Raw genomic sequence first — 43,249 nt, forward strand, 5'->3', positions numbered from 1 at the left:
GCTCCGGCTCCCCCGCGCCCCCCTCCCCGCGGGGGGCGGCGGCGGGCGCGGCGGTCTGCGTGTGCTGTTCTGCGGCATCAACCCGGGCCTGCTGTCGGCGGCGACCGGCCATCACTTCGCCCGCCCCGGCAACCGCTTCTGGCCGGTGCTGCTTCTCTGCACTTCACCCGTTCGAGTGAAGGCACGTATGTCCGTGAGGCATTGCGAGAGACGCTCCTGACCACTTTCGGCTACCGAGTGGTGGGCGGCGTGGGTAGGTGAAAGGGGAGGAAAGCGAGCTTGATCTCCCTGTCAGGGTCGCTGGTAGCGGAGAATACGAAGTCGTGCCGTTCCTCGGTCGCGTGTTGGCCCTACCGCTTGTAGTTCGGGTGCTCGCGGAACTTGACGAGAGCCTTGGCGAGGACGTCTGTGGGGCTTCCGGAACGGATGAACAGCAGCAGCGCCGCCTTGGTGTCGCGCCAGGTCAGGTAGCCAAGGAGCTGATCAAGCGTATCGGCGATGGTCTTGGGGCCGCGCCAAATCTTGCACTCACCGATGAAGATGTGTTTGTCCTCGACACGGATGAGGATGTCGGTCTTGCCGTTGTTGTTGAAGACTTCACCGGCAGCTTCGCCTCTGAAGTGGCCGTTCAACTGCAGCAGGAGTAGATCGCGAATCTGCTCCTCACCCATCTTGGCGCTGGTGCTCGGGGACCTTTCGAGCTGGTTCCTCTGGTGCAGCAGCACTTCGAGCGCGGCCTCGTATTGCCCCTCGGCGAGCGCCGGTTCGGGTCGGAACGGCTGAGAAGCGGGGGCAAGCCGTCGCGGGACGATCGTCTTGCGGGTAATCGGGGCTGCGTAGGTGTTGGCGTCGGGCCGCTTGCGCATGGGAAAGCCCAGGGATGCTTGCAGGTTACGGTTGGCAAGCAGTCGGTCTTTGCGGGCTTGGACTTCTGCGACGATGCGCTGGGAGGCCGCCGCGTTGAAGGCGTTGACCTGGTGGGTGCTCCAGTCCAACCACTGCTGGATGTCGTTGATCTGTTTGTCGATGTTCTGCTGGATCACGCTGGGGGCGGGATTCATCGATCCGATCCAGAAAAGGTGCAGCTCGCTGTCCCTGACACTGGCAGTCGGGGGGTTAAGGGAGAAGTGGTCGGGGCGAAGTGTGAGGAGGGTTCGTTCTCCGGTGCAGGGGACGACCAGGGTCACAGTCGTCGCCCTAATGTTGACAGTCTCGCCGAACTGCTGGGTGGGCATGAAGCCGTCCTCGATGGGTTCTGCGGTGACACCTTCCCGATCGAGGACGACCGGTTCAACGAGGAACTTTCCCTTGATCGCTTCAACGACATCGCCCAGGGGGCGAGTCAGAAGGGCATCTTCGTTCCATCCGGCGACCGCGTTCGCGAGCCGGTCGAGCTGGTGGTTCAGGGTCTCGGCGAGATCACCGTTGCTGAAGAGCATGCTGCCCGGGTTCATTGCCCCAGTGTGCAAGGTGCCTCTGACAACGGACCTGGACCGGTGACTCGCGGACACAACTCCCGCAGTCACCCACCGAAGGTAGCCGTGGCGTAGGCCTCTTCGAGCACTCGCCGCCAGCCGCAGTGGACAGCTACCCACCTCCGACAGCGATCTAGGTAGAAAACGCACTGTCGCGACCAAGAGGTTCCAGCTCCATGGGTAACCCTCAACCCTCTTGCGGTGTGCGGAGCAGACTCGTCAACATGTTGCTCGTGACGAACCAGACACTGATCGGGCTGCTCGCGGTGGCCGTCCTTGCATACTTGGGCTATCGGTTGGGCGAAGCCAGTGCAATCCGGCGGCGCGATCGCGACCTGGATGTAATGCATCATCAAGTTAAAGCCAATATGCAGTTTGCCGAACAACAGCTGCACGTACAGCAAGAAGCCGAACGTGAGCGCTATATCCAAGAGCGCGTGGAACGATCATACGAAGAGCTCGGGCGCTGGCTGTACGCTCTAGATCGGACCATCGACGAAGTATGGGCGGGGGTCCATGCGACTGACGTAGAAATCCAAATCAAGGCTTCGCTGATCGTACGAAAATGGCCCTGGGAAACCCTACGCGTTCCTGAACACGCCAGCGGCGCACAACTCTATTGGAGCAGCGAAGTGCGGGCATTGAATCGAAAGTTTGCTGGCGCATCAGCAGGATTCGTCAACCACGCAAGCATTGCCCTCAAGCAAAACAGCGAAGAAGACAAGCCTCAGGATACCCTTGGTACACTTTGGGAGTCGTTCAATGAAATGCATGATGTTCTAAGCGAAATTCGCGACCAGGCACGTTATGACCTCGGCGTCCGCTAAATCACTCAGGTCAAACGTGTCCGACGTCGACTGGCTCGTCTGCGCCACAAACCCTGCCGGGCAGGGCGCTGAGGCGAGTTCTCAACGAACAACGGGGTGGCTACCACCAGCCGCTGAATGAAGTGTGGGGGGCCTACGTCCATGAGGATCTTTGCGTAGCCACGCATCGGGCTCCGACGATTCGGTGGGTGCTCTGCACTCATCCACGAATGCACCCCGTAAGCGGCATCCTCGATCTTGCCGACTGGCCTCCGGTGGGGTGTCATCTCGGTCAGAAACTCAGGAATCACACCAATCCCTTGCGCGTCACGTCGCGCGATCTCACGAATGATGCCGTGCAACCAAGATGTGCCCGAACCCATTCGTCCTGCGGACTCGACCTGGACACGTAGGTGCTGAATTGAGCCACATAACAGCAGGGCGCTTTCGACGACTGCAGGACCTTCCGATTTAAAGGAGCCAGCAAGCAGCACCACATCGTCCGGGATAGCCCCGCTGTCTTCGTGTGCCGTTTTGAGTGCCAGGTCCAGATCGAAATGGACCCACTGGTTTGGCCGGAGGTTTTCTGAGCCCAGACCGCGTGGGGCGTGATGCTTGACGAGGCGCTTAATCGCGCGCTCCAGGCCTGCCTCGGTTATTTGCGCACCGGTCGCTCGACCTCCGAGGCCGACTTGGGCTGTCACCGGCCCTAGCGGAACCTCAAGCGATCCGTTGAGGGACGGGAAGCGGGGATCAGTAGCTCCCAGCAAGCAGGCGTTGAGCTTCTGCTCTGACAGGTAAACCAGATCACGCACCATTTCCCCCACTGAATCCTAGTCGCTGCCAGCGTCTCGGCCGAGTCAGTATCCGTCAACCCTGTCTCCTCCAGGGACTGAGCGTAGTTCGGGCTGAGAGGCGCAGAAGAGGCTGATCCGCCACGTCCCAGGCCCAATCAGGCAACCGAATAGCACTTTACGAAAGGATGCCCGCCGGACCCTCCCAGGGCCAGCCAGACTGTCTCCCAGTAACTCCGCCCTGGCTCAAGGTCGGTGACCCTGGACGGCACGGACAGCTGGAGTGGAGATAGCCAGCTCACCAACCCAATGCCAGGTGAGGGGTTCTCGCCGATGCTCCCGGGCGCCCCGCCTGCCTGGTCAAAGCCCTCGATACTCTACTCGCCCTGTGGCCTCTCAGGGAGCCTCGGGGGTTGAACGGGTGATGCGGGGTTTCGGGATGCCGAGGTCGACTTCTGGACGCCGGACTCGTCGTTGAGATTCTTCGCGCTTGGCTCGGAGAAAGGTGAGCGTGAGGTTGATGCCTTCGACCTCGCCTAGCCAGTTCTCGGCTTCGGCCCGCTGAAGACGAGCAACGAGATCGGCTTCGAGCTCTTCGAGGCGGGCGAGCATCTTCGGGTTGATGTGGAGCATCGGGCAGCGGATGCATGCGTGTTCATGCTGGCAGGGGGTGCCGTAGGGGCGTGCGCAGGAACCGAGCTCGACCTTGCGGCGGTCGAAGTGTTCCTCGAACTCTGTCCATTCCTGGTCGGTCGTGTCGCGGTACTCGCCATCGGGTCGGACCTGGCGCCGGTGGTGGAGATGTTCCTGGTAGTGACGGACGACGTCCTCGTCGAAGACAGCGACGTAACCGCGGGTGGTCTGGACATCGAGGTGGCCGAGGAGGGCGGCACCAATGTGGATGGGCAGTCCGCTGTTGACCAGCTCGGTGGCGAAGATCCTTCGGAAGTCGTGCGGCGTGAACTTCAGGCCGCGGAACTCCTTGTGGGTCTCGGCGAGTTCGTCGCAGATCCTGCCGAGCATGACTTGGACGGTCGCGGTGCTGAACACCATCGGTGTAGTGCCGTTCTGCCTCTGGAAGAGGAACGGCATCGGGGCGCTCCACACCTTGTCGTGGGCGTCGTACCGGCTGACGAGCGGGATCGGGCGGCCGGCGCGCGCGTGGCGGCGGATGACCGAGGCGATGACGTGGAAGAGCTCGGCGGACATGGGGATGACACGCTCGCGATCCGTCTTGGAGGGCGCGATCACCAGAAGCGCGATGACCTCTCCGTTTGCCCGTTGATACTGGCGGATGCTCAGTTGGGTCAGTTCGCAGAGCTCCTCGATGCGCACGCCGGAGTGACGCAGTGCCTCAACGGCTGCCCACTCCCAGAAGGCGCCCTCCTCCTCGGTCCCGATGTGGACGATCCGCCCGCTGTCCACCTCCTCGACCCGGGTGGGGACGTCGTCGCCGTGGCGGAGCATTTTGCGGTCCGCCTCGGTGCGAATGCGCCGATACTCGGTGCCCTCGTGAGTGAACACCTCACTTTCGGCGGCTCTGTCGGCACGCTCCAGGAGCAGGCGGGCACGGTCGTAGCGGGTCTCGACATGGTTGACCAGCAGCGGAAGAAGTGGCTGGCGCTGGCGGGTGCGGTCGGCAGAGCGTTCGTTGATGCGCCTTCTGCGGACGCCGAGGCCGCGTAGTTCGCTCGGCGGGACGGGGCAGGGAGCGACCCATGCAGCCCATCGTTCGGGCTCGTCGGCGGCCCAGGTATGCAGGTCGTAGTAGAAGGAGCGCAACGCGATGACGATGCTGTCCTGGCCGACACGGGGCTTGCCATCGTCTTTGACTGTGATCAGCTGTCGCCAGGCCGCGTAGTCCTCAGGCGAGATGCGTAGGTCCTTCTGGTCCGGGTTGATCTTCTCGATGTTCTTCCAGAAGTGGCGGGTGAGTTTGCAGGTGAGGTCCTTCAGGGTCGAGTAGTCGGTGTCGGCCTTGCGGCGGGTGAGGTAGTCGATGAGCAGGCCACGGATAGCCTGGTTGGAGATCTCGTACTGGTCGACAAGGTCCTCGATGGTCCGCTGGCCACGCAGCATGGCGGCACGCATGGACTCCGGTGTCGAGGGCGGGAAGTGCCCCATGGCGTGCAGGACGTTCCAAACTCCGCGGCCGGCGATGCGGTTGGACGCCTGACTCCCGGGCCGCAGGGTGCACCGTGCCTGTCGGTTCTCGTGGGCGAAGTGCAGTAGTGCGGCCGGAGTGACGTCGCTCAGGGCGACGCCCTGGACGGCCAGCAGCATGCACAGCTCGATGATCGCGTCGCGGCGGTGGACGTGACGGAGCTGATGAGTGCGTACCTGCTCAGCGAACTTTTCCAGGAGTGCATCCTCCTGGGCGGCGATGAACATCGGCCCGAAGCTAGGCAGCGGAGTCTGGCGGAAGGCGAGCAGGGTCGGCTGAATGGCGCGCAGGCAGTACAGAGCTCGGATTCCGGGAACGATGCTGGTCCCCGTGGTGTGACGCGATCCCACCGCGTCGGCGGTGACCTGCCCTTGGCCTAGCGGGCTGGCCTCCCACCGCTCCTGCCAGGTCTCGCCTGGGAATGTGAGGAGGTATTCCAGCAGCGCACGGGTGGAACGGACCCAGCCCTGCCGGGTCGCCCGATGCACGTCCGGCCAGATCGACGCGGTGCCGGCCATGCTCGACAGGTGGGAGATCGAAGCGGTGGCGAACTCGCCGTGCGGCCTGGGAAGGCTGGCGGCGACGGCAGGCTCTGGTTTGATCGGACCGCCGACGAAGCGGCTGGCGAACTGAAGTCCCTCGGCGACGGGACCGTGGCGGCGGCTGAGGCCGGTGGTGCGAAGCTGCGTGTCAGGCACCGAACACCGCCGCAACGTCGTCGGCGCTGTAGCCGGTGGGGTAACTCCGCTCTACACGCGGCGCGTTGTAGTGCTCCGTGAGCTTGTCGAAGATCTCCTCGATGCGGGCCGTCAGGTAGCGGTTGGTGGTCTGGATGTTGGCGTGACGCAAGACGGCCTGTACTTCCGGCAGAGTGAGCTTGCCGCCGTTGGCCATCCGGCTCGCGGCTGTGTGGCGTAGGTCGTGAAGCGTCCAGTTCGTGCCCAGTGCCCCGTTGGCGCGCTGGATGACGCGGCGCATAGCCCAGTAGGACATGGGCCGGTCCGCGCCGTGACGCGTCCGCCACATCGGCTCGTCCGCCGGAAGAGTGCCGATCTCGTCGAGGTAACGGGCCAGGCGCACGAATGCCTGAGGCGAGGCCGGGACCGCTTCGCGTTGCCTCGTGCCCTTCGAGATCACGTAGACCTTCTGGCCCGCCCAATCGACATCACCGATACCGACGCCGAGAAGTTCCTCAGCGCGGGCGCCGCTGGAGACGTAGAACTCCAGCAGAGCGCGATCACGCTCGCAGCCCATCCGCTCGAAGAGTTCGTCCCACAGGTGATCAGGGATCGACCGCGGTGGCCGATCGGCAACCTTCTGCCGCAGCCGGGCCCGTCCGAGCATGGGCTTCGGCTCCAACGGGCTCCGGTGAGCGAGCGCCCGACGACGCTGCGGTGACACCGGAACGGGGTTGGCGACCGGGCCGTTCCCCTGGTGGGCATGGAACTCGTAGAAGCCGCTCACCACCGACAGCGCGTGATTGATCGTCCGGGGTTGCATACCCAGCCCGCAGCACCGGCTTCCCGGTGCGCAGATTCACCGAGCCGGGCGCAGGACTGGCGGCAGACTGCCGATGACGCTGTGGATTCGACGCTGTACGTAGCCATCCCGTCAGCACCGCGGTCTCGGCCTCAGTCGCCTTCTCCCACGCGACGTCGAGCAACCACAGCAGCCGGAACCAGCGCAGCAACCCGTACCCGTAGCTGCGGATCGTCAGCGGGCTACTGTCGTTCAGCGCCAGGTCACGCAGATACGCCGTGGCAGATTCGATCTCGTCGTCGTATCCGTTGACAACGACGTACGGAGGATGGACTCCCCTTGCCGGAAGCACAGCTCCGACGCGGGGAAGATCCGCCCGCCCCTCCATCAGTTCACTTCGCAGGTCCACTTCGTTCTCCTCGTTGATCTCGGGGACCATCACCGGGATCAACGAGAGAAGCGGGTGCAGATAACTGTGCACCTCTCCGGCTTCACCCCGCGCCGGCTGTCGCCCGCCGAGCAGGACACGTTGCCTGCGTACGGACTCGGCATCACCAATGTCGTGGCGCGGGCGACGGCGCGGGCCGACGAGCTGAGCGCCGAGGAGTTCCGCGCGGGCGGGCGGATCCTGACGGCGAAGGTGGAGCGGCTGCGGCCCGCGTGGCTGGCGGTGGTCGGGATCACGGCGTACCGGACGGCCTTCGACGAGAAGCGGGCCCGGATCGGACCGCAGGAGCGGACGATCGGCGGGACGCGGATCTGGGCGCTGCCCAATCCGAGCGGGCTGAACGCGCACTGGACGGCGGCGACGATGGCCGAGGAGTTCGGCCGGCTGCGGGAGGCGGCGGACACGCCCGAGGGGTGAGCGCCCGGGGACCGGGCCGGGTGGGGACGCCGGGCGGGGACCTCGGGTGGAGCACCGAGCCGGGCGTGCTCCAGGCAGAGACGCCGGGCGGGCCTCAGGCAGGGACGCTGGGCGGAGGCCCCGGGCCGGGACGTCGGGCGGGCCCCGGGCCGGGACGCCGGGCGGGCCGGTGAGGGCCCGGCGCCGGGGTGGGTCGGCAATACCGCGCACCGCCCTTGCCAATTTCGTGGCAAGCGTTGACAACATTGCGCAACGGTGACGAACATGCAGCATGTCGTTCACCCACCCTTCTCCGTCGAACCGATAAACGGAGCTCCCATGGCCCCCACCCTCACCGACGTCGCCAAACGCGCCAACGTCGCCCTCTCCACCGCGTCCCGCGCGTTCAGCGACCCGGACCGGCTCGGACCACAGACCTTGCGCAAGGTTCTCTCCGTTGCGCAAGAACTGGGATACGAACCGAACGTGTCACGCGTCGCCGAGCCCGCCGCCGACGGGGAGAGCGCCACGGTGGCCGTGGTCGTCCCGGACATCGCCAACCCTGTGTTCGGCGCCTTCGTGAAGGCCGCCCAGGGTGAGGGATGGCACCGCAGACAGACCGTCGTCCTCGCCGACACCGATCTCAACCCGGACCGCGAACGCGAGGTCATCACCCATCTGCGGGACCAGGCCGACGGGCTCGTCGTGGTGTCGTCACGGCTGGACGCCGACGAGATCCTCGGCCTCTGCGGCCGTACACCGGCCGTCCTGGTCAACCGGGAGACGACCGGCGCGGACTGTGTGCTCACCGACGCGGCGCACGGGCTGCGCCAGGCCGTCGACTACCTGGCCGCGCTCGGCCACCGCAGGATCGCCTACGTCCAGGGCATGCAACGCTCCTGGTCGAACGGACAGCGTGTCGAGCTGATCCGCGCCGAGACCGAACGGGCCGGTCTCGAACTGGAGTTGCTGGGGTGGCAGTCCGAGACGGTGGCGGGCGGAACCGCCGCCGCCGCCAGTGTGATGGCCTCCGGCGCCTCGGCGGTGATCACCCACAACGACCTGGTCGCGCTCGGTGTGATCGCGGGCGCCCGGGCGCTGGGGATCGGTGTGCCGGACGACCTCAGTGTGATCGGGGTCGACGACATCCCGTTCGCCGAGGTGTCCCAGCCCTCGCTGACCAGCATCGCCGTCCCCATGGCGAAGGCGGGCTCCCTCGCCGTGGACCTGCTCGGACAGGTCCTCGCCGGGGACCGCCACACACCACGCACCCTCCGGCTGCCGACCCAGCTCATCGTCCGCGGGTCGAGCGGCCCGGCCCTCACCCACGAGCCCCCGCCCCGCGCCGCCGCGGGACGGGCCGCGAAGGACGCCTCATGACACTCATCGTGGTCGTCGCCGACTCCAACCTCCTTCCGCTGCGCGCCGAGTTCGAGGCGGCGCTCCCGGCGGGTACGGCCGTGCGCTGGCCCGACGCGCGGGACACCGCGGCCGTCGAAGCCGCCCTCGCCGACGCCGACGTCCTCGTCTCCGGCCAGTGCACCGCCGCCATGGCCGCCGCGGCCCCCGGGCTGCGCCTGGTGCACGCGGCGGGCGCCGGTACGGAGAAGATCGAGACCGGCGCGCTGGCGGCGGGCACCCTGGTCGCCCACACCTTCCACCACGAGAACTCGATGGCGGAGTACGCCGTCTCGGCCGCCGTCCTGCTGCGCCGGGGCTTCCTGCGCCAGCACGAGGCACTGCGCCGCGGGGAGTGGGACTCCCCCGTGTACGACGCCGGCGCGCCCTGGGTGGACAGCCTGGGCTCCGCGACGGTCGGGTTCGTGGGCTTCGGTCATATCGGCGCCCGGAGCTGGGAGTTGTTCCGGGCGTTCGGCGCGCGGGGCGTCGCGGTGACCCGGCGCGGCGATGTCGACGCGGCGGCGCACCGGCTGGAGTGGTCGGGGACGGTGGACGATCTCGGCACCCTGCTGGAGGCGTCGGACGTCGTGGTGGTCTCCGTGCCGCTGAGCGCGGCGACGACGGGGCTGATCGACGCGGCGGCGTTCGCCCGTATGCGCTCCTCGGCCGTCCTGGTCAATGTGGGGCGCGGCCCCGTGGTGGACGAGGACGCGCTCTTCCGCGCGCTCAGCGCGCGGACGATCGGCGGCGCCGCGCTCGACGTCTGGTACCGCTACCCGTCCGAGGGGCACCGCGGCGCGCCCGGGAACCACCCCTTCGAGAAGCTGGACAACGTACTGATGACCCCCCACTCCTCGGGCCTCACCCGCGAGACCTTCGCGCGCAGGGCCGCCGACATCGCCGCCAACATCGGCCGGCTCGCCGCGGGCGAAGAGCCGCACCACGTCGTGGCGGTGGCCCGATGACCGGGACCGACACCATCGCCGCGGTGGACGTGCTCGTCACCAGCCCCGGCCGTAACTTCGTCACCCTCAAGATCACCACCGCGCAGGGGCTCGTGGGTTGGGGCGACGCCACCCTCAACGGCCGTGAGCTGGCCGTCGCCTCGTATCTGCGCGACCATGTCGCCCCGCTCCTCGTCGGCCGCGATCCGGCGCGGATCGAGGACACCTGGCAGTACCTGTACCGGGGCGTCTACTGGCGGCGCGGCCCGGTGACGATGACCTCCATCGGCGCGGTGGACATCGCGCTGTGGGACATCAAGGGCAAGACCACCGGGCAGCCGGTCTACCAGCTTCTCGGCGGCGCGGTCCGCGACCGGGTCCTCACCTACACGCACGCCTCCGGCTGGGACGTGCCGGAGCTGCTGGACGCGATCGACGCGCAGCGCGAGCGCGGCTTCCTCGCCGTGCGGGCGCAGAGCGGTGTGCCCGGCCACGACATGGTGTACGGGGCGACCCGCGACGGCGCCGGATACGAGCCGGCCGGCCGGGGCGCGGCCCCGGCAGAGGAGGTCTGGGACACCGAGTCCTATCTGCGCCACGCGCCCGGCGTCCTCGCGGCGGCCCGCGCCCATGTGGGCCCGGAGCTGAAGCTGCTGCACGACGTGCACCACCGGCTGACGCCCGGTCAGGCGGCGCGGCTGGGGCGGTCGTTGGAGGATGTGGACCTGTTCTGGCTGGAGGACGTCACCCCGGCGGAGAACCAGGAGGTGCTGCGGCACGTCCGGCACCACACCACCGTGCCGCTCGCCCTCGGCGAGGTGTTCAACACCGTCTGGGAGTGCCAGTCGCTGATCACCGAGCAGCTCATCGACTACGTACGGACGTGTGTGACACACGCCGGCGGTGTCAGCCATCTCCGGCGGATCGCCGCGCTCGCCGAGATCTGGCAGGTCCGGCTGGGGCCGCACGGTCCCTCCGACGTGTCACCGGTGGCGCTCGGCGCCTCGCTCCATGTCGGGCTCTCCACACCGAACTTCGCCATCCAGGAGTACATGGGGTACGAACCGCTCGTCCACGAGGTGTTCCGGCACGCGTGGAGCTACGAGGACGGGCATCTGCACCCCGGGGAGCAACCCGGCATCGGGATCGAGGTCGACGAGGAGCTGGCCGCCCGATTCCCCTACGAGCCCGCCTACTTGCCGGTGGCGCGCCGCCGCGACGGCTCGATGACGGACTGGTGACCGTGATGACGAGCGCTCTTCCCCGGCTCGGCGCCGGGACCGTCGCGGCGCGGCCGCCGGCCGAGACCGGCCTCGTCCATCTCGGTCTCGGCAACTTCCACCGCGCCCACCAGGCCGTGCACACGGCCGCCGCGCTGGCGCACACCGACGGGCCGTGGGGCATCCTCGGGGTGGCGAGCCGGTCGGCCGGGGTGGCCAGGGCCCTGCGGGAGCAGGACATGCGGTACGCGGTCGTGGAGATCTCCCCGGAACACACCGAGGTGACCGTCCCCTCGGTGCACACCGGGGCGCTGGTGGCCGCCGCGCAGCCGGAGGAGGTGCTCGACGCGCTGGCCGCGCCCGGCACCGCCGTCATCACGATGACGGTCACGGAACACGGCTACACGTTCTCGCCCCGTACGCACGGACTCGACGTCGACGACCCGGCCGTACGGGCGGATCTGCGCGGCGACGCTCCGCCGCGCACCACCATCGGACAGATCGTCCGCGGGCTCCAGCGCAGGCAGCGGACGCACGCCGCGCCGGTGACGGTGCTGAGCTGCGACAACCTGGTGGCCAACGGCGCGCAGACCGAGCGCCTGGTGCACGAGTTCGCCCAGGCGCTGCCGGCCGCCGAGCGGGACGCGCTGACCCCGTGGCTGGAGAGCGCGGTGACGTTCCCCGGCTCCATGGTCGACCGGATCGTGCCCGCGACGACCGATGTCTACCGGGAGGCGGTCGCCGCCAGGATCGGGGTGCGCGACGCGGTGCCGGTCCCGGCGGAACCGTTCTCGATGTGGGTGATGGAGGACCGGTTCGCCGCCGGGCGGCCCCGCTGGGAGCACGGCGGGGCGCTGTTCACGGCGGACGTGGAACCGTACGAACTGCTCAAGCTCCGGCTGCTCAACGGCACCCACTCGCTCATCGCCTATCTGGGCGCGCTGGACGGGCGGGCGACCATCCCGGAGTCGATCGCGCGGCCGTTCGTCGCGCGCGCGGCGCACGGTGTGCTGCGTGGCGAGTACCTGCCGAGCCTCACCGTGCCCGACGACATCGACCTGGACGCGTACGTGGGGCAGCTCTTCGAGCGCTGGGCCAATACGGCGCTGGGCCACCGCACGCGGCAGGTCGGGTCCGACGGCTCGGTGAAGCTGCGCCAGCGGGTGCCGGAACCGGCGCTGCTCCATCTTCGGGCCGGGCGCATGCCGCACCGGCTGGCGCTGACGGTGGCCGCGTATCTGTGCTGCGTGGCCCCGCCCGCGGGGTTCTCGCCCGGTCCGCACGCCGCCGCGATGGCGGATCCGGCGCGTGGTGCGCTGGCCGCGATCGCGGAGCGCGCGGCCACGGCGCCCGCCGGTTCCGGGGCGTCGCGCGCCGCCTTCGTCGAAGCCGTCCTGGACAGCGGGCTGCTCGGCGACGGGCTGACGGAGTACCCGGCCTTCGGCGGGCGGGTCGCCGAACTCATCGATGTGATCGTCCGGTTCGGGCCGGGCGCGGCGGCGGCCGAGGCCGCGCGCGCCGCGGAGTGCGAGCCGCGGCCCACGGGGTGAGCGCCACGGGCCGGCCCGTCGCCCGCCGCCGGCCCCGTCCTCTCCCCTCTCTCCCCGTCGGCGGACCACCGCTCCCTTCCCCCCCCCTCCCCCTCTCCTCCTCCCTTCCCCGGTTCCCGCTCACAAGGACGTGAGAGAAGTGTTCGCTCCTGATTCGACCCGTGCCGCCGTCCTGTACGGCCCGGGTGACCTGCGTGTCGAGGACCGCCCGCTGCGGGCGCTCGGCCCCGGCGACGTCCTCGTCACGGTCGACGCCGTCGGTGTCTGCGGCTCGGACATGCACTACTTCGCCCAGGGCCGCAACGGCCGGAACGAGCTGCGGCAGCCGACCGTGCTCGGCCACGAGGCGTCGGGCGTCATCAGCGCCAAGGGCTCCGCCGTCGCCCTCGACGTGGGCACCCGCGTGGCGGTGGAGCCGGCCGTGGGGTGCGGGTCGTGCGCGACCTGTCGCTCCGGGCGGTACAACCTCTGCCCCGTGGGCACCTGTCTCGGCTCGCCGCCCACCGACGGCACCTTCGCCGAGTACGTCGTCGCCACCGCGCGCGCCGTCCATCCGCTGCCCGACGTCGTCCCGCTGGAGGCCGGCTCGCTGATCGAGCCGCTGGCCGTCGCGGTGTGGGCGGTACGGCGCGCCGAGGTCGCCTTCGGCGACCGGGTCCTGGTCACCGGCGCGGGGCCGATCGGCATCCTCGTCGCCCAGGTGGCGCGCGCCGCCGGGGCGAGCGAGGTGGTCGTCACCGATGTGAACGACGCGCGGCTCGCGCGCGCCCTCGACCTGGGCGCCACCTCCGTCGTCAACACGGCACGACAGGAACTGGAACTGACCGGTGCCGACCGGCTGCTGGAGTGCTCGGCCCATCCGGCCGCGCTCCGGCAGGGGCTCGCGGCGCTGCGCCCGGCGGGCCGGGCGATCGTCGTCGGGCAGGCCCCGCCCAGCATGGACGGGCTGCCGCTGGCGCATCTCCAGCGCTGGGAGATCGAACTGTCCACCGCGTTCCGTTACGCCCACGCCTTCCCCACCGCGATCGACCTGGTGGCCGGCGGGCGGGTCGACCTCGCGGGCGTCCTGACCGGACGGTTCCCGCTCGACCGAGTGGCCGACGCCCTGCGGGCCCCGGGCGAGGACCCGTCCCATCTCAAGGTCGTCGTACGCCCCGGCACCACCACCCCCTGACGGACGATCCCGACGGCGCCCCGCGGGGCGCACGCGTCACCCCGTAGGCCCGGACATCCCACAAACCCCACACGCACGACCCGCCACACCCCATCACACCCCTTTTGACCAGCTTTGCTCCGCCGGTCCGCTGCACCGCGGAGTTCGATCCGTTCAAGGAGGCATGGATCATGGACAACCCGACACCCGCCGCCGCGCCACCGCCCCCGTCCCCGTCCCCGGAAGCCGCCACCCCGTCCGGGGAGCCGGCGCCGGACCCCGCCGCGATACGCCGCGCGGCCTGGGCCGGACTGATCGGCACCGCGCTCGAACAGTACGACTTCGTCATCTACGGGACCGCCTCGGCGCTGATCTTCAGCGAACTGTTCTTCCCCAACGTCTCGGCGTCCGTGGGCATTCTCGCCAGCTTCAGCACGTACGCGGTCGGCTTCGCCGCCCGGCCGCTCGGCGGACTCTTCTTCTCCCGCTACGGGGACCGGCTCGGCCGCAAGTGGGTCCTGGTCGCGACGCTCCTGCTGATGGGCGGCTCCACCCTCGCCATCGGTCTGCTGCCGACGTACGGACAGGTCGGTCTGCTCGCCCCGGTCCTGCTGCTGATCTGCCGCATGGGCCAGGGGTTCGGCGCCGGCGCCGAGCAGTCGGGAGCCGCCGCTCTGCTCACCGAGACAGCCGCCAAGGGGCGCAGGGGCAGGCTCTCCTCACTGGTCATGACGGGCGCCGCACTGGGCACGGCGCTCGGCGCCGTGGCCTGGATCCTCGCCCAGCGCCTCTCGGACGAGGCGCTGATGTCCTGGGGCTGGCGGCTGGTCTTCGGCTCCAGCCTCGTGGTGACCGTGGCCGCCATGGTCATCCGGCGGAAACTCAACGAGAGCCCCGTCTTCAAGGACCTCAAGGAACAGCGGGCGCAGAGCGAGGCGTCGCGGGAGAAGCCCGCCTCTCCGGTGCGGGAGGTCCTCACGCGGGGCCGCAGGCCGATGCTCCTGGTGCTCTTCATGAACTTCGGGATCAGCACGCAGTCCTACACGTACCAGGTCTTCATGGCCTCGTACCTGGTGACGACGGTCGGCGTCGACAAGGACTTCGTCCCCGAGGTGCTGCTGGTGGGCGCCGTCTGCGGCGGTATCGCGGCGATCTGTTTCGGCACCCTCTCGGACCGCTTCGGGCGCAGGCCGGTGTACACGCTGATCCTGAGCGCCCTCGTCCTGCTCCCCGCGCCCACGTTCGTCGCGCTGAACTCGGGGTCCAAGGTCGCGATCACCGTGGCGATCGTCGTCGGCTTCATCCTGGCCTGCCAGGGCGCGGTCGGGGTCCAGATGAGCTTCTTCCCCGAGCTGTTCGGCAACCGCTACCGGTACGCGGGGGTCACCCTGGGCCGGGAGTTCTCCTCGGTGATCGGCGGCGGGGTCGCCCCGTTGATCTGCACCGCGCTGGTCACCGCCTTCTCGGGCTCGTGGATCCCCGTCGCCGTCTACATGACGCTCGTCACGACCGTCAGCCTCATCGCCACCCGGATGGCACCGGAAACCCGTGACCGTGATCTGACGCTCCCGTACGACAGCACGGACCCGGTCGCGCTTCGGGCCCGGCGGGACGGGTCGCCGGCCCGGCCCGCCGACCGGCTGGAGAAGGTCGGCGACTGACCCCCGGGGCCCGGACGGCCGGGATCCGTCCGGGCCGGGGCCGGGATCCGTCCGGGCCCGGAGCCGGGGCGGGCCCCTCGCCGCGCCGTCGGGCACCGAGTACGATCCGCCTCACACGCGCACGATCGGGAGGACTACCGTGGGGCGGCTGACCGGCGGGGACCCGTCCCTGCTGCGGAGGATCAACTCCGCGGTGGTACTGCACACCCTGCGCGACGCGGGTTCGCTCACCCTCACCGACATCACCCGGATCACCAGCCTCTCCCGGCCCACGGTCGAGGGCGTGGTGGAGGGGCTGATCGAGACCGGCCTGGTCGCCGGGTCCGCCCCGGAGGAGACCCGTAAACAGGGCCGCCCGGCACGGAGGTTCCGGTTCCGGGCCGAGGCGGGGCATCTGCTGGGCATCGAGATCGGGCCGCACCGGGTGGCGGCGATGATCGCCGGGCTGGACGGCGCGATCATCGGCGCCGGGTCCCGGGAGGTGGCGCAGGAGGCGGACGCCGACGAACGCCTCGCACACGTCCGGGCCGTCGCCGACGAGGTGCTGGGGCGGGCCGGGGTGGCGCACAGCTCCCTGCGGGCGGTCGGCGTGGGCAGTCCGGGCATCGTGGAGGCCGACGGGACCGTACGGCTCGGTACGGCGCTGCCGCAGTGGACCGGGCTGGCGCTCGGCGAGCGGCTGCGGTGCTCCTTCAGCTGCCCGGTCCTGGTGGAGAACGACGCCAACGCGGCGGCGGTGGCCGAGCAGTGGAAGGGCGCGGCCACCGACTCCGACGACATCGTCTTCGTCCTGGCCGGGCTCAGCCCGGGGGCGGGGGCGCTGATCGGGGGGCGGCTGCACCGCGGCTTCGGCGGGGCGGCGGGCGAGATCGGCGCGCTGCATCTGCTGGGCCGCGGGGTCCCCCCGGAGCGGCTGCTGTCCACCACGGACGAACCGCTCCACCCGCTGGACGAACAGGCGGTGGCCCGGGTCTTCGCCGAGGCCAGGCGTGGTGACGTCCGGGCGCAGGAGGCCGTCGAGCGGTTCATCCTGCGGCTGGTGCACGATGTCGCCGCGCTGGTGCTCGCGCTCGACCCGGAGCTGGTGGTGGTCGGCGGATGGGCGGCGGGGCTCGACGGTGTGCTGGACCCGCTCCGCGACGAGCTGGCGCGCTACTGTCTGCGCCCGCCGCGGGTGGCGCTCTCGCTGCTGGGCGATGCGGCGGTGGCGACGGGCGCGCTGCGGCTGGCCATCGACCATGTCGAGGAACAGCTCTTCGCGGTGGAGGGCTCGGTGACGGCCCGCCGCTGAGCGAGGGACCGTCGGGGCAGGCGGGCCGTCCGGCCGGGGCCGACCGGGCCAGGGCAGGGCAGGCTCTCCGGCAGGGCGGGCCGGGGGCCGGCCGGGGTCAGGATGCCCTGCGCTCCTGGCGTTCCTGTGTCTCGTCGCTGATCTCCAGATCGCCGGAGGCCCCGAAGGTGAGGCGGCAGGTGTCCGCGCGGTACGTGGCCACGGAGACGGCGGCGACCCGGCCGGCCACCACGTAGCGCGTGGTGACCACGAGGACCGGAGCGCCGGGGAGCCGGTCCAGCTCCTTGGCGTCGTCGGCGCGCGCCGAGCCCAGCTCCACCGCGCGTTCCTGGGTGTCGAGTCCGAGGCGCTGGAGCTCCCGCAGGACGGCGCGGGCGCGCGCGGGACCCGAGGGCGCCTCGATGGCCGACAGGTCGGGCACCGACGACGCCGGTACGTGGATCAGCTCGGCGGCGACGGACTGGCCGTGCGTGACCCGGATCCTGCGGACGGTGTGGATCTGTTCGCCCTCGGCGGTCTCCAGGAGCCGGGCCACCGAGGCGGGCGCCGTGGCCGTGGCGCAGTCGAGCGGCTGCCAGGCGTCCTCGTCGGCGCCCGGCCAGGTGTGCGGGGGTGTGGAGACGTCCACGCCGACGCGGGGCGGGGCGACGGTCGTACCGACGCCGCGGCGACGCTGGAGGCGGCCCTCCAGCTCCAGTTGTTCGAGCGCCTGCCGGAGGGTGGCGCGGGCGACGCCGAAACGGGCGGCGAGTTCACGCTCGTTGGGCAGCACCTCACCGACCGCGAAATCGGAGTCGAGCGCTTCGCCGAGCACCGTCCTGAGGTGCCAGTACTTGGGCTCCGGCACCGTTTCGAGCTGCGTGGTCCCCACCCTGATCCTCCGCAATCGCCGGCTGGCCGACGGGTTTCCGTGCCCTTGTTTATTAAAGGTTCCTCACTAAAAAGCGACGATAGGACGACCCCACCCCTTGGTCAAGACCAATCAGGCCGCCGGTCACGGAAAGAGACGGATCTTTTACCCGAGGTGGACGGACGGTGACGTGGCGACATGGTGACGGGGGCCGGTTGGCCGGGTACCGGGGTACGGGACACCACGCCCTACAGGGTGGGCTCCCCCGTGGTGACGCCGCCGAGCTTGTCGGGGTTGCGGATGATGTGGACGCTCTGCACCCGGCCGCCCCTGAACTCCAACTGCATGACGATGTCGGGCTTTCCGCCCGTCCGGAACAGGAGCGCGGGAGCGCCGTTGACCTCGACGAGGCTGACGTCGTAATGCCCGCCGCCGGCCGCGGTCGCGAGCAGGAAGCGGCCGACCTTGTCGGCGCCCTCGATGACGCGCCGGGGCGCCTTGGCCTTGCCCCCGCTGTCGCCCACCAGCCGGACGTCGGGGGCGAGCAGGGCGAGCAGTCCGTCCAGGTCGCCGCCGCCGGCCGCCGCGAGGAACCGCTCGGTGAGATCGCGCCGTTCGGCCGGGTCGACGTCGTAACGGGGTCTGCGCTCCTCGACATGGCGCCGGGCCCGCCCCGCGAGCTGGCGTACGGCGGACTCGCTGCGCTCCAGCGCGGTGGCGATCTCGGCGAACGGGAAGCCGAACGCCTCCCGCAGGACGAACACCGCGCGCTCCAGCGGCGAGAGCGATTCGAGGACGACCAGCACCGCGAGGGAGACGGAGTCGGCGAGCACGGCGCGCTCGGCCGTGTCGGGCACGGTGGGGCCGAAGTCGGTGACGACGGGTTCGGGCAGCCAGGGGCCCACGTACGCCTCGCGCCGTGTCCGGGTCTGGCGCAGCCGGTCGATGGCGAGGCGGGTGGTGATCCGTACGAGGTAGGCGCGCGGCTCGACGACGTCCGCGCGGTCGGCGGCGCTCCAGCGCAGCCACGCCTCCTGGACGACGTCCTCGGCGTCGGCGTACCGGCCGAGCATGCGGTACGCGACCCCCGTCAGTACCGGCCGGTGTGTCTCGAACGCCTCGGTGCTCACGGTGTCGGCTGCCACGCTCCCATCCCATCGGACATGACGCCCCGTTGTCCAGGCGGCCCGCGCACGGCAGGGTGCCGGGGTGACCTCGCGAGGGTGCGGGGTGACGCGGCGGTTGTTCACCCGGGGTTCGCGCGGTGGCCGTCGCCGGACGCTAGGCATGGCAGGACACTCCGGTCACCACTCGACCAGGGTCACCTCTCGCCGCAGGAGACGCATCGATGCCGTACGGCCAGCAGAACGCCCCCGCCTCCCCCTCCGACTCCGCCCCCGCGCGCCACCCCGGCCGGCGCGGTGTGCTGCGCGGTTCGCTCGCCGCCTCGGCCGCGCTGGCGCTGCCCGGCGCCGCCGTGCTGGGCGGCGCGGCGCCCGCGCAGGCCCTGTCGGGCCGGCCGCGCGCCGGCTGGGGCGTGCAGGCGGGCGACATCACGACCTCCTCGGGGCTGGTGTGGGTACGGTCGGACCGGCCGGCCCGGATGATCGTGGAGACCTCCGCCACCGAGTCGTTCCGCCGCGCGCACCTGGTCCGCGGCCCGCTGCTGGGCGCCGGCACGGACTTCACCGGTACGGTCCCGCTGCGCGGGCTCCCCTCGGGCGAGCGGGTCCACTACCGGGTGACGCTCGCGGACCCGGAGGACCCGCGCCGTACCGGCGAGCCGGTGTACGGCACGTTCCGTACGGCGCCCGCGAAACGCCGCCAGGACGTGCGCTTCGTCTGGTCGGGCGACATCGCGGGGCAGGGCTGGGGCATCAACCCGGACCTCGGCGGTTTCACCGTCTACGAGGAGATGCGCCGGCTCGCCCCGGACTTCTTCCTGTGCAGCGGTGACAACATCTACGCGGACGGGGTGATCGAGCCGAGCGTGACGCTGCCCGACGGCCGGATCTGGCGCAACGTCACCACCGAGGAGAAGGCGAAGGTCGCGGAGACCCTGGCCGAGTACCGGGGCAACTTCCGCTACAACCTGCTGGACCGCAATGTCCGGCGCTTCAACGCCGAGGTGCCCTCCATCACCCAGTGGGACGACCACGAGGTGCGCAACAACTGGTACCCGGGCCAGATCCTGGACGACGACCGCTACACCGAGAAGAACGTGGACGTGCTGGCCGCCCGCGCGTCCCAGGCGTTCCGCGAGTACTTCCCCATCTCGACGCTGCACGCGCGCGGCACGGACCGCCGGGTGCACCGGGTGGTGAACCACGGTCCGCTGCTCGACGTGTTCGTCCTCGACATGCGGACGTTCCGCAACGCCAACTCGCCCGGCCGCCAGTCGGACGACACCACCGGGATCCTCGGCGCGGAACAGCTCCAGTGGCTGAAGCGGGAGCTGTCGCGCTCGCGCGCGGTGTGGAAGGTCATCGCCGCGGACATGCCGCTCGGTCTGGTCGTGCCGGACGGCGCGGCGGACATCGAGGCGATCGCGCAGGGCGACCCGGGCGCGCCGCTCGGCCGTGAGCTTCAGATCGCCGAACTGCTGCGGTACATCAAGCACCGGCGGATCACGGGCACGCTGTGGCTGACGGCGGACGTGCACCACACCTCGGCGCAGCACTACCTGCCGGAGCGCGCCGCCTTCAAGGACTTCGAGCCGTTCTGGGAGTTCGTCACGGGCCCCATCGCGGCAGGGCAGTTCCCGGCGAGCAAGCTGGACGCGACGTTCGGTCCCGACCGGGTCTTCGTCAAGGCACCGACGGGCTCGAACCTGTCGCCGATGGAGACGCCGCCGCTCTTCGGCGAGGTGGACATCGACGGCGCGAGCGGGGAGTTGACGGTCCGGCTGCGGGAGCAGGGCGGCACGGTGCTGTTCACGAAGGTGCTCCAGCCGGGCAAGGTCGGCCAGTGAACCGGCCGGTGAGCGGGCGTACGGCCGGCCGGTGAGCGGGGGTACGGCCGGCCGGTGAGCGTGCGGCGCACGGCCGGCCGGTGAGCGGGGCGGGAAACCGGTGGGTGAACGGGCCGGGAAACCGGTGGGTGAGCAGCCGGTAAAACAGCCTGGGGAGCGATGACTTCGCAGCTCAGGGCGATTGTCAGTGGTCGCGTCTACGGTTTTTCCCATGACGCGATCCACACAGGCGCTGGCCTATTCCCGTCCGTCAGCCCTGGAGCACACCCGGGGCGGACGGCTGCTCGGTCTGGAGACGTCGGGCGGCCTCACGCCCGTCGGTGCCGAGGCGCATCCGCGCTTCTTCTCCGGGTTCCTCTCGGCGCCGCGGGCCGCGGCGCGCGGGCTGCTGGCCGTCGCCGACGTGGCGGGCGCCCGGTACCACCAGCGGGTGCCGGGCCGCTCGCTGGACCCGGTGGTGACGGGGAACGGCGACCGGCTGCGCTTCGAGTCGTTCTCGGGGTGCTGCGGGGTGTACGCACGCCTCGACGTGCTGGAGGACGGGCTCGGCGGGGCGGGCACGGGCCACGGCACGACCAATGTGGATGTGAACAATCCGCTGCGCGAGGCGCTGTCCCGGATGACCGGCGACGATCCGCTGCATCTCCGGGTGGGGCCGGACGAACTGGCGGTCACGACGGTCGGCGGGTCGGTGGTGGAGAAGAAGGTGCCGCTGCCGGACCGCTGGCTGCGGGGGTTCGCCGAGGCGCAGGTGGTCTCCGCCGGGTTCGATCTGCGGGCGGAGCTGACCGGCGCGGAGGCGGTGCGGTTCCTGCGCTCGCTGCCGCGGGGCGGGGGCAACGCGTCGCGCGGGGCGATGTGGGTGGTGCCCGCGGGGCGGACGCTGCGGCCGACGACGCGGCCGGTGCCGGGCGCCGTCTGTCTGCCGGGGCCCGAGCGGCTTGCCGCGCTGGAGCGGGTGCTGCGGGACGCGACGGCGCTGCGGGTGTACGGGCCGCCCGTGGCGGACGGCGCGGCGGTGTCGAGCGCCTGGGAGGCGGTGCTGCCGGGGATGCGGCTGACGCTCACGCTGTCGCCGGAGGCGGCGCGCGGGTTCTCCGGGGAGGGCGGGGTGCTGGAGGCGCTGGCCACCGAGGAGGCGGCCGAGGACGCCGCGCTGGTGTCGGTGCTGCTGGCGTGGGAGCCGCGCATCGATCCGGCGGAGCTGGCCGTGGAGTCGGGGCTGCCGGTCGAGCGGGTACGGGCGGCGCTGACCCGGCTGGGCACGGCGGGCCGGGTCGGCTACGACGTCGCGGATGCGGCGTACTTCCACCGGGAACTGCCGTACGACGCGGGGCGGGTGGAGCGGCACAACCCGCGGCTGGTCTCGGCGCGGACCCTGCTCGCGGAGGGTGCCGTCACGCTGGACGACGGGCCGGTGCCGGCCGCGCCGGACACGGCGGTCTCCTCCGTCGCCTCGGGTGAACGCCGGTATCAGGTGCGGGAGTCGGGCGGGGTGCTGAGCTGTACATGCCGCTGGTGGGCGGACCACCGGGGGCGCCGGGGGCCGTGCAAGCACGCCCTCGCCGTCCGGATGGCGCGCCGCGCGGCCGTGGCGACCGCGGGCGGTGCCCGATGAGCGCGCTGCTCGACACCGTCCGGGCGGGGCGTGCCCAGGCCGTTCCCGGGCTGGTGAAGCCGCTGACGGCGGCGGAGCGCAGAACGGAGCTGGCCGGGCTGAAGGCGCTCCGCGCCGAGCTGCGTGACTGGGGGTGGCGCCGGTGGCGCGAACGGCAGCGGATCGGCTGCGCGCTGGTGGTGGCGGGCGCCGGCTGTCTGACGGGCGCCGCGGCCACGGCGGCGTGGATCGGCGCCCGCGATCTGCGGGAGAGCGCCTCCCTCCCGCACGAGGTGCTGCTCGATGTTCTCGCCGGCCGTGATCCGCGGTGGCAGGGCGATGTCGCCCACCGGCTCGCGGGCCGGGCGTCGACGGCCGCGCTGGACTACCGGCTGATCACCGGGTTGGTCCGGCGGGCGGGGTGCGAGGTGCCGGCCACGGACGCCTATGTGGACGGCTGGGTGGAGGCGGTGTCGTCGCAGGACGGACCGCTGACCGCGCTGCGTGGGGATCCCGACGTACGGATCCTGGTGCCCCGGCTGTTCGAGACGGCCGAACTGCCGTGGCGGCTCAACGCGTGGAGCGATCCGGACGATCCGCGCCACTGGCCTTCGGTGCTCGCCGTCCTGGCCGAGGAGGGGGTGGTGGAGCGGCGGACGCTGGTGGACGCGGCCGTGGCCCGGCTGCTGCGCGGCGGGCGCCCCGGCGAGCTGACGTTCTTCCTGCGTCTGCTGCACCGGCTGGAGCTGACGGCCAAGGAGGAGCGCGAGCGGATCGCCGACTGGACCGGCATGGCCGCGGACGGGCCCCCGGCCGTGGCGGACCACGCGCAGGGGCTGCTGGGCCGGCTGGCGCTCGCGGGCGCGCTGCCCGCCCGGAGCCTCGCGGACCTGTCGGCGTCGGTACTGTTCCGGCCCGAGAAGAAGCTCGTACGGGCCCAACTGGTGCTGCTGGGCAAGGTCCTGCGGGTCGACCGTGACGCCGCGGCCGAGGTGCTTCCGGTCATCGCGGAGGCGTTCGGGCACGAGGACACGGCGGTCCAGGAGCGGGCGCTGAAGCTGGTGGCCCGTCATCTTCCCGCCCTGGACGCGGACCGGCGCTCCGAGGTGGTGCGGGCCGCGGCGCTGCTGAGTCCGGTCCACCGGGACCGGGCGCGTGAGGTTTTCGGTGAGCTTCCGGAGACCGACGAGCCGCCGTACGAGGAGATCCTGCCGCCCGTGCCGGAGCCGGTCCGGCTGGCCCCGGCCCCGGCGGACCTGGCCGAGCTGGTCGAGGAGGTGGCGGCGCTGATCGCCTCGCCGGACGGCGGGATGCCGGCGTTCGAGCGGGCGCTGGACGGTCTGGTCGGCCACGCGTACCGGGACAGGGTGGCGCTGGTGCGCGCGCTGCGCCCGGCGCTCGCGGGGTGCTGGTGGCTGGACGACGAGGCGCGCCAGGACCGTGACCGGTGGTTCTCCCGGGACACCCACGGGGTGGAGGTGGTGGCCGCCGCGCTGCTCGGCCGGATCTCCACACGGACGCTGCACGCCTCGTTCGCCCGGGAGGCCTCCGGCGCCCGGGGCAAGGGCGCCGGGGTGTGCGCGCACTCCGCGCTCGTCGGGGTGATCGACGCCCGGCTGCGGGAGGCCGCGTATCTGGTCCACGCGAAGCCGCCGCCCTTCCTGCTCGCCACCCCGACCTGGGAGACGGGCGCGCTGGACGCCGCTGTCCTGGTCGAGCGGCTGCGGGAGTACGGGCGGCTCGGCGCCGCGCCGGGGCCGGCCGACTTCGCCCAGGCGCTGCTGCGGGTGGACCGGGGCGCGGACCCGGCGGCGGTGCGCGGGGCGGCGGCGCTCGGCACTCCGGAGGGGGACCGGCTGGTCGCCTGGCTCACGGCGGACGGCGCCCCCGTACCGGCGCTGCGCCCCCTGGCGGAGCCGCCCCGTCCCGCGCAGGCCGTGGACGAGGCGTGGCCCGCGAAGCCTCCGGCCGGGAGGGCGGTGGGGCTGGCGGCGGGCCTGCGCCCGTGGCGGAAGGAGCCGGAGCGGGAGAGGACCGAGCGGGCCGAACGGTCGGCGGTGCGGCGGGAGTTCCCCGTGGCGTTCCACTGGCTGGGCGACCCGGGGGCGCGGGCGGTGCCGCGCTGCTACCACTGGGCCGGGGTGCGGGGCGGCAACTGGACGGCCGTGCTCCCCCAGGACCGGGAGCCCCTGGCCGGTCTGCTGCTCACCGAGGCGGCGTCGTGCGCGCGGGACGACGAGCGGGGCGGGACCTGGTGGCTTCCGCCGCTCGCGGAGCGCGGCGGCCGGCCGGGGCGGTGTCTGCTGCGGGGGCTGGCGTACGGGCTGGGCGCCCGCCATCCGCAGGACCGGCTCATGGCCGTGGACGCGCTGCTGGTGCTGGCCGCCCAGGGGGAGCCGGCCGGGCAGACGCTGGGCGAGGAGCTGGCCGCGCTGGTGGTCTCGGGGGACGTCAAGATCAACCGGCTGACGGACGCGCTCCGTACGGCCGCCGCGACCGGTGCGTACGGAACGGTCGCCTCGGTACTGCTGCCCGCGCTGCCCGCCCTGCTGGCCCCGGAGCCGTCGGCGGCGGGTGGCGACCGGAGCGGGAGCACGCGTGCCGGGCTCGGGGGGATACTGGCCGTGGCCGCCGACTGCGTGGAGCGCGGCACAGGCGCGCAGGAGATACCGGGGCTGGCGGAACTGGCCGCACGCGGGGGCGCCTCTCAGGTGATCACACAAGCGCGACGCCTTCTGGCCGCAACGGGTCTCTGAACCGATCATTCCGCGCCAAAAGTGGCCGAAGATGACCCAAAAAGGAACAGATCCATCCTTAACCCATCAGTCACAAACCGTTCGTGATCACGCAACACCGTTCCGTCAGAGTGAGGTCATGACCCATGTGACTCCCGCGAAGAGCAACCGCCGCCCCCACCACTGGCGGCGGGATCTCGTCGAACTGGCCGCCCTGTTCACCGCGGTGGCGGTCGCCGACGCACTGGCGAACCTGATCGTGCACGGACCCGACGGCGCGTTCCTGCTGGTCGCCTCGGCCGGGGCGCTGATCGCCACGGCCACGTTCCACACCTGGTGGGCACGGAGGCACGGCCACGCACCACCGGTGTCCGGCGCCGACGGGCCCCCCGGCGGCGCCCCGGCCACGGCGCCGGACGGGCGGGAGGAAGCCCTCCAGGAGGGGTCGGCCCCGGAGGGGACGACGCTCTGGCGGATGCGGACGACCGTACGGGACGAGCCGGGAAGCCTGGCCGCCCTGTGCGTCACCTTCGCCACCCACCGGGTCGACATCCTCACCCTCCAGACGCATCCGCTGGCCGACGGCACGGTCGACGAGTTCCTGCTGCGCGCCCCGGCGTCGCTCCAGGCGAAGGACCTCACCCGTGAGGTCTCCGCCGCGGGCGGCAGCTCCACCTGGATCGAGCGGGCCGACGCCCACGACCTGGTGGACACCCCGACCCGGGTCCTGGGCCTGGCCACCCGTACGGCGCTGGACGCGGCCGAACTGCCCCTCGCACTGCGCCAGTTGTTCGGCCGCTGCACCATCCACTCCCGGCCCGCCGGGTCCGCCGGGAGCCGCACGGCCGACGGGAGCGGCCCGGAGGGGGCCTGTGAGGCCGAGGGCATCGACGGCCAGGACGGCACGGAGATGCGGCTGCGCGACCCGCACGGCGGCAGCATCACCATAGAGCGCCCGTACCTCCCCTTCACCCCCACCGAGTTCGCCCGCGCCCGGGCGCTGGTGGAGCTGGACACCCGGCTCGGCCCGCGCATCCCCCGCAGCCAGGACGTGCTCACGCTCCCGAGGGGCGAGGAGATCACCGTCCGCCGCGCCGACACCGACGACCTCGACGCCGCGCTCGCCATGCACGCCCGCTGCACACCCCGCACCCTGGAACGGCGCTACCACGGCCCGGTGGCCGACGCCGACCGTTATCTGACACATCTCCTCAGCCCGCGCTTCGGACGCACCCTCGCCGTCCAGACGGCCTCGGGGCGGCTCGTCGCCCTCGGTCACCTTCTCTGGGACGGCGACGAGACCGAGGTCGCGCTGATCGTCGAGGACGGCTGGCAGCGCCGCGGTATCGGCTCCGAACTGCTGCGCCGGCTCGTCGCGCTCGCCGTCGAGGCCCGCTCGGACAGTGTGTACGCGGTCACCCAGGCGTCCAACACGGGTATGGTCGCGGCCATGCGCGACCTCGGGCTGCCGCTGGACTACCAGATCGACGAGGGCACGCTCGTGATCACCGCCCGGCTGGAGCCGTCCGCCCTGGACGGTTCCCCCCGTGCGTCGTACGACGACTCCGGCCTGCTCGACCCGCCCGCGCCGTACCCGTCCACGCCCCACCCGTCCGCTCAGTACCCGTCCGCTCAGCACCCCTCCGCTCAGCACCCGTCCACGCCGTGACGCCTCCGCGCCGTGCCCGTCCGGCCCGGCGCGAGCGTAGAGATCCGGCCAAAGTCGGTCCCGGGCCACGGGTGGCGCAGCCCGCCCCTTCCGGGCCCGGGTCGCGCCGTATCGGGGGGAATCGACCGGCCTTTCCGTCGAACGCGCCGCTCCGCCCCCCCCGATCCGGGGCGCGGAGCGGCGGCGGAGGAGGCCGGATTCCGGTGTCCGTCGCCGCCTGCCCGCGCCGCTCCCCGCCGGGCGGCGCGGAGCTGGCCGGGCGGCGCACACCGCCCGCGCCCGCGATCGGCCAATCCGGCCGCACCCCGTACACGGTGAAGTGACGCGGCGGTCCGTGTTGGAGAGGATGGCGGCTATGTCAGACACAGCCGGCAGCGCGCTGCCCCGCCAGGTCGCCGACGCCTACGTCGACGCACTCATCGAACTCGACCCGATCACCGGCACCTATCTCGGCGTGGCGGAGTCCTCCCGCCGCCTTCCCGACTACTCCCCGGCCGGACAGCAGGCCCGCGCCGACCTCGCCCGGGACACGCTCGCCCGGCTCGACGTGGCCGAGACGCTGCCGGGTGCGGACAGCGATGCCGAGCGGCGCTGCGCCCGGCTGCTGCGTGAGCGGCTCACCGCCTTCCTCGCCGTCCACGACACCGAGGAAGGGCTGCGCGAGGTCAGCAATCTGCACTCCGCCCCGCACTTCGTGCGCGACATCTTCAGCGTGACCCCCGCCGGGACCGAGGCGGACTGGGCGGCGATCGCCGAGCGGATGCGCGCCGTGCCCGCCGCGCTGGAGGGGTACCGCGCCTCGCTGGCCCTGGGCGTCGAGCGCAAGCTGCCGGCCGGGCCGCGCGCGACGGCGACCTTCGTCGGACAGCTCACCGAGTGGGCGGGCGAGGACCGGGGCTGGTTCGAGGAGTTCGCCGCGGCGGGCCCCGACGCGCTCCGCGACGAACTGGACGCCGCCGCCCGGACCGCGACCGCCGCCGTGGCGGAGCTGCGCGACTGGATGCGCGACGTGTATACCCCCGCCGTCGAGGGCGCGCCCGACACCGTGGGCCGGGAGCGCTACGCCCGCTGGGCGCGCTACTACAACGGTACGGATCTGGATCTGGACGAGGCGTACGCGTACGGCTGGTCGGAGTACCACCGGCTGCTCGCCGAGATGAAGGAGGAGGCGGGGAAGATCCTCCCGGGCGCGGGCCCCTGGGAGGCGCTGGCCCATCTCGACGTGCACGGCGCGCACATCGAGGGCGTCGACGAGGTGCGGACCTGGCTCCAGAAGCTGATGGACGAGGCCATCGACGCACTGGACGGCACGCACTTCGAACTCGCCGACCGGGTACGGCGCGTGGAGTCCCGGATCGCCCCGCCGGGCGGCGCGGCGGCCCCGTACTACACCGGACCCTCCGAGGACTTCTCGCGCCCCGGCCGCACCTGGCTGCCCACCATGGGCGAGACCCGCTTCCCGGTGTACGACCTGGTGTCCACCTGGTACCACGAGGGCGTCCCCGGCCACCATCTCCAGATCGCCCAGTGGACGCATGTCTCGTCGCAGCTCTCCCGCTACCAGGCGTCGGTGGGGCAGGTCAGCGCCAACTCCGAGGGCTGGGCGCTCTACGCGGAACGGCTCATGGACGAACTGGGCTTCCTGCCCGACGCGGAGCGCCGGCTCGGCTATCTGGACGCGCAGATGATGCGCGCCTGCCGGGTGATCGTGGACATCGGGATGCATCTGGAGCTGGAGATCCCGGCGGAGTCCCCGTTCCACCCGGGCGAGCGCTGGACGCCCGAGCTGGCCGAGGAGTTCTTCGGGAACCACAGCGGCCGTCCCGCGGACTTCGTCAGCAGCGAGCTGACCCGCTATCTGTCCATGCCGGGCCAGGCCATCGGCTACAAGCTGGGCGAACGCGCCTGGCTGCTGGGGCGGGAGAACGCGCGCAAGGCGCACGGCGACGCGTTCGACGCGAAGGCGTGGCACATGGCGGCGCTGTCGCAGGGCTCGCTCGGGCTGGACGATCTGGTGGACGAGCTGTCGAAGCTCTGACCTCCCGCGGGTACGGCGGAGGGGGCGGGTTCAGCCGCGCGGCACGAGCGGCATGAGCCCGGCCTCGGTCCGCCGGAAACCGCAGCTCGCGTAGAAGGGCGCCAGCGCCGGCTCGTGGTCGACATGGAGCCAGTGCGCGCCCCGGGCGCACGCCTCGGCCGCCGCGGATTGCACGAGTCGGCGGCCGAGGCCCCGGCGGCGCTCGTCCGGATGGACGGTGGTGTCGAGGACGAAGGCGTGCACACCGCCGTCGCCGGCGACATTGACATAGCCGACGAGCCGGCCGGCCCGCCGGGCCGCGACCCAGAGCAGGCTGCGGGCGAGGACGGGCGCGAAGGACGTCGTGACGTGGCCGGGCCACGACGCGGCGAAGAGTTCGTTCAGCTCGTCGTCCGCGAGGGCGGGGCGGATGTCGAGTGTGGTGGTCGTGGACATGTTCTCTCCTGCCGAAGGCCCGAGTCTCACAGGGCGTGAGACCCACACGGTGTGAAAGGTCTGGGGGATGCGATGGAAGCCGGGTTCCTGTTCTGCGCCGATCCGCTGCGGGCGGTCCGGACCGATCCGGTGTTCGCCGAGGAGGCGGCGCTGGCCCGGTCGCCCGACTCGGCGTTCGCGCTCCTCGGCCATGAGGCGCTGCTCTCCGGGGACACGGCGGGCGCGCTGGCGGGGGTACGGCGCGGCTCGGGACCGTACTGGTACCGGGGGTGGATGATGCCCGCCGCGTCCTACCAGGAGCTGGCGCGCGGCATGGAGGTACGGGGCTGCCGGCTGCTGACCGACCCCGGTTCGTACCGTCGGGCGCACGAACTGCCCGGCTGGTACGAGGAGTTCGCCCATCTCACCCCCCGGAGCGTCTGGCGCGGGCTGACAGCGGGGGCGCGCCTGGAGCGGGCGGAGCTGGCCGAGCTGGTGGCGCCGCTCGGTCCGGGGCCCGGGATCGTCAAGGACTATGTGAAGTCCCGGAAGGACCAGTGGGACGAAGCCTGCTTCCTTCCCGAACTCACCGATCACACAGGGGTCATGGCGGTCGTGGACCGCTTTCTCGCGCTCCAGGAGGACTCGCTCGCGGGTGGGGTGGTGCTGCGCGCGTACGAGGCGTTCGTGCCCGGCGGTGAGGTGCGCGTGTGGTGGGTGGACGGGGAGCCGGTCCTGCTCACCCCCCATCCGGACACGCCCGGCAAACTGCCGGAGCGGGAGCCGGGGCCCGCGCTGGACGCGGTGGCGGCGGCGGTACGGGCCCTCGGCTGCCGGTTCCTGACGACGGATCTCGCCCTGCGGGAGGACGGGGTGTGGCGGGTGATGGAAGTCGGCGACGGACAGGTGAGCGGGGCACCGGCCGGGGCGGACCTGACGGAGCTGTACGCGGCGCTGGCGGAGGCGGGTGCCACGGACTGAGACGCCCGCGCCACGGGACACCCGCCTCACCGGACGGCCACGCTGCGGGGCGGTCGCGGTACGGCCGCGCGGCGGCGGCGGATCACGGCGGAGGGCTTCGGGGGTGGGCGGTTCCGGTGCGGGCATGGCCGCTCATGATGGCCGGGCCGGGGGCGGCTGTCATCCGGATTTCGGCGCGCCGGGCTCCTTCCGGCCGGCTCCTGCGGCTGGCCCGCCGGCGTCGACCAGGACCTCGCCCGCGTCGGTCCGGAGGTAGAGGACGGAGCGCCCGGCGCGGCGGCGCCGTACCAGTCCCGCGTCGTGCAGGACCTTGAGGTGGCGGCCGACCGAGCCGAGGCCCTGTCCGGTCAGTGCCACCAGGTGCGTGGTGCTCTTCGGGGTGCCGAGCAGGGCGAGGACGGTCGCCCGCGCGGGGCCGAGCAGTGCGCCGAGGCTTTCGGGGACGGGGGTACGGTCCGTCCCGGCCAGCGCGCCGGAGCAGGGGTAGACGACGGCGTAGCGGTGCGGCGCGTCCCAGGAGACCCAGCCGTCGACCGGTGTCACGGGGACGAACATCAGGCGTGCTCCGGTGAGTTCCCTCGGCGGGTAGTCCCTCGTGTTGAGCTGGAGTCGGCTCTCCCCGAGCCAGCGCAGCCCGGGGCGCATGCCCTCCAGGGCCGCGGTCCAGCCGCCCCTGCCGAGCCGGGCGGTGCGCGCGAGGACATCCGCCTCGATGATCCGGCGGCGCCTCGGCCAGGTGGGCAGCACGGTCCTCGTCCATACCCAGGCCAGTGTGTCGGCGGTGCGTTCCGGCAGGTCGGAGCGGTGCAGCAGGGCGGGGAGCGGGCCGTTCAGCGAGACGGTCAGATCGGCGTGCACGGCCGCGGCGGGCGTCTCGCGCACCCGCGCGAGTTCGTCCTCGAACGGCTGGTCGCCGTCGCCGGTCGGGGTGGGCGTGAGGTAGTCCGCGTTCCAGTGACGCCCCAGCGCGGCCCGGACGAGCAGCGCGGTGACCGGGTCGCCGGCCTGACGTGCGCGGTAGGCGGGCAGATGGAGGTCGAGCCAGGCGCGCTCGCCCGGGTGTGCGGCCGTGCCCCGCTCCAGGGTCTTCAGGCTCGCGATCGTCTCGGCGAGGGCGGAGACGACGAAGCGGCTGTCCGCGAGGGTGTCCGTGCTGATCTGCCACCAGCCCATGTTTCGCCTCCCCGCGAAAGAGTAACGGCCCGGCCCCGGGCGCCTCGACACTCCCGTTCATGCGTACCTACCGCGAGTTGTTCCGCACCCAGGAGTTCACCCCGCTCTTCCTCCTGTCCGCCGGGCACGTGGGCGCCCAGACCGTGAGCGGACTGGCGCTGGGCACCCTGATCTACTCGGCGACCGGTTCACCGCTGCTCTCCGCCCTCGCCATGTTCGGGCCCTCCCTCGCCCAGGTGCTCGGCGCGACCACCCTGCTCTCGGCGGCGGACCGGCTGCCGCCGCGCGCCACGCTGGCCGGGACGTCGCTGCTGTTCGGCCTGGGCACCGCCGCGCTCGCCGTGCCCGGTCTGCCCGTGTGGGCCTCGTTCGCGGTGCTGTTCCTTCTCGGTACGGTCGCCTCGCCGGTCGGCGGCGTACGGTACGGGCTGCTCAACGAGGTCCTTGAGCGGGACGGCTATCTGCTCGGGCGCTCCGTGCTCAACATGTGCGCGGGCACGGCGCAGATCGGCGGATACGCGCTCGGCGGTGTGCTGGTGACCACGCTGTCGCCGCGCGGCACCCTGCTCGTGGGCGCGGCGCTCCATCTCGCGACCGCGGTCGTCGCCCGGCTCGGTCTCGGCGGCCGGGCGCCGCGGGCCACCGGGCGCCCCTCGGCCACGGCGACCTGGCGGACCAACACCTTTCTGCTGTCGTCGCGTTCGCGCCGGACCGTCTATCTCGCGCTCTGGATCCCCAACGGGCTGATCGTGGGCTGTGAGTCGCTGTTCGTCGCCTACGCGCCCCGGCACGCGGGGCTCCTCTTCGCCTGTGGCGCCTGCGGCATGCTCGCCGGGGACATCGCGGTGGGCCGGTTCGTGCCGGGGCGGTGGCGGGGGCGGCTCGGGGTTCCGCTGCTCCTGCTGCTGGCCCTGCCGTATCCGCTGCTCGCCCTGCGTCCGGCGCTGCCCCTGGTGGTGGCGGCCGTGGCGGTGGCCTCGGTGGGGTTCGCCGCGAGCCTGGTCCTCCAGGAGCGGCTGATGGCCCTGACCCCGGGTGAACTGAGCGGTCACGCCCTCGGGTTGCACAGCTCGGGGATGCTCACGATGCAGGGGGTGGGCGCGGCGCTGGCGGGCGGCGTCGCCCAGCTCACCTCCGTACCGGCGGCGACGGCCGTCATGGCGGTGCTCTCCGTCACCGTCACCCTGACCCTGGCGCCGGGCCTGCGGCGGGCACCGGCGGCCGGGGGTGACACGCCCCGCCCGGCGACGGCGCCCCGGCCGGGGACACCGGCGCCGTGAGCGCGCCCCGGGCGGCTCACTCCCCCGCGAGGCGCTGCCGCACGGCGGACCCGTGGCGTTCCTTGACGATCTCCAGTTGGGTGGGGATACGGCGGCGCAGGTCCGCGACATGGCTGACGATGCCGACGCTGCGGTCCCGCTCCCGCAGGGAGTCCAGTACGTCGAGGACCTCGTCCAGGGTCTGGTCGTCCAGGCTGCCGAAGCCCTCGTCGATGAAGAGGGTGTCCAGCCGTACGCCGCCCGCCTCGTCCGTGACGACGTCCGCGAGGCCGAGCGCGAGGGCGAGGGAGGCGAAGAACGTCTCGCCGCCGGAGAGCGTCGCGGTGTCGCGGGCGCTGCCGGTCCACGCGTCGACGACCTGGAGCCCGAGTCCGGACCGGCGCTGTCCGCCCGCGCGGGCGTCGGTGTGGGAGAGGGCGTACCGCCCGGAGGACATCCGCTGGAGGCGTACGGTGGCGGCCGCCGCGACCTGTTCGAGACGGGCCGCGAGGACGTACGACTCCAGGCGCATCCGGCGTTCGTTGTCGGCGGAGGTGCCCGCGGTGAGCCCGGCCAGGCGGGCCACCCGGTCGTACTCCTCGCGTACGGGGCCGAGTTCGCGCACCTCGGTCTCGGCGCGCCGGGAGAGCCCGGCGAGCTGGTCCCGGCTCTCCCGGGCGGCGGCGTGCCGGGCGGAGGCGGCGCGCAGGGCGCGTTCCGCGGTGTCGTGGGCGGACTGCGCGGCGCCGGGGTCGGCGGGCGGGAGCGCGGCGGCGTCCCGGGTCGCCGGTTCCGCGAGCCGGTCCGCGACCGCGGCGGCCTCGGCCTGCCAGGCGTCGATACGGTGCTGGAACGCGCGCCGGTCGGCCGCGCCGAGCAGGGCCTCGGCGGCGGCGCCCGGGGTGTCGAACCCGGCGCGGAACGCGGCGCCCGCGAGATGCCCGTCGGCCTCCTTGAGGCGGAGCGCGGTGGCGTCGGCGACGCGTGCGGTCTCCGCCGCCCCGGCGAGCGACCTGGCCCGGTCGGAGAGTTCGGCCACCCGGTCGGCGACGCTGGTCGCCGCTCCTCTGGCGCGGTCCAACTCCTCGCGCAGGCCGCTCTGTTCGTGCTCCAGCGCCTCGCGCAGCGAGGTCCGCCCGGCGGCGCGGTTCTCGGCCTCCCGCTGGGCGGCGACCCGGCCCTCGTACTCGCGCTCGGCGCGGGCCAGCGACTCGCGCGCCGCGTGCGCTCCGGCCGCGACCCGGCGGGCTGTGGCGTGTTCGCGCTCCAACCGCTCGGTGAACGAGGTGAGTTCGGCGACGGTGGGGTCCGGGGCCCCGGGGGCGGTGTCGTCACCGTCGTCGTCCCGGGGCCCGGCGGCCTGGGCGCGGGCCGTCGCGTACTGCTCCAGGAGCGTGGTGTGTACGCGCTCGGCCTCCGCCCGGGACTCCTCGCGGCGCTGACTCTCCGTCAGAGCGGCGTCCTCGGCGGACGGATCGACCTGGTCGTCCGTGGGGCGTGCGGGCGCGGGGTGGTCGGCGGAGCCGCAGACCTCGCAGGGCGCGCCTTCGGCGAGTCGGGCGGCAAGTTCGGCGGCGATGCCCTTCAGCCGCCGCTCCCGCAGGTCGAGCCAGTGCGCGCGGGCGGAGTTGGCCCGCGCGCCCGCCGCCAGGAGCGCCTGCCCGGCCTCCCGTACGGTCCCTTCGAGCGTGTCGCGGCGCCGGGCGGCGGCCAGCCGTCGCGTGGCCGGTTCGAGCCGCCCCGCGTGCTGCTCGGCGCGGGTGGCGGCCTCCAGCGCTTCTTCCACGCGGTCGAGCAGGGCGCGGCGTTCCGGTTCCCAGCCCGCCAGCCAGCCGGCCGTCTCCTGGAGGATGTCGTCGTCGGCGCGCGCCTGCCGGTCGAGTGCGGCGCGTTCGGCGGTGATCTCGGCGTTGCGGCTCTCCGCGCGGCGGGCCGCGTCGAGGGCGCCGAGTTCCTGGCGTACGGAGCCTTCCAGGGCGGCGAGCTGTTCGGCGCCGGCGTCCGCGAGTCCGGGGGGCAGGGTCCTGCGGGTGCGTTCGTGCGCGGCGCGGGCGGCGCGGTGGGCCTCGTCCGCCTCGTCGCGCAGGGCGAGCGCCGGGGCGACCAGCTCCGCCTTGCGGTCGCGTTCCAGCAGCATACGGGTCCGGTCGTACGCGGGGCGGCGCGCTTCGAGTTCGGTGTGGCGTCGTCGGGCGTCCGCGAACCGCTCCTGGAGGCGGGCGAGTTCGCGGGCGGCGTCCCGTCGGCCCCGGGCGTCCGCGCACCGGTCCTCGGCCGCCGCGAGGGCCGACGCGGCGATGTCGGTCCGCTCGCGGGCGTCGCAGCGTACGAGCGCCGCCCAGGCGAGTACGGCGGGGGCGAGCCCCGCGTCACCGGGCTGCCGGTCGGGCGGCCCCGGCGTCCCCGGACCGTCCGTCGCAGTCGAACTCCCCTCCGCCGCCTGGGCGATGCGCTGCGCGATCCCGAGGAGCCGGTCGTCCCCGGCGCGCACCCGGTGCTCGGCGGCGCGCCGCAGCTCGGCCAGGCGTTCCTCGACCGCGGCGAACCTGCGGGTGTCGAAGAGTGTGCCGAGGAGCCTGCCGCGCGCCTCGGCGTCGGCGCGCAGGAAGCGGGCGAAGTCGCCCTGGGGCAGGAGCACGACCTGGCAGAACTGTTCGCGGCTCATGCCGAGGAGCTGGCTGATCTCCTCGCCGATCTCCTGGTGGGAACGGCTCAGCGCCCGCCATTCGCCGCCGCCGGAGCCGTCGGAGCCGCCGTCGGGGGCGTACTCCCGCAGCCAGCTCTGCGCCTTCTCGGTGGTGAACCCCTTGGCGCGCTTCTTGGGACGGAGCTGGGCGGGTCGCCGGGTGACCTCCAACCGCCGCTCGCCGACGGTCAGTTCGAGGACGACCTCGGTGACGGTCCCGGTGGGCGCGTGGTCGCTGCGCAGCGTGGTGCCGGGGCTCTGCCGGGCGCCCGGCACGGCCCCGTACAGCGCGTAGCAGACCGCGTCCAGCACTGAGGTCTTGCCGGCGCCGGTCGGGCCGTGGAGCAGGAAGAGCCCGGCGCCGGAGAGGGCGTCGAAGTCGACCTCCTGGGTGGTGGCGAAGGGACCGAAGGCGGTGAGGGTCAGCCGGTGCAGTCTCACGGGGTCACCTCCCGCACCGTCGCGTCGACCCGTACGTCGTCGAACGCGCCGCGCAGCACGGTGCGTTCGGGATCGTCAGGACCCGAACCGCCGCGGACATGGGCCACGAAGTCCTCGGCGATCTGCTGGTCGGTACGGCCCGCGAGGCGTCTGCCGTAGGAGGCGAGCGGGTCGCCGGGCGCCCGTTCGGGGTCGAAGACGAGGCTGAGGGTGTACGGGAAACGGGCGGCGAGCCGTGCCATGGGGTCGGCCGGGCGCACCGGATCGGTGAGGGTCGCCTCCACCCAGGACTCCTCGTGCCGGTCGAGGGCGGGATCCCCGAGCAGCGCGTCGAGCGTGCCCCGGATCCGGGCGAGCGGGCGCGGCACCGGGCAGTCGATCCGCCGCGCCTCGATCCCGCCCGTGGGCCCGAGGTCCACCAGCCACATCGTCTTGCGGTGCGTGGCCTCGGAGAAGGAGTAGGCGAGGGGCGAACCGGCGTAGCGGACACGTTCGGTGAGGGTCTGGGCGCCGTGGAGATGTCCGAGCGCCACATAGTCGGCGCCGTCGAAGACCCCGGCGGGGACGGCGGCCACCCCTCCGACGGTGATGTCGCGTTCGCTGTCGCTGGGCGCGCCGCCGACGACGAAGGCGTGCGCGAGGACGACGGAGCGGGTGCCGGCCGGACGGGTGGCGAGGTCGGCCCGTACCCGCTCCATCGCGGCTCCGAGCACCGCCTCGTGTCCGGCCTTCTCCGCCTTGAACTCCGCGCGTACCAGGGCGGGTTCGAGATACGGCAGCCCGTAGAAGGCCACCTCGCCGTGGGCGTCCGTGAGCAGGACGGGGGTGGCGCAGCCCGCCGGGTCGGTCCGCAGATGGATACCGGCGCGCTCGATGAGTCCGGCGCCGACGCCGAGCCTGCGGGCCGAGTCGTGGTTGCCGGAGATCATGACGGTCGGTACCCCGGCGTCGGCGAGGCGGTGCAGCGCGCGGTCGAACAGCTCGACGGCGGCGAGCGGCGGTACGGCCCGGTCGTAGACGTCGCCGGCGACGAGGACCGCGTCGACGTCATGGGCACGGACCGTCGCCACGAGGTGGTCGAGGAACGCGGCCTGGGCGTCGAGCAGGCTGACGCGGTGGAAGGACCGTCCGAGATGCCAGTCCGACGTGTGCAGAATCCTCAAGAGAGGCTTTCCCCCTGTTCACGCGTTTCGTACGGTTCGTGCCGCTCGCGCGGTTCATACCGCTCGTACGGTTCGTACCGGTCGACTCGTCCGTACCGCTCGACTCGTTCGTACCGCTCGCCCGGTTCACACGCCGCTCCCGGCCCGCCCCGGCCGTACCGCGCGCGGCGTCCGTGCGGCGCGCGCTCCCCGTACGGCGCTCGGCGCTCACTCCGGAGGGCCATCGCCGTACGCCTCCCCGCCCAGCTCCAGGGCGGCCGTGCCCGCCGTCGTGTCCGCGAGCCAGCCGCGGAACGCGTCGACCTCCGCGTCCGGCAGCCCCAGCTCGATCGTCACCGCCTCCGCGTACCGCACCTCGCGGACCGCGTGTCCCGTGGCGCGCAGATCGTTCTCCAGCCGGCCCGCGCGCTGGTGGTCGACGACGACGGTGACCTGCCGGAAGCGCCGTCTGGTCCGGGTGCCGAGGGCGTCCAGCGCCTCGCCGACCGCTCCCCCGTACGCCCTGATCAGACCGCCGGCGCCGAGCTTGACGCCGCCGTAGTAGCGGGTGACGACCGCTACCGTGTAGCGCATCTCACGGCGCATCAGCATCTGGAGCATCGGCGCCCCGGCGGTACCGCCGGGCTCGCCGTCGTCGCTCGCCCGCTGTACGGAGGCGTCGGCGCCGATCACGTACGCGAAGCAGTGGTGCGTGGCCGTCGGATGCTCCCTGCGGACGCCCGCGACGAACTCCTGCGCCTCCTCCTCGGTCGCCGCCGGTGCCAGCGCGCAGAGGAAGCGTGACCGGTTGACCTCGGTCTCATGGACGCCCGCGCGGGCGACGGTCCGGTACTGCTCCTGCATGCCCCCCACCCTATGCGGGGCCCGGCCGCCGCCCGGACGTCAGCCGGATCCCATGGCGAGGTTCACGGCCGCCGCCGCCAGCGCCAGCGCCAGGACCGCGCCCGAGCCGGCCAGGAACCGGGGGTGGGCGAGATTGACCGTCCACCCCCGGCCGACCCGCCGGGGCACGAGGACGGCGGGGTCACCGGCGTTCACGTACACGGTTCCCGCCGCGCGCCAGTGCCGGTCGTCGTCACGCGCCACCAGGCCGCTGTCCTCCTCCGCCGCCTCCGCCCCCGCCGCACCGCCCGGACGGGCGGCGCGCAGAACGGCCGGTGCGGATCCGGCGGCGGCCAGGAGCAGGGGCCCGCCCACGACCAGGAGGAGCAGGGACCCGGAGCGGCTGCCGCTCCACATCATCGCGGACAGGCCGGACAGCATGAGGTTGAGCAGCGCGCCCGTGCCCAGCAGGGCACGGACCGTCAGCGCGAGGTGGCGGCGGTGCCGGGCGACGCTGCTCCGGGGCCGCGACACGTCCAGGTCGGGCCGGGCGCGCAGCACGGCGGCGGCCGTGCCGACGAGCGCCGCGGTGACCCCGGTCTGTACGAGCACCAGGCCGAACGCGGACCAGAAGGTGGTGGCGACGTCCCGGTGGGCCGTCCCGCCCACGCCGCGTTCCGGGAGGGGCATCGTCGCGGGCAGGTCCGGGTAGGCGAACGCGCCCGCGGCGGCCGTCACCACGAGCACCACGAGCGAGGGGACCACCCACAGCCAGGGCAGCCGTACCGGGTCCGTACGCAGGGAGGTGTCCATGACGGCGCCCTGGCGCACCTGCCCGTACCAGTTGCCCCGCTCCTTGGCGCGGACGAGGGCGCGGTGCGCGTTCCACCACAGCGCGGCGGCGACGGCGCAGAGCAGCGGCGCGGCCACGGCCCCGACCAGGACGCTGTCCAGCACGGCGCCGAGGGCGAGCGCGGTCGGCGTGAGGACGACGGCGATCGGTGTCAGCAGCGCGCGGTAGCGTCTGCGCTGCTCGGTCACTTGGGGGTCGTCGGCCCGGTCGGGGGGTACGCGGACGCCGAAGGGGACCGCCGGGGGGTTGAGACGGGGGCTGGGAGCCGCGTAGAGGACGGCCCCCAGCATCAGGAGTGTCGCGAAGTTGACGAGAAGGCTGACCAGCACGGCGTTCACCCGATCCGTCCGACGAGGTCGTGGGAGCGGGAGCCGCCTCGTCGGCGGCGGCCCCGCAACAGCCCTGGGGAGAAGCCGGATCCACCGGTCCCCCGTTCTTCCCGCGCGCTAACCCCTGTCGCCACCGCCCGCGGCGAACCCGTCCAGCGTCGCCCGTACGCACCCCGCGACCTCCTCGTCCGGAACCCCCCGGACGACGGCTTCGGCGAGCAGTGTGCGCAGCCGCCGCTCCCAGTCCGGCCCCGCCCCGGGTCCGGCCGTCGCCCCGCGCATGTCCGGGTGGACCACCGCCCCGCTCCTGCGGTTGACACGGATGAATCCCTCGCGGCGCAACAGGTCGTACGCCTTGTTCACGGTGTGGAAGTTGATCGCGAGATCGACGGCGCACTGCCGGGTCGAGGGCAGGGAGTCACCGGGTTCCAGCGCACCGTCCGCGATGGCTTCCACCACCCGGTCCCGGATCTGCTGGTAGATCGGGACCTCGCTGTCGAGGTCGAGTAGGAGCTGCACGGCTCCAACTCTATCTGCTATACAACTACTAGAACAGAGGGCGGAGGCAGGGACACGCCGGGACCGTGCGCACGCCCCGAGGGAGGGACGGACCCCATGGCACCGAGCAAGGTCTCCGGCCGGTGAGCGGGGCGTCGCCGCGCATCGAGGTGACCGGACTGACCAAGCGGTTCGGCCCGGTCACGGCGGTGGACGGGCTGACCTTCGCCGTCGAGCCGGGGGTGGTCACGGGCTTCCTCGGCGCCAACGGGGCGGGCAAGACCACCACGATGCGCATGATCCTCGGCCTGGTCGCCCCCACCGCGGGCACCGCGACCATCGGCGGTGAGCGGTACGCGCGGCTGCGCCGGCCCTCCGAGGTCGTCGGCGCCGTACTCGACGCCTCGGCCTTCCACCCCCACCAGTCGGCCCGTGACCATCTGCGGATCTACTGCACGATGGGCGGCCATCCGGCGGGCCGCGTCGACGCCTTGCTGGAACGGCTCGGGCTCGCGGACGCGGCGCGCCGCAGGACCCGTACGTTCTCCACGGGCATGAGGCAACGGCTGAGCCTGGCCACGGCGCTGCTGGGCGATCCGCGGGTGCTGCTGCTGGACGAGCCGGGCGACGGGCTCGACCCCGAGGGCACCGCCTGGCTGCGCGGCTTTCTGCGGGAGCTGGCCGCCGAAGGGCGCACGGTCCTGGTGTCGAGCCATGCGCTCGGCGAGGTCCAGCAGATCGTGGACGACATCGTGATGATCCGGCGCGGCAGGCTGGTCGCGGCGGGGCCGCTCGCCGAGATGGAGCGCCTGCGCCCGTCGGTGGTGCTGGTCCGTTCGCCCGACGCCGCGGCGCTCAGGACGCTGCTGCTGGACGGCGGTCCGGCGGGGAGCGCCGCGAGCCATGTCGAGTCCGGGCACGACGGGGCTCTGCGGATCCACGGGCTGACCACGGCGCGCGTCGCCGATCTGGCCTCGGCCGCGGGGCTGCGCGTGCACGAACTGGCGACCGAGGACACCAGCCTGGAGCAGTTGTTCTTCGAGCTGACCGGCGACACCGCCGCCGACGCGGGGAGGAACACCCGATGAACTCGATGAACGCGCTGGTCAGGGCCGAGTTCCAGCGGCTGGCGGCGACCCGGCTGTGGCTGGGGGCGCTGGTGACGGCCGTCCTGCTGGGCGGTGGTCTGACCGGTGCGACGGCCGCGGTCGGTCCCGAGAACTTCTCCCCGCCCCTGCCGGGCCTGGACACCGGGGACGGGGTGCTGTCGGTCATCGGGATGCTCGGCTGCACCGTGTTCGTCCCCGCGGCGCTGGGCACGCTCGCGATGACCTCGGAGTACCGCTACCGGACGGCGACGTACACCTTCCTCTTCGCACCACGGCGCGAGCGGGTACTCATGGCGAAGCTGATCACGTACGCCGTGGCCGGGACGGTGTACGGGCTGGTGCTGACCGGCAGCGCGGGCGCGGCCTTCTTCGGGGCGCTCGCCGCCCGGGGCATCACCCCCGGCATCGGTACGGGGACGGTGGTGGAGCTGCTGCTGCGGCTGGCCGTCGCGATGACCTCCTACACCCTGCTGGGGGTCGCGGCGGGCGCCCTGATCCGCCACCAGATCGCGGCGCTCTCGGTGGTGATCGGCTATCTCTACGTGGGCGAGCTGGTCCTGATGACGATCCCGGGCGTCCGGCTGCTCCACCCGCTGCTGCCGGGCGGCGCCACGGCCTCGCTGACCGGCTTCACCCAGGTCGCGGACGCCCTCGCGGCCGAGCTGTCCACCCCCGCGGTCGCGCTGCTCCCCCCGGCCGGCGGCGCTCTGCTGCTGACGGGGTACACACTCGTCGCGGCAGCCGTGGCCGTACGCGTGCCGATGCGCGGGGATCTGCTCTGACCCGGGCGCGAGGGGCGGCCCCGGTCGTCAGCCGGTGATCCAGCCGTGCGCGCGCGCCAGTTCGACCACGCGCGCCCTGACCCGCTTGATCTGGTCGGCCGTCAGGGTGCCGTCCGCCTCCAGCAGCGCCTCGGTGAGTTCGCCGCGCAGAGCGGCCGCCGTCGGCTCGCCGTCCTCCGCGCTCCGGTACGTCACCGGGGCAGGTGCGAGGTCGCGCCCGGGGCGGCGCTGCGCGGACGGGTGGACGAGCCGGATCTCGGACGCCTTCGGCCCCTTGTCCCCCATCTCGACGAAGAACTCGACCTCGCGGCCCGCCTGGTAGAGGTACTTCTCGTCCAGCAGGTCGTTCGCGTGCATGAACACGTCGTCACCTCCCTCGTCCGGGACGATGAACCCGTATCCACGTGTCTCGTCGAACCGCTGGATCTTTCCCGTCCTCAGCACAACCCCATACCTCCGCGCGAAACCAGACCTCGTGACACCACGGTCAGGATGGCACGCCGTGCCGTCCGCGGTGAACCGGATCCCCGGTGCGCGGAATGCCCCGCGCGCCCGATCCGTTGCCCTGACATGGACGCAGAGAGAGCACAGACGGAGAGCGCGCGGACCGGGCACGGCGATCCGGCGACGATCCGGGAGATCCTTGAGCACGGCGGGGACACCTGGGCCGTGGTGGGCCTGTCCGCCAACGCCTCCCGGGCGGCGTACGGCGTCGCCGCGGTCCTCCAGCGGTACGGCAAGCGGATCGTGCCGGTGCATCCGAAGGCCGAGACGGTGCACGGCGAGCGCGGGTACGCCTCGCTCGCCGACATCCCCTTCCCGGTGGACGTGGTGGACGTCTTCGTCAACAGCGAACTGGCCGGGGCGGTCGCGGACGAGGCGGTCGCCGCCGGCGCGCGGGCCGTCTGGTTCCAGCTCGGGGTGATCGACGAGCAGGCGTTCGAGCGGACGCGGGCGGCCGGGCTCGCGATGGTGATGGACCGGTGCCCCGCGATCGAGATCCCCCGGCTCGGCGGATAGGGACGCATCGGGGCGCGGCTCCCGCGGCCCGGCCGCATGAGCCGTACGGGCCGCGCGGGTGGCGCGGGTGGCGCGGGTGGCGCGGGTGGTGCGGGCCGCGCGGGTGGCGCGTCAGCGCACCGGCGGGACCGAGATGGACATGATCATTTCAACCGTCTCCGCGCCGTCGTTGCGGTAGATGTGCTCCACGCCCGCCTCGAAGGTCGCCGACGCGCCGGCCGGGACGGCGTGCGGCTCGCCGTCGACGACGAGCGTCAGCTCACCGGCGGTCACATGGAGCAGTTCGGTGGTGCCCGGCGGATGCGGGTCGGAGGTGCTGGCGTCGCCGGGCATCAGCGTCCACGACCACAGCTCCAGCGGGCCGCGCGCCTCCGCGCCGACGAGGAGGGTGCTGCGGCTGCCCGCGGGGGTGGACCACAGCCGTACGGCCTTGCTCTCGGGGACGATCCGGACATGGGTGCCCTGTTCGTAGTCGAGCAGCGTGGTGATGGGGACCCCGAGCGCGTCGGCGATCTTGACGGTGGTGCCGACGCTCGGATTGGTACGGGCCTGCTCGATCTGGATGATCATTCCGCGACTGACCCCCGCACGGGCCGCGAGGGCGTCGAGTGTGAAGCCCCGCTCGCCGCGCCAGCGCTTGAGATTGCGGGCGAGCGACTGGGTGAGCTGGTCGAGGTCCGACACGTTCCGTCCCATGTGTTCAAAGGAGAGGTACAGCGGATTGCACTACTTTGTGGTGCACCCCGGCATGCACCGCACTGTACTGGGAGGCCCGTCCCTCCGGTCCCACCCGGCGCCGGGCCACCAGGCGTGACACGGACAGTTGGCCGGAAACCGTCGCCATGCAGGCGAGATGACGCCAGGTGAGAAAACGTATCCGCGGTCGGGACACCCCCCGCGAACCCCGCTTCGCCGCAGGCCGGCCGCATATGACAGGACCACGACGGCGGACCTTCTCTACCACGTCATCCCTTCCCGACGGGGGGGGGGGGGGGGGCTGTCGCCCCCGGGGGGGGCGCGCGCGCGCCGGGGGGGGTGGGGAGCGCGCGCCCGGGGTTGAGGTTGGGCCCCACAGGG

At 72.5% G+C, this 43,249-nt stretch carries 34 protein-coding genes and 1 pseudogene; 20 read left to right on the forward strand and 15 right to left on the reverse strand.

Going from position 1 to position 43,249, the window contains the following annotated elements:
- Positions 1-55 precede the first annotated feature (55 nt).
- Positions 56-157 (forward strand): annotated as a pseudogene (locus ACFXPK_RS02055) (uracil-DNA glycosylase family protein); the annotation flags it as partial.
- A 193-nt stretch (positions 158-350) separates the two neighbouring features.
- On the opposite strand, the gene ACFXPK_RS02060 reads toward ACFXPK_RS02055, so the two are convergent.
- A complete protein-coding gene (locus ACFXPK_RS02060; protein WP_385070577.1) occupies positions 351-1,454 on the reverse strand; it encodes a hypothetical protein in 1,104 nt (367 codons plus the stop codon).
- Positions 1,455-1,699: 245 nt separating this feature from the next.
- Here ACFXPK_RS02060 and ACFXPK_RS02065 point away from each other — a divergent pair, with 245 nt between their 5' ends.
- Positions 1,700-2,302 (forward strand): hypothetical protein, encoded by a 603-nt coding sequence (locus ACFXPK_RS02065; protein ID WP_385070579.1) that lies wholly within the window; start codon positions 1,700-1,702, stop codon positions 2,300-2,302.
- A gap of 5 nt (positions 2,303-2,307) precedes the next feature.
- Here the strand turns inward: ACFXPK_RS02065 and ACFXPK_RS02070 are convergent, their stop codons facing one another.
- The 3 genes from ACFXPK_RS02070 to ACFXPK_RS02080 all read right to left on the reverse strand — a co-directional run bounded on the left by ACFXPK_RS02070 (position 2,308) and on the right by ACFXPK_RS02080 (position 6,703).
- A complete protein-coding gene (locus ACFXPK_RS02070; RefSeq protein ID WP_385070582.1) occupies positions 2,308-3,099 on the reverse strand; it encodes an SAVMC3_10250 family protein in 792 nt (263 codons plus the stop codon).
- Positions 3,100-3,471: 372 nt separating this feature from the next.
- Positions 3,472-5,937 carry a tyrosine-type recombinase/integrase gene (locus ACFXPK_RS02075; protein ID WP_385070584.1) on the reverse strand — a complete coding sequence of 822 codons (2,466 nt, stop codon included), beginning with the start codon at positions 5,935-5,937 and terminating at the stop codon, positions 3,472-3,474.
- Positions 5,930-6,703 carry a tyrosine-type recombinase/integrase gene (locus tag ACFXPK_RS02080; RefSeq protein ID WP_385070587.1) on the reverse strand — a complete coding sequence of 258 codons (774 nt, stop codon included), beginning with the start codon at positions 6,701-6,703 and terminating at the stop codon, positions 5,930-5,932. The genes ACFXPK_RS02075 and ACFXPK_RS02080 overlap by 8 nt, the downstream gene beginning before the upstream one ends.
- A gap of 478 nt (positions 6,704-7,181) precedes the next feature.
- On the opposite strand from ACFXPK_RS02080, the gene ACFXPK_RS02085 reads away from it, so the two are divergent.
- From ACFXPK_RS02085 to ACFXPK_RS02120, 8 genes are all read left to right on the forward strand, one after another.
- Complete coding sequence (locus tag ACFXPK_RS02085; protein WP_385070590.1) at positions 7,182-7,583, forward strand: mismatch-specific DNA-glycosylase; 402 nt, start codon at positions 7,182-7,184, stop codon at positions 7,581-7,583.
- 318 nt (positions 7,584-7,901) lie between these two features.
- Positions 7,902-8,942 carry a LacI family DNA-binding transcriptional regulator gene (locus tag ACFXPK_RS02090; protein ID WP_384999971.1) on the forward strand — a complete coding sequence of 347 codons (1,041 nt, stop codon included), beginning with the start codon at positions 7,902-7,904 and terminating at the stop codon, positions 8,940-8,942.
- Positions 8,939-9,928, forward strand: a complete 990-nt coding sequence (locus ACFXPK_RS02095; RefSeq protein WP_385070594.1) for a 2-hydroxyacid dehydrogenase — start codon at positions 8,939-8,941, stop codon at positions 9,926-9,928. Before ACFXPK_RS02090 ends, ACFXPK_RS02095 begins: the two co-directional genes overlap by 4 nt.
- Complete coding sequence (gene manD, locus ACFXPK_RS02100; RefSeq protein ID WP_385070597.1) at positions 9,925-11,148, forward strand: D-mannonate dehydratase ManD; 1,224 nt, start codon at positions 9,925-9,927, stop codon at positions 11,146-11,148. The genes ACFXPK_RS02095 and manD overlap by 4 nt, the downstream gene beginning before the upstream one ends.
- Positions 11,149-11,153: 5 nt before the next feature.
- Positions 11,154-12,677 (forward strand): mannitol dehydrogenase family protein, encoded by a 1,524-nt coding sequence (locus ACFXPK_RS02105; protein WP_385070600.1) that lies wholly within the window; start codon positions 11,154-11,156, stop codon positions 12,675-12,677.
- A 139-nt stretch (positions 12,678-12,816) separates the two neighbouring features.
- The gene (locus ACFXPK_RS02110) at positions 12,817-13,851 is read left to right on the forward strand and encodes an NAD(P)-dependent alcohol dehydrogenase (protein ID WP_385070602.1); all 1,035 of its coding nucleotides are present in this window, start codon (positions 12,817-12,819) and stop codon (positions 13,849-13,851) included.
- Between the two features lie 170 nt (positions 13,852-14,021).
- Positions 14,022-15,491, forward strand: a complete 1,470-nt coding sequence (locus ACFXPK_RS02115) for an MFS transporter (protein WP_385070605.1) — start codon at positions 14,022-14,024, stop codon at positions 15,489-15,491.
- Between the two features lie 139 nt (positions 15,492-15,630).
- Positions 15,631-16,782 (forward strand): ROK family protein, encoded by a 1,152-nt coding sequence (locus ACFXPK_RS02120; protein WP_384999989.1) that lies wholly within the window; start codon positions 15,631-15,633, stop codon positions 16,780-16,782.
- A gap of 97 nt (positions 16,783-16,879) precedes the next feature.
- Here the strand turns inward: ACFXPK_RS02120 and ACFXPK_RS02125 are convergent, their stop codons facing one another.
- Positions 16,880-17,653 carry a GntR family transcriptional regulator gene (locus ACFXPK_RS02125; RefSeq protein WP_385070607.1) on the reverse strand — a complete coding sequence of 258 codons (774 nt, stop codon included), beginning with the start codon at positions 17,651-17,653 and terminating at the stop codon, positions 16,880-16,882.
- A gap of 227 nt (positions 17,654-17,880) precedes the next feature.
- Entirely contained in the window at positions 17,881-18,777 is an 897-nt protein-coding gene (locus tag ACFXPK_RS02130) for an RNA polymerase sigma-70 factor (RefSeq protein ID WP_385000001.1), read from the reverse strand.
- Positions 18,778-18,980: 203 nt separating this feature from the next.
- Here ACFXPK_RS02130 and ACFXPK_RS02135 point away from each other — a divergent pair, with 203 nt between their 5' ends.
- The 5 genes from ACFXPK_RS02135 (at position 18,981) to ACFXPK_RS02155 (ending at position 28,642) form a co-directional block, all read left to right on the forward strand.
- The gene (locus tag ACFXPK_RS02135) at positions 18,981-20,603 is read left to right on the forward strand and encodes an alkaline phosphatase D family protein (protein WP_385070610.1); all 1,623 of its coding nucleotides are present in this window, start codon (positions 18,981-18,983) and stop codon (positions 20,601-20,603) included.
- A 211-nt stretch (positions 20,604-20,814) separates the two neighbouring features.
- Positions 20,815-22,221 carry an SWIM zinc finger family protein gene (locus tag ACFXPK_RS02140; protein WP_385070614.1) on the forward strand — a complete coding sequence of 469 codons (1,407 nt, stop codon included), beginning with the start codon at positions 20,815-20,817 and terminating at the stop codon, positions 22,219-22,221.
- Positions 22,218-24,956, forward strand: coding sequence for a DUF6493 family protein (locus ACFXPK_RS02145; protein ID WP_385070617.1), 2,739 nt, complete (start codon positions 22,218-22,220; stop codon positions 24,954-24,956). The genes ACFXPK_RS02140 and ACFXPK_RS02145 overlap by 4 nt, the downstream gene beginning before the upstream one ends.
- A 118-nt stretch (positions 24,957-25,074) precedes the next feature.
- Positions 25,075-26,604, forward strand: a complete 1,530-nt coding sequence (locus tag ACFXPK_RS02150; protein ID WP_385070620.1) for a GNAT family N-acetyltransferase — start codon at positions 25,075-25,077, stop codon at positions 26,602-26,604.
- A gap of 355 nt (positions 26,605-26,959) precedes the next feature.
- Positions 26,960-28,642, forward strand: a complete 1,683-nt coding sequence (locus ACFXPK_RS02155) for a DUF885 domain-containing protein (protein WP_385070623.1) — start codon at positions 26,960-26,962, stop codon at positions 28,640-28,642.
- Positions 28,643-28,672: 30 nt separating this feature from the next.
- On the opposite strand, the gene ACFXPK_RS02160 is transcribed toward ACFXPK_RS02155, so the two are convergent.
- Positions 28,673-29,077: a GNAT family N-acetyltransferase gene (locus ACFXPK_RS02160; protein WP_385070626.1), complete on the reverse strand. Its 405-nt coding sequence runs from the start codon at positions 29,075-29,077 to the stop codon at positions 28,673-28,675.
- A 72-nt stretch (positions 29,078-29,149) separates the two neighbouring features.
- On the opposite strand from ACFXPK_RS02160, the gene ACFXPK_RS02165 reads away from it, so the two are divergent.
- Positions 29,150-30,037, forward strand: a complete 888-nt coding sequence (locus tag ACFXPK_RS02165) for an ATP-grasp domain-containing protein (RefSeq protein ID WP_385070629.1) — start codon at positions 29,150-29,152, stop codon at positions 30,035-30,037.
- 159 nt (positions 30,038-30,196) lie between these two features.
- On the opposite strand, the gene ACFXPK_RS02170 is transcribed toward ACFXPK_RS02165, so the two are convergent.
- Positions 30,197-31,210: an ArsR/SmtB family transcription factor gene (locus tag ACFXPK_RS02170; RefSeq protein ID WP_385070632.1), complete on the reverse strand. Its 1,014-nt coding sequence runs from the start codon at positions 31,208-31,210 to the stop codon at positions 30,197-30,199.
- Positions 31,211-31,269: 59 nt separating this feature from the next.
- Here ACFXPK_RS02170 and ACFXPK_RS02175 point away from each other — a divergent pair, with 59 nt between their 5' ends.
- Positions 31,270-32,490 carry an MFS transporter gene (locus ACFXPK_RS02175; RefSeq protein WP_385070635.1) on the forward strand — a complete coding sequence of 407 codons (1,221 nt, stop codon included), beginning with the start codon at positions 31,270-31,272 and terminating at the stop codon, positions 32,488-32,490.
- Positions 32,491-32,506: 16 nt separating this feature from the next.
- On the opposite strand, the gene ACFXPK_RS02180 is transcribed toward ACFXPK_RS02175, so the two are convergent.
- The 5 genes from ACFXPK_RS02180 to ACFXPK_RS02200 all read right to left on the reverse strand — a co-directional run bounded on the left by ACFXPK_RS02180 (position 32,507) and on the right by ACFXPK_RS02200 (position 39,282).
- Positions 32,507-35,596 (reverse strand): AAA family ATPase, encoded by a 3,090-nt coding sequence (locus tag ACFXPK_RS02180; protein WP_385070638.1) that lies wholly within the window; start codon positions 35,594-35,596, stop codon positions 32,507-32,509.
- Entirely contained in the window at positions 35,593-36,759 is a 1,167-nt protein-coding gene (locus ACFXPK_RS02185; RefSeq protein ID WP_385070641.1) for an exonuclease SbcCD subunit D, read from the reverse strand. Before ACFXPK_RS02185 ends, ACFXPK_RS02180 begins: the two co-directional genes overlap by 4 nt.
- Before the next feature lie 207 nt (positions 36,760-36,966).
- On the reverse strand, positions 36,967-37,602 hold the full coding sequence (locus ACFXPK_RS02190; RefSeq protein WP_385005134.1) for a YigZ family protein: 636 nt from the start codon (positions 37,600-37,602) through the stop codon (positions 36,967-36,969).
- A 39-nt stretch (positions 37,603-37,641) separates the two neighbouring features.
- Positions 37,642-38,763 carry a DUF1648 domain-containing protein gene (locus ACFXPK_RS02195; protein ID WP_385070644.1) on the reverse strand — a complete coding sequence of 374 codons (1,122 nt, stop codon included), beginning with the start codon at positions 38,761-38,763 and terminating at the stop codon, positions 37,642-37,644.
- Between the two features lie 117 nt (positions 38,764-38,880).
- Positions 38,881-39,282, reverse strand: a complete 402-nt coding sequence (locus ACFXPK_RS02200; RefSeq protein ID WP_385070647.1) for a GntR family transcriptional regulator — start codon at positions 39,280-39,282, stop codon at positions 38,881-38,883.
- 122 nt (positions 39,283-39,404) lie between these two features.
- On the opposite strand from ACFXPK_RS02200, the gene ACFXPK_RS02205 reads away from it, so the two are divergent.
- Together ACFXPK_RS02205 and ACFXPK_RS02210 are read left to right on the forward strand one after the other, a co-directional pair.
- Complete coding sequence (locus ACFXPK_RS02205; RefSeq protein WP_385070650.1) at positions 39,405-40,349, forward strand: ABC transporter ATP-binding protein; 945 nt, start codon at positions 39,405-39,407, stop codon at positions 40,347-40,349.
- The gene (locus ACFXPK_RS02210) at positions 40,346-41,152 is read left to right on the forward strand and encodes an ABC transporter permease (protein ID WP_385005142.1); all 807 of its coding nucleotides are present in this window, start codon (positions 40,346-40,348) and stop codon (positions 41,150-41,152) included. The genes ACFXPK_RS02205 and ACFXPK_RS02210 overlap by 4 nt, the downstream gene beginning before the upstream one ends.
- 27 nt (positions 41,153-41,179) lie before the next feature.
- Here the strand turns inward: ACFXPK_RS02210 and ACFXPK_RS02215 are convergent, their stop codons facing one another.
- Entirely contained in the window at positions 41,180-41,596 is a 417-nt protein-coding gene (locus ACFXPK_RS02215; protein ID WP_385005144.1) for a cold-shock protein, read from the reverse strand.
- Positions 41,597-41,722: 126 nt separating this feature from the next.
- Between ACFXPK_RS02215 and ACFXPK_RS02220 the strand changes: the two genes are divergently transcribed.
- The gene (locus ACFXPK_RS02220) at positions 41,723-42,172 is read left to right on the forward strand and encodes a CoA-binding protein (RefSeq protein ID WP_385005146.1); all 450 of its coding nucleotides are present in this window, start codon (positions 41,723-41,725) and stop codon (positions 42,170-42,172) included.
- Positions 42,173-42,283: 111 nt separating this feature from the next.
- On the opposite strand, the gene ACFXPK_RS02225 is transcribed toward ACFXPK_RS02220, so the two are convergent.
- Entirely contained in the window at positions 42,284-42,856 is a 573-nt protein-coding gene (locus ACFXPK_RS02225; RefSeq protein ID WP_385070684.1) for a helix-turn-helix domain-containing protein, read from the reverse strand.
- Positions 42,857-43,249 lie beyond the last annotated feature (393 nt).

Source organism: Streptomyces sp. NPDC059142 (assembly GCF_042755665.1).
GTDB lineage: Bacteria > Actinomycetota > Actinomycetes > Streptomycetales > Streptomycetaceae > Streptomyces.

Excerpts from the sequence above, each read along its gene's own strand:
- ACFXPK_RS02095 (WP_385070594.1), top strand. The coding sequence starts at position 8,939 with ATGACACTCATCGTGGTCGTCGCCGACTCCAACCTCCTTCCGCTGCGC.
- ACFXPK_RS02160 (WP_385070626.1), bottom strand. The coding sequence starts at position 29,077 with ATGTCCACGACCACCACACTCGACATCCGCCCCGCCCTCGCGGACGAC.
- ACFXPK_RS02190 (WP_385005134.1), bottom strand. The coding sequence starts at position 37,602 with ATGCAGGAGCAGTACCGGACCGTCGCCCGCGCGGGCGTCCATGAGACC.
- manD (WP_385070597.1), top strand. The coding sequence starts at position 9,925 with ATGACCGGGACCGACACCATCGCCGCGGTGGACGTGCTCGTCACCAGC.
- ACFXPK_RS02090 (WP_384999971.1), top strand. The coding sequence starts at position 7,902 with ATGGCCCCCACCCTCACCGACGTCGCCAAACGCGCCAACGTCGCCCTC.
- ACFXPK_RS02060 (WP_385070577.1), bottom strand. The coding sequence starts at position 1,454 with ATGAACCCGGGCAGCATGCTCTTCAGCAACGGTGATCTCGCCGAGACC.
- ACFXPK_RS02065 (WP_385070579.1), top strand. The coding sequence starts at position 1,700 with ATGTTGCTCGTGACGAACCAGACACTGATCGGGCTGCTCGCGGTGGCC.
- ACFXPK_RS02115 (WP_385070605.1), top strand. The coding sequence starts at position 14,022 with ATGGACAACCCGACACCCGCCGCCGCGCCACCGCCCCCGTCCCCGTCC.
- ACFXPK_RS02175 (WP_385070635.1), top strand. The coding sequence starts at position 31,270 with ATGCGTACCTACCGCGAGTTGTTCCGCACCCAGGAGTTCACCCCGCTC.
- ACFXPK_RS02105 (WP_385070600.1), top strand. The coding sequence starts at position 11,154 with ATGACGAGCGCTCTTCCCCGGCTCGGCGCCGGGACCGTCGCGGCGCGG.
- ACFXPK_RS02070 (WP_385070582.1), bottom strand. The coding sequence starts at position 3,099 with ATGGTGCGTGATCTGGTTTACCTGTCAGAGCAGAAGCTCAACGCCTGC.
- ACFXPK_RS02210 (WP_385005142.1), top strand. The coding sequence starts at position 40,346 with ATGAACTCGATGAACGCGCTGGTCAGGGCCGAGTTCCAGCGGCTGGCG.
- ACFXPK_RS02220 (WP_385005146.1), top strand. The coding sequence starts at position 41,723 with ATGGACGCAGAGAGAGCACAGACGGAGAGCGCGCGGACCGGGCACGGC.
- ACFXPK_RS02140 (WP_385070614.1), top strand. The coding sequence starts at position 20,815 with ATGACGCGATCCACACAGGCGCTGGCCTATTCCCGTCCGTCAGCCCTG.
- ACFXPK_RS02165 (WP_385070629.1), top strand. The coding sequence starts at position 29,150 with ATGGAAGCCGGGTTCCTGTTCTGCGCCGATCCGCTGCGGGCGGTCCGG.
- ACFXPK_RS02145 (WP_385070617.1), top strand. The coding sequence starts at position 22,218 with ATGAGCGCGCTGCTCGACACCGTCCGGGCGGGGCGTGCCCAGGCCGTT.
- ACFXPK_RS02170 (WP_385070632.1), bottom strand. The coding sequence starts at position 31,210 with ATGGGCTGGTGGCAGATCAGCACGGACACCCTCGCGGACAGCCGCTTC.
- ACFXPK_RS02155 (WP_385070623.1), top strand. The coding sequence starts at position 26,960 with ATGTCAGACACAGCCGGCAGCGCGCTGCCCCGCCAGGTCGCCGACGCC.
- ACFXPK_RS02150 (WP_385070620.1), top strand. The coding sequence starts at position 25,075 with ATGACCCATGTGACTCCCGCGAAGAGCAACCGCCGCCCCCACCACTGG.
- ACFXPK_RS02135 (WP_385070610.1), top strand. The coding sequence starts at position 18,981 with ATGCCGTACGGCCAGCAGAACGCCCCCGCCTCCCCCTCCGACTCCGCC.